Annotated in this window: 52 protein-coding genes; 29 read left to right on the top strand and 23 right to left on the bottom strand. The window is 35.8% G+C overall.

Features of this window, described 5'->3' with window-relative positions; all coding sequences use genetic code 11:
• Window positions 1-3 precede the first annotated feature (3 nt).
• Window positions 4-609 (bottom strand): DUF2306 domain-containing protein, encoded by a 606-nt coding sequence (locus QWY78_RS12935; protein WP_435389073.1) that lies wholly within the window; start codon window positions 607-609, stop codon window positions 4-6.
• Window positions 610-858: 249 nt separating this feature from the next.
• Window positions 859-1,362: an FKBP-type peptidyl-prolyl cis-trans isomerase gene (locus QWY78_RS12930; RefSeq protein ID WP_290220486.1), complete on the bottom strand. Its 504-nt coding sequence runs from the start codon at window positions 1,360-1,362 to the stop codon at window positions 859-861.
• Window positions 1,363-1,671: 309 nt separating this feature from the next.
• Between QWY78_RS12930 and QWY78_RS12925 the strand changes: the two genes are divergently transcribed.
• The 4 genes from QWY78_RS12925 (at window position 1,672) to QWY78_RS12910 (ending at window position 6,234) form a co-directional block, all read left to right on the top strand.
• The gene (locus tag QWY78_RS12925) at window positions 1,672-2,544 is read left to right on the top strand and encodes a hypothetical protein (RefSeq protein ID WP_290220484.1); all 873 of its coding nucleotides are present in this window, start codon (window positions 1,672-1,674) and stop codon (window positions 2,542-2,544) included.
• 525 nt (window positions 2,545-3,069) lie between these two features.
• Window positions 3,070-3,750 carry a TonB-dependent receptor plug domain-containing protein gene (locus tag QWY78_RS12920; RefSeq protein WP_290220482.1) on the top strand — a complete coding sequence of 227 codons (681 nt, stop codon included), beginning with the start codon at window positions 3,070-3,072 and terminating at the stop codon, window positions 3,748-3,750.
• Window positions 3,751-3,915: 165 nt separating this feature from the next.
• Complete coding sequence (locus QWY78_RS12915; RefSeq protein WP_290220479.1) at window positions 3,916-5,364, top strand: TonB-dependent receptor domain-containing protein; 1,449 nt, start codon at window positions 3,916-3,918, stop codon at window positions 5,362-5,364.
• Window positions 5,365-5,751: 387 nt separating this feature from the next.
• Window positions 5,752-6,234, top strand: a complete 483-nt coding sequence (locus tag QWY78_RS12910) for a hypothetical protein (RefSeq protein ID WP_290220476.1) — start codon at window positions 5,752-5,754, stop codon at window positions 6,232-6,234.
• Between the two features lie 424 nt (window positions 6,235-6,658).
• On the opposite strand, the gene QWY78_RS12905 is transcribed toward QWY78_RS12910, so the two are convergent.
• The 10 genes from QWY78_RS12905 to QWY78_RS12860 form a co-directional block, all read right to left on the bottom strand.
• Window positions 6,659-8,437, bottom strand: coding sequence for an acyl-CoA dehydrogenase FadE (locus tag QWY78_RS12905; protein ID WP_290220474.1), 1,779 nt, complete (start codon window positions 8,435-8,437; stop codon window positions 6,659-6,661).
• Window positions 8,438-8,602: 165 nt separating this feature from the next.
• The gene (locus tag QWY78_RS12900; protein ID WP_290220472.1) at window positions 8,603-8,959 is read right to left on the bottom strand and encodes a four helix bundle protein; all 357 of its coding nucleotides are present in this window, start codon (window positions 8,957-8,959) and stop codon (window positions 8,603-8,605) included.
• Between the two features lie 34 nt (window positions 8,960-8,993).
• The gene (locus QWY78_RS12895; RefSeq protein WP_290220470.1) at window positions 8,994-10,172 is read right to left on the bottom strand and encodes a thiolase family protein; all 1,179 of its coding nucleotides are present in this window, start codon (window positions 10,170-10,172) and stop codon (window positions 8,994-8,996) included.
• Between the two features lie 46 nt (window positions 10,173-10,218).
• Window positions 10,219-10,578, bottom strand: coding sequence for a four helix bundle protein (locus QWY78_RS12890; protein WP_290220468.1), 360 nt, complete (start codon window positions 10,576-10,578; stop codon window positions 10,219-10,221).
• Window positions 10,579-10,639: 61 nt separating this feature from the next.
• The gene (locus QWY78_RS12885; RefSeq protein WP_290220465.1) at window positions 10,640-13,033 is read right to left on the bottom strand and encodes a 3-hydroxyacyl-CoA dehydrogenase/enoyl-CoA hydratase family protein; all 2,394 of its coding nucleotides are present in this window, start codon (window positions 13,031-13,033) and stop codon (window positions 10,640-10,642) included.
• Window positions 13,034-13,038: 5 nt separating this feature from the next.
• A complete protein-coding gene (locus QWY78_RS12880) occupies window positions 13,039-13,491 on the bottom strand; it encodes a MarR family winged helix-turn-helix transcriptional regulator (protein ID WP_290220463.1) in 453 nt (150 codons plus the stop codon).
• A 166-nt stretch (window positions 13,492-13,657) separates the two neighbouring features.
• On the bottom strand, window positions 13,658-14,581 hold the full coding sequence (locus tag QWY78_RS12875) for an ABC transporter ATP-binding protein (protein WP_290220461.1): 924 nt from the start codon (window positions 14,579-14,581) through the stop codon (window positions 13,658-13,660).
• A 98-nt stretch (window positions 14,582-14,679) separates the two neighbouring features.
• The gene (locus QWY78_RS12870) at window positions 14,680-14,883 is read right to left on the bottom strand and encodes a GxxExxY protein (RefSeq protein WP_290220459.1); all 204 of its coding nucleotides are present in this window, start codon (window positions 14,881-14,883) and stop codon (window positions 14,680-14,682) included.
• 232 nt (window positions 14,884-15,115) lie between these two features.
• Complete coding sequence (locus QWY78_RS12865; RefSeq protein ID WP_290220457.1) at window positions 15,116-16,087, bottom strand: iron chelate uptake ABC transporter family permease subunit; 972 nt, start codon at window positions 16,085-16,087, stop codon at window positions 15,116-15,118.
• A 72-nt stretch (window positions 16,088-16,159) separates the two neighbouring features.
• Complete coding sequence (locus QWY78_RS12860; protein ID WP_290220455.1) at window positions 16,160-16,732, bottom strand: TlpA disulfide reductase family protein; 573 nt, start codon at window positions 16,730-16,732, stop codon at window positions 16,160-16,162.
• Window positions 16,733-16,765: 33 nt separating this feature from the next.
• On the opposite strand from QWY78_RS12860, the gene QWY78_RS12855 reads away from it, so the two are divergent.
• The 18 genes from QWY78_RS12855 to QWY78_RS12770 all read left to right on the top strand — a co-directional run bounded on the left by QWY78_RS12855 (window position 16,766) and on the right by QWY78_RS12770 (window position 34,709).
• Window positions 16,766-17,890 (top strand): flavin reductase family protein, encoded by a 1,125-nt coding sequence (locus QWY78_RS12855; protein ID WP_290220453.1) that lies wholly within the window; start codon window positions 16,766-16,768, stop codon window positions 17,888-17,890.
• 67 nt (window positions 17,891-17,957) lie between these two features.
• On the top strand, window positions 17,958-18,515 hold the full coding sequence (locus QWY78_RS12850) for a SanA/YdcF family protein (RefSeq protein ID WP_290220550.1): 558 nt from the start codon (window positions 17,958-17,960) through the stop codon (window positions 18,513-18,515).
• Between the two features lie 59 nt (window positions 18,516-18,574).
• A complete protein-coding gene (udk, locus tag QWY78_RS12845; protein WP_353960535.1) occupies window positions 18,575-19,210 on the top strand; it encodes a uridine kinase in 636 nt (211 codons plus the stop codon).
• A 1-nt stretch (window position 19,211) separates the two neighbouring features.
• Entirely contained in the window at window positions 19,212-19,559 is a 348-nt protein-coding gene (locus QWY78_RS12840) for an FtsB family cell division protein (protein ID WP_290220449.1), read from the top strand.
• A gap of 44 nt (window positions 19,560-19,603) precedes the next feature.
• Window positions 19,604-20,770 carry a methylmalonyl-CoA mutase family protein gene (locus QWY78_RS12835; protein ID WP_290220448.1) on the top strand — a complete coding sequence of 389 codons (1,167 nt, stop codon included), beginning with the start codon at window positions 19,604-19,606 and terminating at the stop codon, window positions 20,768-20,770.
• 109 nt (window positions 20,771-20,879) lie between these two features.
• Window positions 20,880-22,028, top strand: coding sequence for a class I SAM-dependent methyltransferase (locus QWY78_RS12830; RefSeq protein WP_290220446.1), 1,149 nt, complete (start codon window positions 20,880-20,882; stop codon window positions 22,026-22,028).
• 90 nt (window positions 22,029-22,118) lie between these two features.
• Window positions 22,119-22,415, top strand: coding sequence for a hypothetical protein (locus QWY78_RS12825; RefSeq protein ID WP_290220444.1), 297 nt, complete (start codon window positions 22,119-22,121; stop codon window positions 22,413-22,415).
• A gap of 97 nt (window positions 22,416-22,512) precedes the next feature.
• Window positions 22,513-23,892, top strand: coding sequence for a dipeptidase (locus tag QWY78_RS12820; protein ID WP_290220442.1), 1,380 nt, complete (start codon window positions 22,513-22,515; stop codon window positions 23,890-23,892).
• A 154-nt stretch (window positions 23,893-24,046) separates the two neighbouring features.
• Window positions 24,047-24,751, top strand: coding sequence for an SDR family oxidoreductase (locus QWY78_RS12815; RefSeq protein ID WP_290220441.1), 705 nt, complete (start codon window positions 24,047-24,049; stop codon window positions 24,749-24,751).
• Window positions 24,752-24,845: 94 nt separating this feature from the next.
• Entirely contained in the window at window positions 24,846-25,592 is a 747-nt protein-coding gene (locus QWY78_RS12810) for an electron transfer flavoprotein subunit beta/FixA family protein (RefSeq protein ID WP_290220439.1), read from the top strand.
• Between the two features lie 49 nt (window positions 25,593-25,641).
• Window positions 25,642-26,595 carry an electron transfer flavoprotein subunit alpha/FixB family protein gene (locus QWY78_RS12805; protein ID WP_290220437.1) on the top strand — a complete coding sequence of 318 codons (954 nt, stop codon included), beginning with the start codon at window positions 25,642-25,644 and terminating at the stop codon, window positions 26,593-26,595.
• A gap of 140 nt (window positions 26,596-26,735) precedes the next feature.
• The gene (locus QWY78_RS12800; RefSeq protein ID WP_290220435.1) at window positions 26,736-27,332 is read left to right on the top strand and encodes a bifunctional nuclease family protein; all 597 of its coding nucleotides are present in this window, start codon (window positions 26,736-26,738) and stop codon (window positions 27,330-27,332) included.
• Window positions 27,333-27,349: 17 nt separating this feature from the next.
• Window positions 27,350-28,609: a nucleoside permease gene (locus tag QWY78_RS12795; protein ID WP_290220433.1), complete on the top strand. Its 1,260-nt coding sequence runs from the start codon at window positions 27,350-27,352 to the stop codon at window positions 28,607-28,609.
• Between the two features lie 84 nt (window positions 28,610-28,693).
• Window positions 28,694-29,872, top strand: coding sequence for an acetyl-CoA C-acyltransferase (locus tag QWY78_RS12790; RefSeq protein WP_290220432.1), 1,179 nt, complete (start codon window positions 28,694-28,696; stop codon window positions 29,870-29,872).
• A 102-nt stretch (window positions 29,873-29,974) separates the two neighbouring features.
• Complete coding sequence (locus QWY78_RS12785) at window positions 29,975-31,462, top strand: MFS transporter (RefSeq protein ID WP_290220431.1); 1,488 nt, start codon at window positions 29,975-29,977, stop codon at window positions 31,460-31,462.
• Between the two features lie 107 nt (window positions 31,463-31,569).
• Entirely contained in the window at window positions 31,570-32,496 is a 927-nt protein-coding gene (locus QWY78_RS12780; RefSeq protein ID WP_290220429.1) for a mevalonate kinase family protein, read from the top strand.
• Window positions 32,497-32,566: 70 nt separating this feature from the next.
• Window positions 32,567-33,463, top strand: coding sequence for a UbiA family prenyltransferase (locus QWY78_RS12775; protein WP_290220548.1), 897 nt, complete (start codon window positions 32,567-32,569; stop codon window positions 33,461-33,463).
• 154 nt (window positions 33,464-33,617) lie between these two features.
• Complete coding sequence (locus QWY78_RS12770) at window positions 33,618-34,709, top strand: pseudouridine synthase (protein ID WP_290220427.1); 1,092 nt, start codon at window positions 33,618-33,620, stop codon at window positions 34,707-34,709.
• A 90-nt stretch (window positions 34,710-34,799) separates the two neighbouring features.
• On the opposite strand, the gene QWY78_RS12765 is transcribed toward QWY78_RS12770, so the two are convergent.
• The 3 genes from QWY78_RS12765 to QWY78_RS12755 form a co-directional block, all read right to left on the bottom strand.
• Window positions 34,800-37,001, bottom strand: coding sequence for a TonB-dependent receptor (locus tag QWY78_RS12765; protein WP_290220426.1), 2,202 nt, complete (start codon window positions 36,999-37,001; stop codon window positions 34,800-34,802).
• Window positions 37,002-37,071: 70 nt separating this feature from the next.
• Window positions 37,072-39,891: a T9SS type A sorting domain-containing protein gene (locus QWY78_RS12760; RefSeq protein ID WP_290220424.1), complete on the bottom strand. Its 2,820-nt coding sequence runs from the start codon at window positions 39,889-39,891 to the stop codon at window positions 37,072-37,074.
• Window positions 39,892-40,002: 111 nt separating this feature from the next.
• Entirely contained in the window at window positions 40,003-40,446 is a 444-nt protein-coding gene (locus QWY78_RS12755; protein WP_290220421.1) for a hypothetical protein, read from the bottom strand.
• 163 nt (window positions 40,447-40,609) lie between these two features.
• Between QWY78_RS12755 and QWY78_RS12750 the strand changes: the two genes are divergently transcribed.
• Together QWY78_RS12750 and QWY78_RS12745 are read left to right on the top strand one after the other, a co-directional pair.
• The gene (locus QWY78_RS12750) at window positions 40,610-41,095 is read left to right on the top strand and encodes an RNA polymerase sigma factor (protein WP_290220419.1); all 486 of its coding nucleotides are present in this window, start codon (window positions 40,610-40,612) and stop codon (window positions 41,093-41,095) included.
• Window positions 41,096-41,105: 10 nt separating this feature from the next.
• Entirely contained in the window at window positions 41,106-41,699 is a 594-nt protein-coding gene (locus tag QWY78_RS12745; RefSeq protein ID WP_290220417.1) for a hypothetical protein, read from the top strand.
• Window positions 41,700-41,782: 83 nt separating this feature from the next.
• Here the strand turns inward: QWY78_RS12745 and QWY78_RS12740 are convergent, their stop codons facing one another.
• Together QWY78_RS12740 and QWY78_RS12735 are read right to left on the bottom strand one after the other, a co-directional pair.
• Window positions 41,783-42,400, bottom strand: a complete 618-nt coding sequence (locus QWY78_RS12740) for a hypothetical protein (RefSeq protein WP_290220414.1) — start codon at window positions 42,398-42,400, stop codon at window positions 41,783-41,785.
• A gap of 135 nt (window positions 42,401-42,535) precedes the next feature.
• The gene (locus QWY78_RS12735; RefSeq protein ID WP_290220412.1) at window positions 42,536-44,755 is read right to left on the bottom strand and encodes an NADP-dependent isocitrate dehydrogenase; all 2,220 of its coding nucleotides are present in this window, start codon (window positions 44,753-44,755) and stop codon (window positions 42,536-42,538) included.
• 503 nt (window positions 44,756-45,258) lie between these two features.
• Here QWY78_RS12735 and QWY78_RS12730 point away from each other — a divergent pair.
• The gene (locus QWY78_RS12730; RefSeq protein WP_290220411.1) at window positions 45,259-45,969 is read left to right on the top strand and encodes a peroxiredoxin; all 711 of its coding nucleotides are present in this window, start codon (window positions 45,259-45,261) and stop codon (window positions 45,967-45,969) included.
• 63 nt (window positions 45,970-46,032) lie between these two features.
• Here QWY78_RS12730 and dnaJ read toward each other — a convergent pair whose 3' ends face one another.
• From dnaJ to proS, 4 genes are all read right to left on the bottom strand, one after another.
• Window positions 46,033-47,145: a molecular chaperone DnaJ gene (gene dnaJ, locus QWY78_RS12725; protein WP_290220409.1), complete on the bottom strand. Its 1,113-nt coding sequence runs from the start codon at window positions 47,143-47,145 to the stop codon at window positions 46,033-46,035.
• A gap of 175 nt (window positions 47,146-47,320) precedes the next feature.
• Window positions 47,321-47,860, bottom strand: coding sequence for a nucleotide exchange factor GrpE (locus tag QWY78_RS12720; RefSeq protein ID WP_290220407.1), 540 nt, complete (start codon window positions 47,858-47,860; stop codon window positions 47,321-47,323).
• A gap of 214 nt (window positions 47,861-48,074) precedes the next feature.
• Window positions 48,075-49,361, bottom strand: a complete 1,287-nt coding sequence (locus tag QWY78_RS12715) for an OmpA family protein (protein WP_290220406.1) — start codon at window positions 49,359-49,361, stop codon at window positions 48,075-48,077.
• Between the two features lie 118 nt (window positions 49,362-49,479).
• Window positions 49,480-50,955: a proline--tRNA ligase gene (gene proS, locus QWY78_RS12710; protein ID WP_290220404.1), complete on the bottom strand. Its 1,476-nt coding sequence runs from the start codon at window positions 50,953-50,955 to the stop codon at window positions 49,480-49,482.
• A 146-nt stretch (window positions 50,956-51,101) separates the two neighbouring features.
• Here proS and QWY78_RS12705 point away from each other — a divergent pair, with 146 nt between their 5' ends.
• Together QWY78_RS12705 and QWY78_RS12700 are read left to right on the top strand one after the other, a co-directional pair.
• On the top strand, window positions 51,102-52,091 hold the full coding sequence (locus QWY78_RS12705; protein ID WP_290220402.1) for a prolyl-tRNA synthetase: 990 nt from the start codon (window positions 51,102-51,104) through the stop codon (window positions 52,089-52,091).
• A gap of 24 nt (window positions 52,092-52,115) precedes the next feature.
• Window positions 52,116-53,516 (top strand): OmpP1/FadL family transporter, encoded by a 1,401-nt coding sequence (locus tag QWY78_RS12700; protein WP_290220400.1) that lies wholly within the window; start codon window positions 52,116-52,118, stop codon window positions 53,514-53,516.
• A 71-nt stretch (window positions 53,517-53,587) separates the two neighbouring features.
• On the opposite strand, the gene QWY78_RS12695 is transcribed toward QWY78_RS12700, so the two are convergent.
• Both QWY78_RS12695 and QWY78_RS12690 read right to left on the bottom strand, forming a co-directional pair.
• Complete coding sequence (locus QWY78_RS12695; RefSeq protein WP_290220398.1) at window positions 53,588-54,280, bottom strand: ZIP family metal transporter; 693 nt, start codon at window positions 54,278-54,280, stop codon at window positions 53,588-53,590.
• A gap of 13 nt (window positions 54,281-54,293) precedes the next feature.
• Entirely contained in the window at window positions 54,294-55,040 is a 747-nt protein-coding gene (locus QWY78_RS12690; protein WP_290220396.1) for a class I SAM-dependent methyltransferase, read from the bottom strand.
• A gap of 168 nt (window positions 55,041-55,208) precedes the next feature.
• On the opposite strand from QWY78_RS12690, the gene QWY78_RS12685 reads away from it, so the two are divergent.
• Complete coding sequence (locus QWY78_RS12685; RefSeq protein WP_290220394.1) at window positions 55,209-56,390, top strand: THUMP domain-containing class I SAM-dependent RNA methyltransferase; 1,182 nt, start codon at window positions 55,209-55,211, stop codon at window positions 56,388-56,390.
• A 104-nt stretch (window positions 56,391-56,494) separates the two neighbouring features.
• The gene (locus tag QWY78_RS12680; protein WP_290220391.1) at window positions 56,495-57,496 is read left to right on the top strand and encodes a glycosyltransferase family 2 protein; all 1,002 of its coding nucleotides are present in this window, start codon (window positions 56,495-56,497) and stop codon (window positions 57,494-57,496) included.
• Window positions 57,497-57,671: the final 175 nt, after the last annotated feature.

Here is a 57,671-nt window from a genome sequence, read left to right as displayed (position 1 = left end):
ATTTCAAATCAGTTTTTTTCTTATTAAAAATTCTATCAAAAGAATATTGGGAATCCAGCCCAACCACGCGATGATTTGGTAAACATCCATCGGATTTGGGTGGAATAAATATACAATAAAAACCTTCCACATTCTCAATGTGATCGCCGATAATGTAAGCGCAAAACTTCGCCACATCCATTTTTTGTGTTCTTTAAATTTTTTACTTCTCGCCAGTTGAAACGCTTTGAAGGTAGAAAACCACCATAAACTTCCCAGAATTACGAAAGATAATTTAGCAAAGAAATTTCCATTGGCAAAAATCCCCATGTAAATTCCAGAAGGAGCAGCAAGAATTAAAATTAGAAAAATATAGATTTTCCCTGCGCTTTTGTGGAAATCTTTAATTCCAAAATTTTTCCTTAAAATCGCTAAAAATCCCGCCATTAAAACAAAAATACTGGTGTAAACATGAGCATAGAAAAACCACAAATATTCTGGTCTTCCTTGCACTTCGGTTTGTTTTATCATCAAAAAACTGGCTTCTTTATCAAATGGAATATATTCTAAAGTAATTCTCAACATCAACCAAAAAAAATAGCCAAATCCTATGATTAAAAGGATTTTCAAGGGGTTTAGTTTGTGTTTTTTTAAGGAGATGATTTTGGAAAATTTATAATTGTAGTGGTAAAAATAGGTTTAATTTTTAGCATTTTAATGCTTGATAATAGAGCGGTTGAAACTCGAACGGATTAAATAAGAAAAAACTTTTTTTCTAAAAAACTACCCCGTCAAAATTTCTTTGAAATTTCGCCACCCTCTTGTTATTTGATAGCGAGAGGGAATATTTACGAAAATTATGGAAAATCATATACCTTACTATCTGCTATAAAGCATATCAGAATAATCAAAAGTCGCTTCTTTTTTATGAATTTCCATCAATTCTACTTCATAGATAATATTGGTATTTGGTGGTAATCTTCTTCCTAAACCACCTTCCTCCCCAAATGCTAAATCTGGAATAATAGTTAATCGGTATTTGCTCCCGATTCCCATTAATAATAGACCTTGACTTAAACCAGAAATAACTTCTTTCACTTTAGAAGTTACGGGTTTTCCTCTTTTATACGTGTCGTTTAGAATGGTTCCATTGGGCAAACTTGTGATGATATGATAAACTACTTCATCATGAATAGTTGGCTTCTGGGAATTTCCTGATTTCAGAACTTCATAAATTAATCCAGATTTAGTTGTGATTTTTCCTGTAGTTTTTTCTGGTTCAGAACTTCTTGTGTCGGTTATTTTTTGTGGAATGGCACTTTGCGCATAACTTATGGTAGAAAATCCTAAAATCATGCAGAACATCAATGGTAATTTTTTCATGGCAATTTGGTTTTGTGATTATTGGTAGAACTAAATTACATAAAATCTAATATTCTTTTCTTTTTTTTGGAAAGGTTTTTTGTGGTTTCAAGAACACTGATTTTTCTTTGTAAAACAGGTACTTTTTAATTTTTAAATCGGTTGGTTGGTTCAAAATTTCATCAATTTAAACGAAATTTTATGGTATATTTGATTTTAAATTCCACTAAATTTTGATTTAATTATAGAATTAATCTACTTTTGCTATTGATTGTATAATTTGATTCAAACCATTTTAACTTTGATTTCCCACCCAAAAAACAATTGAATATGAGAAATATTATCATCCTATTTTTTGCAATTTTATTTTGTTTGAGCAGTCCAAATTTAAGTGCTCAAAAATTAACAGAAAAAGAAACCATAGAAAAAATTTCTAAAAACAAATGGTTTTTGAGACGGTATGAATCTAAAACTCAATTTTATACCGTTCCGAAAGAATACCAAGGGACTTATATGGCTTTTTCACCCAACGGAAAAGTTTATTATTATAAAAAAGGGGATAATGAAGCAACCAAACCAAGGTACGATTACAAAATTTATGATGGCAAAATAGCGATCACGTCTCATGAAGGCACAAAGGAAGTTTTTGATTTTGAACTAAAAGATTACATTGGTTACAAAATTTATTTTGGAGTCAGAAGTGGTGATTATGCCGGAATAAAATATGTTTGGGAACAAGCCGAAGAAAACAAACAAATACCAGAAAGTGCTGCGAAAACTTCAACAAATACAACTTCCACCGATGTTAGCGAGTATCACTACGAAAATGTAGATGAATTGGCAGCCGCACTAAACAAAGGGATAAGATCTGCGAAAATCAATTTTCTAGATCCAAGATATTCTTTTAATATTACAGGAAGTACCAGTTTTACTTATTCTTCGATTGAATTTTTCACCAAAAATAATGAACTGTATATCAGAATGAATTTTCCTCAAAATGGAACTTGCGATTATGGATTGAAAGAGATAAAAGCCATTCTTACAAAACAATTTGGATATAGTAGAACTACTTATTATATCGCCTTTAAATATCAATATTCTTGCAATTCTAATAATTACGAAACTATTTATGCAAATTTTTATTGTAAAAGCCACGATCATTATGAAGCCATGATGGCAACTGCAAAACGGCTGATAAAATAGATTTTTTATTTTGTCAAAGTTTTTTGAAGGGTTATGGTACTTAGACAAAGTTTATTTTTTTAGATTTGTTTTAATTAATGGTCATGGATTGCAAATCCGCAACATCGAAGTCGGGAAACTTCGTGCAGCGGAGATTCAAAGTTTAAGATTTAAAATTCAATTTTCAATAATCCGTAGGAATCTTATCGGTGTAGAAATAAATTTGTATTTGTTTGTAAGTGTTCCGTAGGAACGCTATTTTTTTTGGATTGATATTAATGATTTTTTCAATTTGACAAAGTTTTAAGATTTGTGTGCGTTGAAGTCCGAACACTTCGCGCAGCGGGTTGAGTTCTAGTTTTTCATTTTTGAATTATTCAAATGATGAGCAACTAAATATTAATTTTTCAATATAAACCCTATCTTTAATCCATACTAATTTCAGCAGCATTAAAACCAGTAGTAATCATTCCAAATTGAGGAAGAAATTTGCTGGAATGTGATGCGGCTGCTGGAATAATCTAGAATATTGGGGTAAATTAACATATGGATTTTTTAAAACGGATTACTTGCGCTCTTTTTCTCCTCTACGGTTTACCAATCGTTGAAGCACAACAAAATCAATTTCAAATTGTTGATGCTTCCGATATTTACCATATTATTGAAGCGGAGATTTTTTTCAACAATACTTTATTAACAAAATCGAAAGACGGTTTATTTTTTATTAATGGCAACTATTTGCCGGGCCGATTTACACTTAAATCTTTGGGATACGCTGATCGATCTATAAATTTAGAATCAAAACCTGGAATTCAAGCAATTTATTTACAACGGAGAGCAATAGCCATTTCAGAGGTCATTTTGAGAAGTACTTTGGTTCCCCAAAATCTGCAAGAAATTCCGGCGGCCGTTAGTGTAATTGGTCAAAAGGAATTCGACCGTACCGATGGAGTAACTATTTTGGAAAGTCTAGGAACGGCTCCCGGTTTGTTTATCAATCAAGGGGCATTAAACACCAACAAAATTACCATCAGAGGAATTGGAGCGCGCTCTCAATACAGCACCAACCGAATCCAATCTTATTTCGACGAAATTCCACTCGCTACGGCAGAAGGAGAACTTACCCTGGATGATTTTGATCCTGAAAGTTTAGATCATATTGAAATTATAAAAGGACCAACTTCAAGTATTTTTGGAGCCGGTTTAGGAGGTTCAATTAATTTATAGGCGCAATCGAAAATATCGGATGGGAATAAAGTTAAGATCAGCGGTCAGGTAGGCAGTTTTAATACCCAAAAATACACGGCGGAAACTGCCTTATCACTGAAAAATGCCAGTCTTTTTGCCTCTTTCAGTAATTTGACAAGTGATGGCTTTAGAGAAAACGGAAAGTTGAGCAAACAGTCTGTAGTGATCAATGGAAATATTGCTGCTCACAAAAAATCGAATTTAACCTATCTCGCTAATTTCACCCGACTGAAAGCTTTTATTCCCAGTTCTATCAATTATAATGATTTCATCAACAGTCCCACCACTGCCGATCTCAGTTGGGCGCAATCAGAAGGCTATGAATCTTACGATAGAGGATTACTTGGTTTGTCTAACACCCATTTTCTGACAGAAAAGCTGCAAAATACAACCAGTACATTCATCAGTTTTAGAAATGGATATGAACCGAGACCTTTTGATATTTTGGAAGAGGATCGCATTTCTACTGGGGTGCGAACAAAGTTTAATTGGATTAGTAAAATATTGAACATTAAATCAGAGATCAGTTTTGGCGGGGAATTTTACACCGAATGGTTTCAAACTGGAAATTTTAAAAATCTGTATAAAAATTTCCCGGGGCAGGGTAGTGTCCAGGGCGACCGCATCAGTGAAAATAAGCAGGAAAGGACTTTTATCAACGGATTTGGACAAATTAATTTTGAAATTAATCCTAAATTTAAACTGCAAACGGGCTTTAATTTTAATACAACTTCCTACAATCTCACCGATCGTTTTAATTCGGGTATTTCTAATCAAAATGGAAATTACAGATTCGAGCCGATTTTTTCACCAAGATTGGGTGCAAGTTACGAGCTATCAAAAGGTAAAAATTTTTATGCATCCATAAGCAGAGGTTTTTCTATTCCAACCGTTGCCGAAACATTAACCCCGGAAAGAACCATTAACACAGATTTAAATCCCGAAACCGGTACGAACTATGAGATCGGTTTTAAGGCGAACTGGCTGAAAAATAAATTGTACACAGAAATTAATGGATATACTATTGAAATTGAAAATCTATTGGTCGCACAACGCGTTGCAGAAGACCAATATGTGGGCGTAAATGCGGGTAAAACAAGTCAAAAAGGAGTAGAATTTCTAGCCAATTACCGTTTTAATCTTTCAGAAAATATTAGTGTGAATCCTTTTTTTAATGGCTCTTTAAATCAATTTGAATTTCGGAATTTCATAAATAATAACGGTGATTTTTCAGGAAATAAACTTCCCGGCGTTCCAAATTACACCCTAAATTACGGACTTGATTTGAAAACAGGATTCGGCGTTCATCTTTATTTGAATGCCCGCAAGGTTGGTCTAATTTATTTAAATGATTCCAACAGTGGTCGCACGGATTCCTATCAGGTTGTGAACGTAAAGACCGCCTATAAATTGATTGTTTTCGGCGGTGCTGAAGCTCATATTTATTTTGGAATCAATAATATTTTTGATGAAAAATATGCCGCAAGTATTCTGACCAATGCGGTAGGATTTGGTGGCAAAGCGCCCCGTTATTATTATCCCGGAAATTTCCGAAATTATTATGGCGGTTTACACTTGCAGTATCAATTTTAAAGCGCAGGAATTTAAATATTCTTAGGCAATTAATTTTGGATAGTGGTGGTGAAGGATTGCGACAAATAGAACTGGCAGATCCACTAATTATAGATACTACGAAAACAAGTGAATTTCGGAAGTATAATAATTATGAGGAGTGAGATTGTGGTTGCTCAAAGTCGGAGACGTTGCGCAGGAGGCTAGCTTATTAATTTTGCCAAAGTGCTGTGGCTTGTTTGAGGCTCGAATTAATGATCAGATGCTACCAATCCGTATTGAAAGGAACGCATGGTTATAGCGAGGAGTTTCTTTTAAGACCGTCCCCTGAAAAATGGGTGTTTTCACGATTGTTTTATTTCGTTTTTGTTATTAATTTTATCGTAATAATTTTAAAACCAGAGTGCCATGCCTATTAACAACTTAAATAATTTTCACCTCACAGCGGCAAAAAAAAACGCCATCCAAACAGCAATAAGCAGTTTGGAAAATGAACTCAGTGATTTATCGGTCACGCTTACGCCGCAAGAGCGCCAATTGTATGGCAGTGTAAACGAACAGCACAAACTCTTTATCAATAAAGATTGGGACTACAGACATAATAGCCCAGAACTTTCGTCACCGGATGTGGATTGGGAAGAATTTGAGAAAGATAAGGACAGCCGCAGCTTTTATGAAGGCATCACCTACCGAATTGATGCAATTGCCTTGCTGTTGAAAAATACAAAAATCTTGCACGATTATGATAATTACCAAGCCGCACTAGATGATTACGCATATTGCAACTACAAAGCGGGGGCACACAAGCCTGGTTTTGAAACCAAACGAGACGAACTGAAACAATTCTTCTTGCCCCGTGCAAAGAAAAATAGACCAACAGAAAATGGATAGTGATTGTTTTTCCCAAACATCATTATTTTTAAGGGGGCCCCGCAATTTGCGGGGCATTTTTTATGCTAAAAAATTTAAAAAATTGGTCAAATCATGAGAAAACCACCTCTTGAAGCAGGTTATCGCCCTTTTTGAGGTGGGTGGGGTGCTTATACAAGGAGGCTAGGGTGCTTGGGTAAGGTGGTTTTTTCAAAAATGAAGGTGTAGGGGGTGCTTACCTAAGGTGGGTAGGGTGCTTGGGTAAGGTGGTCATCGCCGTTTGGGAGGTGGGTGGCGGGTGACCACACGGCAGTGGGTCGCAAAGTTTCCGACTTGCAGGCATGTATAAAAAAACGCCCCAATTTCTTGAGGCGTTCAATATTTAAAAGAGAAAGATTGCTTCGTTCCTCGCAATGACGAACTTAATGACTTCCTCGCAATGATTTTAGTACGCTCCTTTCTCCATAAAATGCGCCGCCACTTTTTCAGTCAGCGCCACTACATTTGGCATATTGGTGTATTTTGTAAATCTGCGTAAACCAGAAAGCATCATGCGTTGTTCGTCGCCTTCTGCAAAGGATACAATTCCTTCTTTTGCGGCTGTGGTAATTGCTTCCACGGCTTTGTAAAGGTTGAGTTGCGCCATTGCTGCTTCTACAGAATCTGCGGAGAAATGTTTTTCTGCACGTAAAATTGCAGATTCTGCCATGTAAATTTGGTTCAGAATTTCGGAAGCGTTCAAAAGGAGATGCTGCTGTTTTTCAATTTCCATCATGTATTTTTGAAGTGCGGCTCCTGCAACCATCAAGAATACTTTCTTCAAGTTATGAAGGAGGGCTTTTTCTTCAGACATATATTCTGAAAAATCTGGAACTTCAAAAGAAGGAATTCCCATCAGTTCTTTTCCGATTGCCATGGCTGGTTTCAACAAATCAAGTTCGCCTTTCATGGTTTTCTTGATCAACATTCCAACGGCTAAAAGTCGGTTGATTTCGTTGGTTCCTTCGTAGATTCTGCCAATTCTGGCGTCTCGCCACGCTGCTTCCATAGGTGCATCTTCAGAGAATCCCATTCCACCGTAGATTTGGATTCCTTCATCTGCAATATGCTGTGTAAGATCGGAAACGTAAACCTTTAATATAGAACATTCTACTGCATATTCTTCCAGTGCTTTCAATTCTGCTTGTTCGTGCGTAGAACCTGCTGCAACCAATTCATTTACTTTATCTTCTACATTTTTTGCAGCACGGTAAGACCCTGATTCTGACACGAAAATTCCAGTTGTCATTTCTGCAATTTTCTTACGAATTGCGCCAAAAGTAGAAATAGAAACGCCAAATTGTTTTCTTTCGTTCGCATAGTTGATGGCAAGCGAAGTAATTCTTCTTTGTCCATCAATGTTTGCAGCGGCTAATTTAATACGACCAGCATTCAAAGCGTTCAAAGCGATTTTGAAACCGTTGTTTCTTTCGCCCAACAAATTTTCAACGGGAATCTTCATATCATTAAAGAAAACCTGACGGGTAGAAGAGGAGCGAATTCCCAATTTGTGTTCTTCTTCACCCATCGTCATGCTTGCCGGATCTTCCAGTTCAGAGCGGTTGATCACGAAACCGGTGATGTTTTTATCGTCTTCAATTCTTGCAAAAAGCGTGAAAGTGTCTGCAAAACCTGCATTAGAAATCCACATTTTCTGTCCGTTGATGATGTAATATTTACCATCTTCAGAAAGTACTGCTCTGGTTTTTCCGGAGTTCGCATCGGAACCTGCATCAGGCTCTGTCAAACAGTAGGCTCCGAATTTTTCACCGGTCGCTAAGGCAGGCAGGTATTTTTGTTTGAGTTCTTCACTTCCGTATAATAAAATTGGAAGCGTACCAATTCCGGTATGTGCGCCGTATGCAGTCGCCAGGGAACCATTTCCACCGGAAACGATATCACAGGCCAACATGGTGCTTACGAAGCCCATTCCAAGTCCGCCGTAGGCTTCTGGAACTGCGATTCCCAAAATTCCCATTTCGCCCAATTGACGCATGGTAGCTTCGGTTAAGGCATAATCTTTACTTTCGTAACGCTCACGCTTTGGAATCACTTCTCTTTCCATAAAATCATGGATGGATTCACGGAGCATTTTTTGCTCTTCGGTCAGTTCTTCAAGACTGAAAATTTCTGCTGCAGGAATATCTTTGATGATGAATTCGCCGCCTTTTAGTGTATTGGTCATTATTTTAAATTTTAGATTATAGATTATAGATTTTAAATTAGATTCGCGTTTGTAAATTTTTGATGTTGTTATAAATTAATTTTTTATAGCTCTTTATTTCTAAATTGGTTGACATCTAAAGTTTACAATTTAAAATCTAAAATTATTGTGCTTTAAGATTCGCTGTTATAAATTTTCAGATGATGTCTTGATGATTTTAGTTAAGATATTAATGATGCTTTCAATCTCCTTTAAATAAGATTCTATGTCAATTTGGACCAAATTTGAAGAGCTGAAAAGCCTCAACCAATATTTTGTTTCTCTAGCTTCTTTATTAGCAATAGAAAGCTTTGAAATAAAATCTCTTTTAGACTGAGCTGCAATTGCTTCTTCTACATTGGCTCCAATTGAAGTTCCACTTCGAAGAATTTGTTTAGATAAAATATATTCATTCTGAGATTTGCATTCCATGTAAAATTTAATAATACTCAATGCAAAATCAAATGTTTTAATCTGAATTAAATTGTCTTCTTTGTAACTCATATCATCTAAAATTTATAATTTAAAATCTAAAATTTTAGAGTAGTTCAAATATACTAGCCGCTCCTTGTCCCGTTCCTACGCACATTGTTACCATTCCGTATTTGTTGCCGCGTTTTCGCATTTCGTCCAGGAGTTGAACGGTTAATTTTGTGCCGGTACAACCCAGTGGATGTCCGAGCGCAATCGCGCCACCGTTGACGTTTAAAATATCTGGATTTAGATGTAATTCTTTTTTCAAAGCCACAGATTGGGAAGCGAATGCTTCATTCAATTCGATGAGTTCTATGTCTTCTAATTTCATTCCGGCTTGCTTCAATGCTTTTGGAACTGCGTAGAGTGGACCCATTCCCATAATTCTCGGTTCTACACCTGCAGCAGCATAAGCAACCAATCTTGCTTCTGGTTCCAATCCTAATTCTTTCACCATTTCTTCGCTCATTACGATTACGAAAGCAGCGCCATCACTCATCTGGGAGGAATTTCCTGCAGTTACAGATCCGCCATTTGCAAAGACTGGACGTAATTTTGCTAATGCTTCAATGGAAGTTCCTGCTCTTGGACCTTCATCCACAGAAAAATCGTATTTCTTGGTTTGCATTTTTTGGTTTTCGTCCAAATAATTGTACTCTACAGGAATTGGAACAATTTGATTTTTAAAAGTTCCAGATTCGTTCGCTTTCAATGCTTTGTGATGTGATTCAAAAGCGAATTGATCTTGCTCTTCGCGAGAAATCTTAAACTGATTGGCTACTTCTTCTGCAGTATAACCCATTCCCCAATAGTAGTCGGGATTGGATTTCGCCATATCGCTTTCTGGAACTGGTTTGTAACCTCCCATAGGAATGTAGGACATGGATTCTGTTCCTCCTGCGATAATGCAGTCTGCCATTCCTGTTTGAATTTTTGCTGATGCAATTGCGATCGCTTCAGATCCAGATGCGCAATATCTGTTCACCGTAACTCCAGGAACTTGGTCGGTGTTTAATCCCATCAAAGAAATTAAACGTGCCACATTTAAGCCTTGTTCTGCTTCTGGCATTGCGTTTCCAACGATTAAATCATCGATTCTGTTTTTGTCCAATTGTGGAACGGTTTCCATTAATTTTTCAATTACGGTTGCTGCCATGACGTCAGGACGAGTAAATCGAAGTGAACCTTTTGGTGCTTTACCAACGGCGGTTCTGAACCCTTTTATTATATATGCTTGTTTCATAATAGATTATAGATTTTTAGACATGAGATTTGAGACTCTTGTCCTGTTAATTATTTTTCTTTACATTTTCTTTAAAAATGTAAATCATTTTTTGAATTTCATCCAATTTATTTAAGATTGGTTCATTTGCTTCTTTGGAAATAAATTTCAATCTTTCCGAGATAATCAATTGAGTTTGCAGTTCGTATGAGGAACCAAAAGCGATATTAAGAAATTGATTAAACTGTGGATTGGTATCTCTTCTTGCTCCTTCTGCAATATTTGAAGGTATCGAAACTGCCGATCTCTTTATCTGTGAAGACAAACCATATCTTTCATCATTTGGCATCTTTGCTAATGCTTCGTAAACGTCAACACATAAATCTATAGAATCGTTCCAGATTTTTAACTTTTTAATATTATGCATAATTGTTGATTTTAATAATGTGATTTTTTGTCTCTTAGTCTAATATCTCTTCGTCTCAAGTCTAATTACGAAGTGGTTTTCCTTTCGTCAACATGTGTTGAATACGCTCCAAAGTTTTTCGCTCACCGCACAATTGCAAGAAAGTTTCTCTTTCCAGATTCAATAAATATTGTTCTGTAACAACGGTTGGTTCGGATAAATTTCCACCTACCAAAACGTTTGCGAGTTTGTCTGCGATTAATTTATCATGTTCAGAAATGTATTTTCCGGTGAGCATTTGATCGGTTCCAACCAAGAACATTCCGAGTGCGTCTCTTCCCAAAACTTTTACTTCTTGTTCGATAGGTTGTGTGTAACCGTGTTCTGCTAAACTTAAAGCCAACATTTTTGCAGTTTTGATCTGGCGGTTTTTATTCACTACCACGATGTCTTTATGCTCTTCCAAAATTCCCATATCGTACGCTTCATACGCAGAAGTGGCAACTTTTCCCATGGCGATGTTCATAAACATATCTCGCAATCGGTTATTTTTTACGTCATCTTTGTGGAATTCACGAGAAACTCTCAACGCCATTTCTTTGGTTCCACCACCTCCAGGAATTACACCAACACCAGTTTCTACCAATCCAATATAGGTTTCTGCGGCTGCAACAACTCGATCTGCATGCATCGTCATTTCGCAACCACCACCTAAAGTCATTCCGTGTGGAGCGACAATTACTGGGATTGAAGAATAACGAACCCGCATCATTGATTTTTGGAAATAGGCAATTGCCATATTCAAATCGTCCCAATCTTGGTCGATCGCCATCATTAGGATCATGGCTAAATTTGCTCCAACAGAGAAATTCGCACCTTGATTTCCGATCACCAAACCGTCGTAATCTTTTTCGGCCAAGTCGATGGCTCTATTCAGACCATCTAAAACTTCGCCACCCAAAGAATTCATTTTGGAACGGATTTCAAAATTGATAATTCCACCTCCCAAATCCTGAATTGCAGAACCGGAATTGCTCCAAAGTGTTTTGTTTTTTCTAATATTATCAAGAATGATAAATGCTTCCTGACCTGGAATATTGTTGTAGTTTCCAGAATTTTTATCGAAATAAATGCTTTGACCTTCCTCGTTTACTTTATAAAAAGATTCTACATTTTTCACCCAATCCGAAACTTCGTAACCGGATTCTTTTGCCAAGTCAATTCCTTTTTGAACACCAACGGCATCCCAAATTTCGAAAGGTCCATTTTCCCAACCGAAACCTGCTCTCATCGCATCATCGATTTTGTAAACTTCATCAGAAATTTCTGGAACTTTATGCGAAACATAAGCGAATAATGCACCGAGAGATTTTCTATATAGTTCTCCGGCTTTATCTTTTCCACCAACCAAAACCTTGAAACGGTCAATCGGTTTATCGATATTTTTTGTTAATGCTAGAGTAGGGAATTCTGTTTTACCTTGAAGTTCATACTCCAAAGTATCCAAATTCAAACCTTGAATTTCAGATTTTCCTTCTGCGTTTTTAATTTTTTTGTAGAAACCTTGTTCAGTTTTGGAACCCAACCATTTGTTGTCCACCATTTTCTGAACGTAATCTGGCAATTTGAAAACATCATTGAAATCATTGGCTTCCATTTTACTGTTTCTTACGCCATCCGCAACCATTACCAAAGTATCTAAACCAACAACATCTGCAGTTCTAAAAGTTGCAGATTTCGGACGACCGATCACTGGACCGGTTAACTTATCAATATCAGAAACATTTAATCCTAAACTTTTCACTTCATGAAGCAAGTTCATCATGGAGAATACCCCAATTCTGTTGGCGATAAATGCTGGAGTATCTTTTGCTAAAACCGTAGTTTTTCCCAAAAATTTCGCTCCATAATCCATATAAAATTGAATAATTTCTGGATCAGTTTCTGGCGTAGGAATCACCTCTAAAAGCGGTAAATATCTTACCGGATTAAAGAAATGCGTTCCTGCAAAATATTTTTTGAAATCATCGCTTCTTCCTTCAATTAAAAAGTGAATAGGAATTCCAGAAGTATTGGATGAAACTAAAGTTCCTGGTTTTCTGTGCTGTTCGATCTTTTCATAAACAGATTTTTTAATGTCGAGTCTTTCAACGACAACCTCAATGATCCAATCTGTTTTTTTGATTTTCTCTAAATCATCATCAAAGTTTCCAACGGTAATTCTATCTGCAAATTTCGGGGTGTATAAAAGTGCTGGACTTGCTTTTTTCAGTTTTGCAAAATTCTCTGTTGCAATTCTGTTCCTTACGATTTTGTCTTCTTTGGACAACCCTTTTTTCTGTTCCGCTTCAGTCAATTCAAAAGGAACGATATCCAGCAAAAGCACTTCTACACCAATATTGGCAAAATGTGCTGCGATACCGGAACCCATAATTCCTGAACCGAGAACCGTAACGTGTTTAATTCTTCGTTTCATATTTTTTATTTTTTATTATTTAATTCGTTGGCGATTTTCAAAATGTCTGTCATAACTTCTTTGAAAACCTCCATTTTTTCTGCAGGTATTTTTTCTATGACTTTTTTATTGAAGTTAACTACTACTTCTTTTGACAGATTTCTGGAATTAATCCCTTTTTCTGTAAGTTTAATAATCACCTCTCGTTTGTCGCTGGTGGTTTTTTCTTTATAGATATAGCCATTGTCTTCCAAGAGTTTAATGATTCTTGTTAAAGAAGTTGGCTCAATTGCCATTTTAGGCCCTAGGTTTGTACTTCTGGTGCCTTCTTTAGGGTCTATTTTCAAGAGGGTCAACGCTTGAACAGCAGTGGCATCATGATCTTGTGCTAATTCTGAATACATTTTTGAAACTGCAAGCCAGGTAGATTTCAAGATGAGATCTACATTCTCTACTTTTTCGTGGTGTGATTTGTTCATATCAAGCATTTAAGGTGGTTCTGTCAAATATAAATAATATTATGCATGCATAGTATATTTATTTTGTTAAATTTTTGTTAATACTTGAATTTCAGCGCTTTAAAAGATATGAAAAGCATAATACTATGCATGCATAGGACTTTGTAAATGCCTATAAAATAAGGTTTTAATGAAGGTTTTGCAGATATAGTGCAATTTTGGTAAAAGAATCACATTTTTGTTGAATATCTCTTGTGGAAATCACCCAAATTGCATCTTTAAACTCAAATTTGTATGAAGAGAGATCTTTTTGGAAGTTTTTTTGAAGAAAAGAGTAGAGCATTTCTTTATGTAATTCAGGCGCGACGATTTGAGGTGCGATAAATGCCGCATCAAAATCAAACAACCTTGGATTAAGCAATTCATCATGTTTTAGCAATATCTCTTCCGTAATTCCCGCTTCGAGGATTTCATTGTTGATCAGCCAAATTTTATCGGCAAACTCTTTTGCTAGCCGCCAGTCATGTGATGAAAATAGCACCAATTTATCGTGGGTTTTTGCTAAACTGCGCAAGAGTTTCAGAATGATAATTTTGTTTTCTTCATCCAGATGGGTGGTCGGTTCATCTAGAATAATCATTGGCGAATTTTGCGCTAAGGCTCGACCAATGAACGCTTTTTGCAGATTTCCGTCCGATAATTGGTGCAACTGAAAATCCCTGTATTTCGATAGGTTCAGACTTTCAATAATTTCTTCAACTTCTTTTTGATCGGCATCATTCAGTTCAAAATAGTAAGGATAATGAATGTATTTGCCGAAGGAGATTAGATCCCGCACCGTATAATTTGAAGGAATTTTAGATTTTGAAAAAACCACCGCTACTCGTTGTGCCAACTCTTTTGGTGAAAAGTTCGCCGTCGTTTTACCATTCAACAAAATTTCACCTTGCAATAATTTAACCTGATGAAGAATGCTCTTGAGTAACGTGGTTTTTCCCACTCCATTATTTCCGATTAAAAGGCAGATCTCGCCTAGTGCCAGACCAGTATTAACTTCTTTAATTAAAGGAGTTTGATAACCAATTGTTGTATTTTTTAATTCTAAAAACATTCTAATTTCGTTAAATGCAACGACACAAAAAATTAAATGTACTCCTTTTTAAGGCACAAGGTACGCCGCCCGCGAATGGATAGTCTATAAAAATTATTTTATAAAACATTTACAATTCTGGTTACGCCACTTTTAAAATTGTCATTTTGAAAATTAATTAGCAGTCCCAATTTACAAGTAGTCATTTTTAAGTAGGTTAATAATTGGTCTTGATGGTATGGATTAATGAAATCTACCGCTTTAATTTCAAGTATCAGTTTGTTTTCTACAGTGATATTCAATTTATAAACATAATCAATCACTAATTCTTCGTACTTTATTGGGAGTGATTTTTGTTTTTTAATAGCGGGTCCAATTTTTTATGGATTTTTAATCCTGCTTCAAAAACGATTTTCGATCATTCATTTTCATTCATATGACGTTGTATTATTTTTATAAATTTTTAAAATTCAATGTATTGAATTCCTTGCGGCTTATAATCTCACAGAAAAAATAAACTTTGCGCCTTCGCGATTTACTATTCGCACAAATTTATCATTTGTTTTTTGATAACATCATCGTCAAAATCACAGGAATTCCAAATAAGGAGGTAATCACATTTAAAGGAAACTGTGTCGATTCAGATAGGATCGAGAAAAATTCCATGATTAAAATCCCTAGCAGCATATTCAAAATCCATTGTTGCCATAATTTTGCTGGATTAAAGAGCATTCTGCAAAAATGGGGAACTACGATTCCGATGAATAAAATGGGACCTAAAAAAGCAGTTACAGAAGCAGATAGCAGTGAAGAAGCGATAATGATAAAAAACTTTAGCTGCTTTAAATTGACTCCTAAACTTTGAGCATAAGCGGTTCCTAAAGAATTTCCAATTAAAGGTTTGATGGTTTTAAAACTCAGTAGTAAACCAATCAATACAAATCCACTTAAGACCATAACTTGATTGGTGGAAACCTGACTATTCGCTCCGAAACTCCACAGAATATAATTTTTTAAACTTTGATTTTCTGCATAGAATTGCAAGATCGAAACCACCGCGCCAGCTAACGCTGAAATCAAAAATCCGAAAATAATTAGAAATGATTTATCTTGAAAACGACCTGAAAAAGCCAATAAAATAAACATTAAACCTAAGCTTCCGGCAATTGCAGAAAAGCTTAAAAAACTGTTTTGTAAAAATTCAGGAAGGATTACATCTTTGGAAAAAAAAATATAAAAAGCAACACTTAAACTTGCCACTGATGTAATTCCCAAAACCGATGGCCCAGCCAAAGGATTTTGAAAATATTCCTGCAATAAAAATCCTGAGGTCGGAATGGAAATTCCTGCCAACATCATTACCAAAACTCGATTAATTCTGAGTTGTGCAATTTGAGAATGGCCGGAATTGGAGGAGAAGAAATCTGAAAAACTTAAATTCATAAAACCGATATTCAAATTCACGGCAATCGAAATCAGTATTCCGATGACGATAAATATTACGGTGATTTTAAAGCTTTTCGACATTATGGCAATAGAAAAAAGTCACAAAAGTCATGCTTTTTTGGAGCAATTCCCTTCGTGACTTTCTTAAAGATTTTATTTAAAAGAATTGATCTTATCTATTAAGGCTTGCTCACTCATCATGCCCACCGTTTCATCGGTTTTATCGCCTTTTCTCATAATGGTGAAAGGAATTGAACCGCCATCCCATTGCTTGAAATTTGCTGGGAAAAATGTTGAAGTTAGTAGAGATCCATCTAATAAAACTACGTTTTCAGAGAGTCCTTGTTCTTCTGAAAAAGTTTTCACTTTGGTGTCCCAATCGTCTTTATTATCTAAACTGATAAAGGTAAATTTCACAGGTTGCGATTTTAATTCTGCCATTTGTTGCTTGAAATGAGGGATTTCTTTAATACAAGGTGGACACCAAGTTGCAAAGAAATTGGTCACATACAGGGTGTCATTTTCTTTTTTAGCTAGAAATTTCGTCATTTCATCTGGACTCATTTCTATTTTTTTAAAGGGAACAACAGCTGCTGCAGGGGTTTCTGCCTCTTCAGTAGCAACTACTTCAGTACTTAGTTCATCAGTGGATTCGGCTTTACTTGCTTCTTTATTACAGGCCGAAAGTGCAGTCAGTAACACTACACCAAAAATCATTTTTTTCATTTTATTTTTATTATTTTTGAATTCTTAATTACTATGGAAAATCTTTTACCTAAAGCCAGACAAATAGAATTTCACCCGCTAAAATTAGCGAAAAAGCAAGAACTGACCAAAAGTACTTACGCACTCGAATTCGAAATCCCGAAAAAACTTGCAATCCAATATCAATTTGAAGCTGGCCAATACGTTACTTTACAATTACAAATCGAAAATCGCATTGTTGAAAAAGACTTTTCAATGACCTCGGCACCTCACGAAAAAACCATTGCTTTAGGCATCAAAATTAATAATCAAGAGAGTTTCGCGCACAAGCTCTTTGGCGAGATTAAAGTTGGTGATGAAATTCAGGTTTCTGAACCCAGAGGACGATTTACCTTGATTTCTAAGCCACATGAATTTCGAACAATTGTTGGGTTTGCGGGTGGAATTGGCATCACTCCGGTTTTAAGTCATTTTAAAAATATTTTATACACCGAACCTAGAACCAGACTTTTTCTTTTTTACGGAATTAAAAATAAGAAACATATCGCCTTTAAAAAAGAACTTGATGAATTGGTTAAAAAACATGCTGAACGATTAGAAATTCATTACTTTTATTCCCAGGAAAAAATAGGCAATGGCTTATTTGAAGGGAGGTTAAACGAAAAAAAGGTGGCCTTAATCATCAATCAATTATTGTTGTTGGATGATACTGATGAAGAAAGCACCATCTGGGATGCCGTAGATGAAGTGTTGATTTGTGGCAAAGGAGAGATGATAAAATCAATTGCGAATGCTTGTTATAAGCACGGAATTCCCAAGAAAAATATTCATTTTGAGTTATTTGAGGAATTTAATGAAGATATTTATCCCATTGAAAAAGAATTTCCACTCATTGAAAATATTTCGGTTGATTTTAAACTTTTTGATAAGTCCTATTCCACAACGTTGGAAAACAACAAAATGCGTTTGCTCCAACAATTATTAATACAAAAATTCCCTGTACCTTACTCTTGTAAATCTGGGATTTGCGGTAGTTGCGAATGTGTTTTGGAGGAAGGCGACGTTGAATTGTTAGAAAACGAATATTTAACAGAGACAGAAGAAGCATCCGGAAAAATACTCGCCTGCATGTCGGTCGTTCTTACTAAAAATATTAAAGTTAATTTTGATTTAATATAACGTTTTGAAAAAAATATTAGATCTTTTAAAATCATTTTTTAATCTCATCGAAATTGGGATTCTACTTATGATTTTGGCTAATATTTGGGTTTTTGCGGTGACAAATGGAAAAACCTACACCAAGATTTCTAAAATTCCACCCCGAGAAACTGCACTGGTTTTGGGCACTTCTCCGAAAATGAAATCAGGCGCATCAAATCCGTATTTCACTGCCAGAATGGATGCCGCGGCACTCCTTTATCATCATGGAAAAATTAAAAAAATTATAGTAAGTGGCGAAAAAAGCAAAGGTTATGACGAACCCGCAGCCATGAAAAATTATCTTATCTATCAGGAAGGCGTACCGGAAAATATCATCATTGAAGATCCGAAAGGATATAAAACACAGGCCAGCATTAAAAACTGTCTTGATGTCTATCATCAAAAAGACGTGATCATTGTATCCCAAGGTTTTCATAATTTGCGAGCACTGTTCTACGCCAGAAATAGTGGGATGAATGCACTGGGCTTTGATGCACAGGATGTTCTATCCAATAATAGTTATTACAGAAACCAGTCGAGGGAGTTTTTAGCCAGGGTGGTGGCGGTGGTTTATTATATTTTAAATATCGAGCGAAAAGCTTAATTACATCGTTCGAAGAATTTCAGTACAGTTTTATTCTGAAATTTAGGACAAAATCTTATATTTGTAAAAACAAAACTATGCTCGTAATCGGAATTGCAGGAGGTACCGGATCAGGAAAAACAACTGTAGTCAATAAAATTCTTCAGCAACTCAATACAGAAGGGGTCAACGTTCTTTCACAAGATAATTACTACCATGATAATCCGAATCTCACGTTACAGGAAAGAGAAGTTCTGAATTATGACCATCCCAAATCCATCGATTTTGAGCTGTTGATTAAACACGTAAAAGCTTTGAAAAATGGTGAGACCATTGAGCAACCCTTGTATTCTTTTGTGACGCATTCCAGAACGGGCGATCATGTTTCGGTGGAACCTAGAAATGTTTTGATTGTAGAAGGAATTTTAGTTTTGACCAATAAAGAACTTTTAAAAGAATATGATTTAAAAGTATTTGTACATGCCGATTCAGACGAAAGGTTGATCAGAAGAATCCGTCGTGATACCCAAGAGCGGGGTCGTGATTTACAAGAAGTTCTGCATCGTTATCAAACCACCTTGAAGCCGATGCACCAGGAGTTTATCGAACCCTCAAAAAATGAAGCAGATTTAATTGTACCGAATATGAAACAAAATACCGTAGCTATTGATTTTCTTTCGACCGTTATTAATAATACGCTGAAAAAACCACAGTAAAATGGAAGACCTCATTAAAGAAATTAAACCGAAATCTACGAAGTATAAATTTTTACAAAAATATTTTGTGAATAAATATTTCGTAACCATTTTTCTTTTTTTGGTATGGATGGTTTTCTTTGACAGTACCTCTTTCCTCGTTATTAATGAATTAAATGGTGAAGTCAATAAATATGAAAATCAACTCGCCTATTATCAAACCGAATACGAGAAAAATGATCAGTTCTACAAGAAATTAATGAATAATAAAGACGAAAAAGAAAAATTTGCTCGTGAAAATTACTTCATGAAAAAACCGAATGAGGAGATTTTTATTTTGGTGGTTGATAGCGCTAAAGCAGTGAAGTAATATTTTTTTCAGTTAAAAGCCATCAATTGGCGATAATATCAATTATGTTTAAAAAAAAATCACTTCAAGATTGGGAAGCTGCGGTTCAGAAACAAATGAAAACAGAAAATATCTATGAGATTTTATCTAAAGAAAATTTGGAAGGAATTGTAGTGAAACCTTATTACGATTCTGTTTTCAAACCGTTGAGCAATCTTCCTAAGGTAGAGGAATCTACGCATCTTGTTGCTCTTTATCATGAAAGTGCAGAAGAAAATGTCTTTGTATTTCTATTGAATAATAATGTGGAAGATTTGCAGGAGAAAGTACTTTTTGTTAACGATAAGGATTTAGCCGAACATATTTCGATCGATGAAAATAATCGATATTTTTCTTTAATTGATATTTTTACTGAAGATAAAACTGGTGAACTCAATCAACAGTTAGCAAAAGAATTATTAGCTAAAAACTTTGAAAGAAATCTTTGCGTTGATATTTCTTTGCATCAAAATTCCGGAGCGAACATCGTTCAGCAATTAGCAATTGCTCTGGCAAAAACAAAAGAACTGACCGAGGTATTTGGAGCCGAAATTTTAAATAAGATTGTTTTTAAGATTGCTGTTGGCGGAAATTATTTCTTTGAAATTGCGAAAATTCGAGCCTTAAAATTGATCCTTAACCAATTTTCAAAAGAATTTAATTTAGACGAAGTTCCCTATATTTTTGCGGAAACCACTTTACGAAATAAATCAAAAAATGATGCTGAAAATAATTTAATTCGGTCAACTTTAGAAATTTCTGCCGCCATGATTGGTGGAGCAGATGCCGTTTTTAGCAATGATTATAAAATAGAAAATTCTAATTCCGTATCCGAAGAAATTTCCTTTAAACAGCAAATCGTTTTAGCGTACGAAAGTATCATTAATGTTTTTGATGATGCGGGAAATGGCTCGTATTATGTGGAAGATCTTACGCAACAATTCGCTGTTAAATCCTGGAAATTATTTGTAGAGATGGAAGAAGGCGGTGGCTATGTTGAACTTTTGAAATCTGGTTGGATTCAACAAAAAATTTACGACCAAGCCATCAAAGAACAAAATTGGGTCGAAGAAGTAAAAATAAAAATCATCGGCGTGAATCTCTATCCGAAATTAGAGAAAACTAAGTCTACCGAAGATCTGTATTCCTCAAACGAAATTAAAGCAGTTCGGTTGGCTGAAATGTTTGAATAGTTTTTTGCCACGAATGCACGAATTTTGCTTTTTTCTTCTTTAATGAAAAAGTATTTAAATCTCTTCAAAAAAACTTTTGTGACTTTTGTGGTTTTAAAAAAAAAATACAGTGAAAAATATCCTTAATAAAAAAGTTCAACAATACATCAATGCAAATCTAACAACGGATTTGCATTCTTTGTTGTTGAAAAAATCTCCTTTCTTAGACGTGTCGATGCAGGAAATTGTGCAGCAAATTAAAGGCAAGAATGTTGCCCAAAAAAAGTTTCCTTTTCTGTTGAAAGACGACATTGTTTTTCCTCCTCATCTGAATCTAGAACAGGCTTCATCGCAAGCAACAGCAGAATTTAAAGCTCAAAGTTTAATGGGAAAAAAAATTATCGATTTAACCTGTGGTTTTGGAATTGATGCCTATTTTTTAAGTCAGAATTTCACCGAAGTTACTTTGGTAGAACAGAATGCAGACTTATTAAAAACCGTAGAACATAACTGGAATATTTTAAATAAAGAAGCGAAATTCATTAATGAAAATTTAGAGAATTTTTTAGAAAAGAATAAAGAAAAGTTTGATTTAATATATCTAGATCCAGCACGACGAGATGAAAATAAAAACAAAAAATTTCTGCTGGAAGATTTATCACCAAACTTGTTAGAAATACAAGATCATTTGCGAAATATTTCTGATCACATTATTATTAAACTTTCCCCATTAATCGATATTTCTTATTTGATTTCAGTGGTAAAGAATTGTGTGCAAATTCAAATTATTGCGGTAAGAAATGAAGTGAAGGAATTGTTGGTTAGCATTAATTCCGAAACAGAAAAAGGCCAAACTTCAATTAGTTGCATCAATCTGGAAAGTAATGAAACGATTTTTTCTTTTAATTATTTAGAAGAAAAAGCTGTTGTTTCAGAGTATTCAGAACCGCTACAATATTTGTATATTCCGAATAATGCAGTTTTAAAATCGGGTGGTTTTCATTCGATTTCTAAACAATTTAATCTGAAGAAATTACATCCAAATTCGCATTTTTATACCTCAGATAAGCTTGTCGAAAGATTTCCGGGAAGAGTTTTAAACATAGAAAACATCGAATCTAAGCAAATTAAGAAAGGAGAAAAGTATAATGTCATTTCAAAAAACTACCCTTTAACACCCGATGAGATTAAAAAAAAATATAAAATTTCCGATGGTGGAAAAGCGTATTTAATTTTTACCCAAACACAAAAAAATAAAATTATTTTAAGAAGTGTTTAGATTTTAACGAAAGTCTTGTGGAAAGTATTATTATTTCTTACTTTTGGAGCATAAAAAAAAATAAAGATTCTTAATCATCATAAAGTAGATATGAAAAAAATTATTTTAGCAGTAGCAATCGCAGGTTTGGCAATCAGTTGTCAGAAAATTCAGGCAGGTTCAAACAAGGGAGTTTTGAAAATGGAGCCTGGTGTAGAACACTATACCGATGATGTAATGAGCGATGAAGCAACCGCTGCATTTCAGGCTGCTGAGGCAAAAAAAGCCTCCGAAATGATGTCAACTGACAGTGCGAATAGCAGTAATCAACCAGCGACCGCAGTACAAAAAGACAGTACCCAAGAAGTGAAAGCTCCAGCAGCTGCACCTACTACCGAAACGAAATAGAACTATTTTAGTTATTATCATCTAAATGTCTTGCTTTGGCGAGACATTTTTTTTATTTTTACCAAGTTCGATATTTAATAATTTCAATTAAAATAAAATGAAAGAAACCTTAAATTACATTCAAGAAAACAAACAGCGTTATGTTGATGAACTTTTTGAATTGTTAAAAATTGCTTCGATCAGTGCAGATCCTGCCTATAAAGATGAAGTTTTAAAATGTGCTGATGAAGTGGCAAAATTTCTTAGGGACGCCGGCGCTGATGATGTTGAAGTTTGCGAAACCAAAGGATACCCAATTGTTTTTGGTCAAAAATTTTTAGATAAAAGTTTACCAACTGTTTTGGTCTATGGTCATTACGATGTACAACCGCCAGATCCATTAGAATTATGGACAAAACCACCTTTCGAACCGTATATTGAGAAAACTGAAATTCACCCCGAAGGTGCAATTTTCGCCCGTGGTTCTGCTGATGATAAGGGCCAGTTTTTCATGCACATCAAAGCTTTTGAAGCGATGATGAAAACCAATACTTTGCCTTGTAACGTTAAGTTTATTTTTGAAGGCGAAGAAGAAGTTGGGTCAAAAAGTTTGGAAGCTTTCGTAAATGAAAACAAAGAAAAATTATCTTGTGATGTTATTTTAATATCAGATACTCATATTTATTCGAACGAACAACCAACGGTAACAACCGGATTAAGAGGTTTGAGTTACGTAGAAGTCGAAGTAGAAGGACCAAACCGTGATTTACATTCTGGCTTGTATGGCGGTGCAGTTCCAAATCCTATTCATGTACTTTCTAGAATGATCGCCAATTTAATTGATGAAAATGGACATATTACCATCGATGGTTTTTACGATAATGTAGAAACGGTTTCTGATGCTGAAAGAGCCGATATGAATAAATTGAAAGACGACCTGGAACATTTTAAAAAATCAATCGGTTTGAATGGAGTAGAAGGGGAAAAAGGGTATACCACTTTAGAAAGAACCTCTATTCGTCCGACTTTAGATTGCAACGGAATTTGGGGCGGTTATATTGGTGAAGGTGCGAAAACCGTAATTCCGTCCAAAGCATTTGCGAAGATCTCGATGCGTTTAGTTCCTTATCAAACCCCAAATGAAATTACAGAAAAGTTCACCAAATATTTTGAAAAAATTGCTCCTGCAAATGTGAAGGTAAAAGTAAATCCACATCACGGTGGGATGCCTTATGTTTTGCCAAGCGATACCAAAGAATTCCGAGCTGCGAAAACTGCCATGGAAACTGCTTTTGGCAAAGAAGTGCTTCCGTACAGAAGTGGAGGGAGTATTCCGATTACCGCCATGTTTGAAGAAGTTTTGAAGGCAAAATCAGTATTGATGGGATTTGGTTTAGATTCAGATGCAATTCACTCACCGAATGAACATTACGGCTTGTTTAATTTTTATAAAGGAATTGAAAGTATTCCGTTGTTTTTCGAAAATTATACCAAATAATTATCAAAGCACCTTTTTAAAGGTGCTTTTTTATCGCTCTTAAATTATTATTTTTAGGTTGATTGATTTTTAAAATCGAGCTCTTGTCTTTTTTAAATCAAAGAAATTATCCCAAGTCACAGACTTTTTTTAACTTTAAAGCAAATAATTAATAATGAAAAATAAAGTTGCTTATATAACTGGCGGAACCAAAGGTATTGGTTTGGGAATCGCAGAAGTACTCCATAAACATGGGATTACCGTTGCCATTTCTGGGCGAGATCAAAACGATGCGGTGCAAGTTGCAAAGCAATTGTCAACCCAGGAAACCCCTGTTTTCGGTATTGGTTCCGATGTTAAAAATTTTGAAGATGAGAAAAATGCAATCGCTAAAATCATCAAAAAATTCGGAAAAATTGATTACGTAATTGCCAATGCGGGTCTAGGCGTTTTCAAACCAGTGGATGAACTGGCAATTGAAGAATGGTCCTCGATGATCGATACCAATCTTACCGGAATTTTCCATACGCTGAAAGCCTCTGTGGAAGAATTAAAAAAATCAGAAGGTTACTTCATCACGATTTCGAGCTTGGCTGGAACTAATTTTTTTGAAAATGGTTCGGGTTACAACGCTTCAAAATTCGGAGCTGTTGGTTTCACACAAGCCGCCATGTTGGATTTAAGAAAGTATAATATTAAAGTTTCTACCATCATGCCGGGCTCGGTTTCTACGTATTTTAATGGTAATCTGCCCTCTGAAAAAGATGCCTGGAAAATACAACCGGAAGATATCGGTCAGTTGATCGTTGATATTTTTAACATGAATCCTCGCACTTTACCAAGTAAAATAGAGATTAGACCTTTAAAACCAAAGGGTTAAATTATGTATTAAATATAAAATTTTTAATAATACTATGCATGCATAGTAAATAATTATTTATCTTAGCAAAAATTAAAACAATAAATATTAGCACATGAAAATATTAGTTTGTATCAGTAGTGTACCAGATACTACCTCCAAAATTAATTTTACGGCAGACAAATCTGCGTTTGATAAAAATGGAATTCAGTGGGTAATCAACCCTTTAGACGAATTTGGATTAACCAAAGCAATTAAATTACAGGAATCTGCCGGCGCAACGGTAACAGTAATTAATGTTGGTGATGCTTCCACAGAACCTGTTATTAGAAAATCATTGGCGATTGGTGCTAACGATGCGATTAGAATTAATGTTGAACCAAAAGACAGCTTTTCCGTAGCTAAAGAAATTGCAAACATCGCGCAAAGTGGTGGTTATGATTTAATTCTTTGCGGTAAAGAATCCATTGATTATAATGGTGGAGCGGTACCAGGAATGGTTGCCCAGTTGTTAAATCAACCTTTTGTTAATGCGTGTGTTGGCTTAGAAGTCAACGGTGCCGAAGCAACTGCTGTGCGCGAAATCGAAGGTGGTAAAGAAACCATTTCGGTAAAACTTCCAGCAGTTATTGCAGGTCAGAAAGGAATGGTGGATGAGAAGGATTTAATCATCCCGAATATGCGTGGTATTATGTCTGCCAGAACAAAACCTTTGACCGTTAATGAGCCAATTAATAACGAAGTAAAAGTAGATGCAGTATCTTTTGATGCTGTACCGGCTAGAGCGGCAGTGAAAATGGTGGCTCCAGACAATCTTGATGAATTGGTAAGATTACTTCACGAAGAAGCGAAAGTAATTTAAGTTGCAATCTGATTTATAATTCATAATTTAAAATTTAAAATTAATTAAAATGGCAATATTCGTATATGCAGAAAATATAAACGGAATCTATAAAAAAGCAGCATTTGAGGCAGTTTCTTATGCCAAATCAATCGCTGATAAAAATGGCGATACCGTGACCGCTATATCCGTTAATCCGACAGATTCTTCAGATTTATTGTATAAATATGGTGCAAACCAAGTCCTTAATATTAAAGATGAAGGACTGAAAAATTTTAGTGCAAAAGCTTACGCACAGGCAGTGAACGAAGTGTCTAATGGCACTGGCGGTGTTATCATATTCCCTCATACCACAGATGCTTCTTCAATCGCACCTATGTTGGCGATTATGAAAGGTTTTTCCTTAATTACCAACGCAATTGAAACTCCAGAAAGCATCTCTCCTTTTCAAGTGAAAAGAAGAGCGTTCTCTGGTAAAGGAATGATGCACGCAAAAGCTGAAGCCGCAGGAGTAATTGTAACCGTTTCTCAAAACGCTTTTGGTGTTAAAGAAAATGCAGTGGCCGGTGCAGAAGAAGTGAAAAACCTATCAGTAGCAAACGAAGATACCAAAGTAATTTCTCACGAGCAAAGCTCTGGCAAACTTGATTTGAAAGAAGCTGAAATCGTAGTTTCCGCTGGTCGTGGAATGAAAGGTCCGGAAAATTGGGGAATGATCGAAGATTTAGCAAACCTTTTGGGCGCGGCAACAGCTTGTTCAAAACCTGTTTCTGATATTGGCTGGAGGCCTCACTCTGAACATGTTGGTCAAACCGGGAAAGCAATTTCGCCCAACTTATATATTGCCGTAGGTATTTCTGGCGCGATTCAGCATTTGGCCGGAGTGAATTCTTCTAAAACAATTGTGGTAATCAATAGCGATCCAGAAGCTCCTTTCTTCAAATCTGCAGATTATGGAGTGGTTGGTGATGCTTTTCAAATTATTCCAGAATTAACTCAGAAAATAAAAGCCTTAAAAGGATAAAATCTTTTTTTGAATCTAAACGCAAAGTCCGGAATTTATTTCGGACTTTTTTTGTAAATTTCTCATGATTTTTGTTTCATTTTATTACAAAAAAGATGGTACAAAAGCCGTAATGAGAAAATTTCATTTATATTTGTCATATGGATTATAAAAAATTAACCATTCGCGGAATTTCCTATAGCCAAACACAATCTGGTGCTTATGCACTGCTGTTGGAACATGAAGAAACCAATATCAAACTGCCAGTCGTCATCGGTAATTTCGAAGCGCAATCGATTTCTTTGGGTTTAGAGAAAGATATTCATCCACCGCGCCCACTTACCCATGATTTATTTTCAAAATTCGTCGTAGCTACGCATTTTGAAATTACATCGGTCATTATTTATCAAATTATTGATGGCGTATTTTTCTCCAATATTAACTTCAAAAACAAAACGACCGACGAAGAACTAATTCTGGATGCCCGAACTTCAGATGCTGTTGCCATGGCCGTTCGTTTTGATGCACCCATTTATACCACGCAACAGGTTTTAAATGAGGCCGGAATCTTATTAGAGCTCGATGTTCCCTCAAAAGACGCAGAAACCCAGGAAGATCTTATCGCTGAAGGAAATTTATCAAGTCTTACCAATGAAGATTTATCCAAACTATTGGAAGATGCGGTGAAAGATGAAGATTTCGATGCTGCCTTAGAAATACAGGAAGAAATTAAACGCAGAAAAAAGAAAATCGACTAAAATTTTAATAAAGAATTATGAATTTAAAATTACGACTTACCATACTGTCATTCCTTCAATTTTTTGTTTGGGGAGCTTGGTTAATTACCATTGGAGTTTACTGGTTCGGCACCAAACATTGGAGTGGTGAAGAATTCGGAAAAGTATTCGCAACGCTAGGAATCGCTTCCATCATCATGCCTGCCCTTACTGGTATTATCGCTGACCGATGGATGAATGCAGAAAAACTTTTTGGTATTTTGCATATACTCTATGGAATTACTTTATTCTTTTTGCCTTCAATTTCTACCCCGCAAAATTTCTTTTGGATCATGCTCATCGCAATGATGTTCTATATGCCAACAATTTCTTTATCAAACTCCATTGCGTATTATATTCTGAAAAATAATAATTACGATGTTGTTAAAGTCTTCCCGCCGATTAGGGTCTGGGGAACAATAGGATTTATTGCGGCCATGTGGATTACCAATCTTACGGGGAATAAAGATTCTGGAAATCAGTTTTATATCGCGGCTACTTTCGCAATAATTCTCGGAGTTTATGCCTTTACATTGCCGAAATGTCCGCCACAAAATCTCATTTCCGAAAATGCGACGTGGTCAGAAAAATTAGGATTTAATGCTTTTTCACTATTCAAAGATTATAAAATGGCATTGTTCTTTTTGTTCTCTATGTTTCTAGGAGCTGCTTTACAACTAACAAATATGTATGGTGATACTTTCCTTTCAGACTTCGGTAAAATCCCCGAATATGCAGATAGTTTCGTGGTGAAAAGGTCGACTTTAATTATGTCGATCTCCCAAATTTCAGAAACGTTGTTTATTTTGGCCATTCCTTTCTTTCTAAAGAAATACGGAATTAAAAACGTGATGCTGCTCTCGATGTTTGCTTGGGTCTTGCGTTTTGCATTTTTCGCTTACGGCGGTCCGCAAGGTGCTGGATTAGGGTTAATTATTCTTTCATGTGTAGTTTATGGGATGGCTTTTGACTTCTTTAACATTTCAGGATCATTATTTGTTGAAACGACAACCGATTATAAAATTCGGTCTTCTGCCCAAGGGTTATTTATGATGATGACCAATGGGGTAGGTGCAATTATTGGTAGTTTAGCGAGTGGTTGGATGATTCAAAAATATTTTACGCTTGAAAATGGTGATAAAATGTGGCATGAAATATGGCTGAGTTTTGCAGCTTATGCGCTGATTATTACGATATTATTTGCATTTATGTTTAAGCACAAACACGATCCAGAAGTAGTCGCCGATTTAACACATTAATTTTATTCATAGCAAAACGCACTTTTATAAAGTGTGTTTTTTTTTGTAATTTGGCCTACTTAAAATAAATATAAATTCTACATAATGAAAGAAGTATTCATCGTATCAGCAGTAAGAACTCCCATGGGAAGTTTTTTAGGAAGTTTAGCTGCAGTTCCAGCCACAAAATTAGGTTCAACTGCAATAAAAGGTGCATTAGACAAAATAAATTTGGATCCAAAACACGTTCAGGAAGTGTATATGGGAAATGTGTTGCAAGCAGGCGAGGGACAAGCTCCCGCACGTCAGGCAGCCATAGGCGCGGGTTTATCAAATGAAACCACCGCCACCACTATTAATAAAGTGTGTGCCTCCGGGATGAAAGCAGTAATGATGGCAGCGCAATCAATCAAAGCAGGGGATCAGGACGTGATTGTGGCTGGTGGAATGGAGAATATGTCTTCAGTTCCACATTATTTTAACGCCAGAAACGCAACCAAATTAGGCGACGTAAAAATGCAGGACGGAATGGTGCTCGATGGTTTAACCGATGTTTACGGAAAAGTTCACATGGGCGTTTGTGCAGAAAAATGTGCCGCTGAATATGGTTTGACCAGAGAAGATCAGGATAATTTTGCCATTGAATCTTACAAGCGTTCGGCAAAAGCCTGGAGCGAAGGTAAATTCAAAGAGGAAGTTGTTTCCGTTGAAATTCCACAAAGAAAGGGAGATCCGATTATTTTTTCAGAAGATGAAGAATACAAAGCAGTAAACTTCGACAGAATCGGAACATTGGCAACCGTTTTCCAGAAAGAAAATGGAACGGTGACTGCCGCGAATGCTTCAACTTTAAACGATGGAGCTTCTGCTTTGGTGTTGATATCGAAAGAAAAAATGGAGGCTTTAGGGTTGAAACCTTTAGCAAAAATCGTTGCTTATGCCGATGCAGCTCATGAGCCAGAATGGTTTACAACAGCACCTTCCAAAGCATTACCAATCGCTTTGAAGAAAGCCAATTTAGAAATTTCAGACATTGATTTTTTTGAATTTAATGAAGCCTTTTCTGTGGTAGGTTTGGCAAATAATAAAATTTTAGGATTGGATAGTTCCAAAGTAAATGTGAATGGTGGTGCGGTTTCTTTAGGACACCCACTTGGTAGTTCGGGCTCTAGAATTATCGTTTCTTTAATTAATATCTTAAAGCAAAACAACGGTAAATATGGTGCAGCAGCCATTTGCAACGGTGGCGGTGGTGCTTCGGCAATTATTATCGAAAATCTATAAAATATTTAAAAGCCTTTAAATCAATCCATTAAGAATAACTACTGATTTTTTCATTAGATTCTTAATGGTTTTGTTATTTTTGTTCCATTAATTACTTAGAATATGTCGGAAAACGAATCTCTATCTACTCCAAATATCAAGAATAATCCAAAGATTATGAAAGCCTGGGCTTTGTATGATTGGGCGAATTCCGTTTATTCCCTCGTCATCACATCGACCATTTTTCCGATCTATTATTCGATTCTTACCACGGCGTCAGAAAAAACCGAATTTGTAAAAGAAACCGGCCAGTACATCAAGGTGCCAGTTCGGCATATGATTACAGTCTTTGGTAAAGAATATCAACCCGATGCAATCTATGGATATTCACTCACGATTTCATTTTTAATCGTGGTTTTAATCTCCCCGTTTTTATCTTCATTAGCCGATACCATTGGAAATAAGAAATCGTTTTTGCAATTCTTCTGTTACTTAGGAGCGACCTCTTGTATGGGTTTGGCAATGTTTACCGGCATGCAGAACGTATTTTTAGGTTTGCTATTCAGTATAACAGCGAGTGTAGGATTCTGGGGAAGTTTGGTTTTTTATAATTCATTCTTACCAGATATTGCAACGCCCGATAAACAAGATGCGCTCTCTGCAAAAGGTTATGTTTATGGTTATTTGGGCTCTGTTGTTTTGGTGATTATCTGCTTGGTTTTAATTCAGGTTTTTGCGAAAGATGCTGAGCAGGCAAAAATGTATACCCGAATTTCCTTCTTGCTTACTGGGGCTTGGTGGTTTGGCTTTGCGCAGTATACGTTCAAGCATTTACCGCAGTTTGGAAATATTAAAGAATCTTTACCAAAGGATTTGGTACTGTTGAATTATAAAAATATTTTCAAGAAACATGAGGAGCAGGGCGGTGTTTGGGAAGTGTTGAAAGACAATGTGCATTTTTATATCGATATTGCAAAACAAAGTTTCCGCGAATTATTTAAAGTAGGTAAAGTCTTATTTAAAGACCGTAATTTAAAATTCTTTTTATCGAGTTTTTTCTTTTACAGTGTGGGAATGCAAACGATTTTCTTAATGGCAACGCTTTTTGGTAAAAGCGAAATCAATCTGGAACAGGATAAACTGATCATGACCCTACTTTTGATTCAAATCGAAGCCATCATCGGGGCGGTTCTTTTCTCCAGATTATCACGGAAAATAGGGAATAAAAATGTGATTTCCATTGCCATTATTTTGTGGATTGTCGCCTGTTTATCGGCCTATTTTCTCAATAAAGAAAACCCGAATGTAGAATATCAATTCTATGTAATTGCAGGAATCATCGGCTTGGTTATGGGTGGTTTACAGGCAATGTCCCGTTCTACTTATTCCAAATTATTGCCAGAAAACAGCATGGATAATACCACGTTTTTTAGTTTTTACGATGTGTTGGAAAAAATAGCGATCATCATCGGAACCTTCATTTTTGCCACCATGATAGAGAAGTATCACAATATGAGATATTCCGCGTTATCAATGTCGGCGTTTTTCTTTGTAGGCTTGGTTTTGATTCGTTTCTTAAAATTGAAAGTATATAAAAGTAAAGATGCTTAAGTAATCATGGCTAACTTGCTTTTTGGCGTAGAAATTGTTAAGTTATCAATGATTTTTAATTAAAAAGTGTTAAATTTGCAATTGAAAATCAATGGTTTAAATTATAAATGACAAATCCACTATTTTACGCAAAAATCCTATTGTTCGGCGAATACGGTATTATCGAAGATTCGCAAGGACTTACTTTGCCTTATAGTTTTTACAAAGGAACCTTGAAATTCTCAGCTTTAGAAAGTGATTTTGAAAAAGAATCGAATAATTCTCTGTTGAAATATTCCGACTATTTAAAAAATTTACAACTTCCTGAAAGTTTCCGACTCAATATTTCTAAGTTTAAAAAAGACATTAAAAAAGGTTTATTCTTCGACTCTAATATTCCGCAAGGATATGGTGTTGGTAGTTCTGGAGCTTTGGTAGCGGCTATTTTTGAAAAATATTCCTTAAATAGTTATGAGCCAGAACAAGTCTCAAAAGATGAACTTATGAATCTTCGCACAATTTTCGGGCAAATGGAAAGTTATTTTCATGGAAAAAGTTCCGGCATTGATCCACTGATCTGTTATATGAATCTTCCCATCCTCATCGAAAGCAAAGAAAGTGTGGACAAAGTTTCAATTCCAGCCAGCCACGAAGGTAAAGGCGCAATTTTCTTGATCGATTCTGGGATGACTGGAGAAACCGGACCGATGGTTCAGATCTTTTTTGAAAAAATGAAAACAGAAGGATTCCGTAAGACGATGAAAGAAGAATTTATTCGTTATAACAACGCTTGTATCGATGCTTTTTTGAAAAAAGAAATGACTCCTTTATTTAGAAATCTAAAAAGTCTATCGGTCTGGGCGTACGAACATTTCAAACCCATGATTCCTGAAAGTATTTACAAGGTTTGGAAAAAAGGTTTAGATACCAATGCTTATTACCTAAAACTCTGCGGAAGCGGAGGCGGTGGTTATATCCTTGGATTTACCAAAGATTATTCGAAAGCAGAAAAAATGCTTGAAGGCTTCCATAAAGAAGTTATTTATAGGTTCTAAGTCGTTTTTTAAAGTCTGAAACCACCCATCGAAATTTATTTTAATTCAGCAGTTTGTGACTTTACGCTCTATGAAAAATCCTTTGTTTTATCGGTTTTCACAGTTTATTGCCTTCTTAATGGGCGCTCGGGTATTCGTTACATTATTACTTACTTTTGCTTTATACGTTTCTACTTTTTTTCTTTTTAATCAAGAAGAAAGTTTAAGAAATTTTGTTTTCGATTTTAAAGTTCACGGGATTATTTTTTGTTCTATTTTAAGTATTCTGGCTGGTGGAATCATCAATCAGTTTTATGATCGCGAAAAAGATCAGCTCACCAAACCGTTTCGTACACGAGTTCAGAATTTCCTTAAACAAAAGTATTTTCTATACGCTTATATTTTTTTGAACGTGTTCTCTCTTGGTATAGCGGGGTTGATATCGATGCGGGTGTTCTTTTTCTTTTTGGCCTATCAATTTTTAATGTGGTTTTACAGTCATAAATTAAGTAAATTATTGATAATTAATAATTTAACTTTTGTTAGTTTATCACTTTATCCCTTTTTTGGAATGTTGTTTTACTATAAAACATTCTCTCTTCAGATTTTTTTAATGTCTTTTTTTATTTTCTTAATGCTTTTGATTATTGACGTAATCAAAGATACCTTAACGAAAAATGCAGACAAGGTTTTTGGATACGATACCATTCCAAATTATTTTAGTTCAACAGCTTCCCGCACGGTAATTGTGATTTTATTAATCCTGGCACAGATCTCTTCTGGTTTAATTATTTTGAAAATGGGTCTCACAAGTATTATGAGTTATTATTTTGCCGCAAGTATTTTTATTCAAATTATATCGGTGTTTTTAGTACTCAATAAAACCAAATATTCTAAGTTTGCCAATTTGAATATGCTTAGAATCTGGATTTTTATCGGCATCATTTCGATGTTGGCAAATGGTATTCAACAGCATTATTATTTCTAGCAAATAGATTTTTATGTAAATCGCCACAAAGCAGATATTCAAATTTCGAATATTAATTTTTGTTAAGATTGACCATTTTATCACTCATCTTAAGGCAAAGCCACATTTAAACAAATAAAAAATAGCTTATCTTTGCAGATAAATTTTTCAGAACATGAGCAGAGACAGTAATGGTAACAAGAAGCCACGCATAAGCAAAATTTCTAATTCAGGAAGTTCCCCAAAGCCACGGGCAACGAAATCTGCTCGTCCACGTGATGAAAAATCAGAGGAAAAAAAGGCAGCAAAAGAACCGAAAGCTCCAAGAGAACCGAGACTAATGTCTCAGGCAGAAGCCAAATCTTACGAGAAAACTTTCGACAAACCAGCTTCCCGGAAAATGGGAAAAAGAATTGGTAAATCTTTTGATAAAAGCCCAACCAAATCGGGGGTGAAAAAACCCTACAAAAAACCTTTTGTACCGGTTGATGAAGCTGCAAAAACCCGATCTTTTGTACAAAAAAGAAGGTTTGATAAGCTCGCCAAAGAAACACCAAAAGAATCAATCCGTTTGAATAAATACATCGCGAACTCCGGAATTTGTTCGCGTAGAGAAGCTGATGAATTAATTACCCAAGGCTTGGTAGAAGTAAACGGGAAACCTGTTACAGAAATGGGTTACCAAGTTCAGAAAACCGATCGAGTGGTTTTCGATGGACAAGGAATTACGCCAGAGAAACCCGTATACGTCTTGCTGAATAAACCCAAAGGATATATTTCTACTACGAAAGATGACAAAGCCAGAAAAACAGTTTTGGATCTTGTCGCAAATGCCTCACCATACCGATTATTTCCAGTTGGAAGATTAGACCGCTCAACTACAGGCGTAATTCTCTTGACCAATGATGGGCACATGACGAAAAAACTAACGCACCCATCTTTTACTATGAAAAAAATCTATCATGTAACATTAGATCGCAAATTAGACCGAGCCGATTTAAACATGATCCAAGAGGGGATTCGCTTGGAAGAAGGGATTGCTGAAGTCGACAGTATTTCTTATATCGAAGGAAAACCAAAAAATGAAATCGGAATTGAACTCAGTATTGGTTGGAATAGGGTAGTGCGCCGTATTTTCCAAAAATTAGGATATGAGGTAGAGTTACTTGATCGGGTCTTGTTCGCAGGTTTAACCAAGAAAAATATCAAACGTGGACACTGGAGAATCCTTACCGATTTGGAAGTGAATACCTTGAAAATGATTTAATTTCCCCTTAAGCGTACCTTAAAGAAATTTACAAATAAAAAACCCTTTTTGCTTTGATGCAGAAAGGGTTTTTAGGTAGGTTAAAATTGTTTAAAAATTATATTTTACATTAAAGCCGGTGAAAAAATAGGCTTTATTTGGGCCAGGATTTACATCGGTGAAAACAGTGGGATCTAAATATTGATTGTCCTTGTCGCTATCATTAATACTGTTGCCGTAAAATAGGAAAGTATAATTTATTTGATTGGTTAGATTATTTCCAGCCAGGAAAACATCAACATCTACTTTATTAAAACGCTGTTTATAGCCAAGTTTTGAGTTCAATAAACCAAAACTTTTTACCTCATTTTTATTGGCAAAATCGGTATACACACTTCCCATATAATTATAAGTATTTTGCCAGTAGATACCGGTTTTCGTGTCGAAATCTACGCCTATGGATAATTTGTTTTTCGGAACACCCACCACATTTTTATCATCATAATTCATGATGGCTGCCGGTTGACCAGCTTCCTGTAAATAGGTACTGAATTTTGAATATTTAAAATTATTATGGGTATAGCTTACAAAAGGCTGAATCTTGGATAGAAAAGAATCCTTCAGTCGGTAAACATAACCAACGCTCATTTCTAAACCTTTGTTTTCCTGATTTCCGGTATTTGCCCAATAGGAGTACGGTGTTTTTTCTGGATTATTAAGGGTGCCTCGCAATTGACTTAATTTATCTTTGATGCAAATGCTGAAAACCGAAAATTGGTAATCAATCGAAGTGTCTGCAAGCAAGCCCTGAATACTGAGATCCCACATTTTCGCTTTCTCGGCAATCAAATTGTTATTGGTTTGATTTAAACCTGATATAAAAGAAGTTGCAGATGTTGGCGCATTATATCCTTCGCTATAACTAAGGTTGAAAATTTGATCTTCCCATGTTTTTTGGAGTGCAAAATGAGGAGTTGCGACCAAATTGAATTTCTTTTCAAAGGAAAGATTTTTATTATAAAGGTCTTTTCCATTGACAACAAATAAACCTGGAAGCGCAAACAAATCATCTCTTGTATAGCTGATCTGATTTAAACTAATGCCGGCTAAAAACAGTAGATCCCAAGGTTTATAGGTTACTTTTTCGACCACAAAATAATTTGATTGGTTATTGAGATATTTAAAATAAGAACCTTCATAGATTGGTCTTAACACGGGAGCTTCCGTAATTGCAACATTTTTAAAACGGTAGTTAGAGATTAAAGAACGGGATTGTTGGATTTCTAATCCAAATTCTGTTTGACTTTTAAAACTAGCCCAATCTTTCGTAAAATTAAATACCGATCTAAATCCATAGTTAGGTGCTGAATAGGTTTCAGAGGCACCTGCTGCAATTCTATCGCTGGCAGTTCCGCTGTAAAATACGGTTGTACTGTTCTTAAAATTATTGTTAATGTCCCAGATATGGCCAACCCCAACCCGAGAAGTCACAAATTTTGTTTTTGCTCCTCTTCTAATGTAGGAAAAGTTTCCATTATCAATTCCGTTATAATAATCATCATAAGAAATCTGACCGGAAACCTGCTCAAGGGAATTTCCGTGTGAAGCCAAGATCGTAATTTTCTGATTTTTATTGACTTTAAATTCTCCATTAAGGGTATAAAAATTCTTAATGCTTTTTCCATGTGGTCGGTAACCATCACTACCAATATGGCTATAATCTGCGGTGATTGAATGATTCTCACCCGTATTTGTTAGTGAAGTTGAAGATTGAAACAATCCAAAAGATCCCGTTACAAATTGTTCATTCACCGAAGTTCCTTTTTTGGTTTCCGGTCTGATATACAAGCGAACCGCACCGCCCGAACCACCGCCATATAAAGTCGCGGCAGGACCTTTGATTACTTCGATATGATTGATGAGACCAAAATTAAGATCATCTAAAACAGTGACCCCATCAGCGCCCGTGAGCGGAATGTTATTGAGATACATTTTGATGCCCCAATTGTTGAATTTTTGATCGTTCCCATAACCGCGCAGAATAATTCTTTGGCCACCGAGTTGCGTTCTTTTTTCAACCTGTACTCCTGCCATCGTGTTGAGACTTTGCTCAATAAATGCGGGATTATTTCTGTTGATTTCATAGGCAGAAATAATTTCAGTGGACTGGGCATGTCTTTTAAATTCTTCCCGCTCTTTGGAGACTTTTACACGGGCATGAATTGCTACTTCTTCTATATTTTTTTCCTTCTCTTGCGCGCGAACTAAACTGATGGTTAGGAGTGAAATCGCAAGTATATAACGTTTTTTCATTAAAATTTTTAATTTTTAAACAGAAAAAGGTAAGGATTACCCTTACCTTTATTAGTAATTTAAAAGTGACTTATTTTCTGGAAACTACAGATGAATAAACCATTTTTCCATTTTGCATTGCTTTCAAGACATACATCCCTTTTGGCAAACTTTCAATATTAAATTCTTCGTCAGATTTTACATTTTTCTTGGCAAGTACCAATTTTCCCGAGGCATCAAATAATTCGATGTTCACTGTAGACCCGTTTTTAGAATTAAATTTAATATTTAATGGTCCTCTAGTAGGATTAGGGTAAACTTGGGTACTCAATAAATTATGTTGCGTATTTTGCGTTGATAAGCCACCAGAAACAATATTTGTAGTGAAAGCTCCTCTTCCGTAAGTTACCGCTAAAATGGTTTTATCTGATGGTCTGTAGTCAAAATGGTTAACTTTAAACTTACCTAAACCGTTTGAATATAACGCCCAAGTTGGATTGGTTGCCTGGAAATCTGCTGTTCCCCAAACCCCATAATAGGTTCCTAAAATAACTTCATTGTTATCTTCTGGATTCATGAAGATTGCTTTAACAGGAATATCTGGCAGGTTTCCTTCCTTTGAATTCCAAGTAAGTCCAGCATCTGTTGAATAAAAGACGCTTGTTTTGTTGAAATTTGAAACGGTAACCATCATTTCACTTTCAGAGGCTCCTAATTTAATATCAGAAATATTACCACCGAAATTATAGCTTAAAAGCGAAGGAACAGGCACGGTGTCTGTATTAGTTACTTTATACAATTTCCCAGATGTAAGTCCGATATATAAGGTCGTACTTGTTGTAGTATACGGTGAAACAAATAATCTTGAAATATTTTCACCGGCAGTAACGGTTGCAATGGTAAGTTGTGTTCTTACTGGTGCAAAAGGTAATTTTGCTAAACCATCAACTCGATTTAATTTAACGGTAGTGGTGTTATTTGCGTTTGCATTCGTGTAGGCAATATCCAAGTTTCTATCAACAACAAGAGGATTAATGAATTGTCCGGTGTTTTGTTGCGTCGAGTTACTTATTAGTGCGTAACGCCCTTGATCATTAAAGAGGTAATGGAAGTTATAAACGTAAGATGCAATTAAATATTTATCTTGATCATCGTAGGCGGTATAGGCTCCATCTCCACCATAAACTTCGCCACCATTATAAAATCCACTGGCTAAGGCTGCACCTGATAGTTGCTGGGTACCATTATCTTGGGCACCAAGAATCATTTCTTCATTTGCAAAAGTAGCGGTAGGATTAAGCGTACCGTGATAAAATTGGGTAATATTTAATTTTTTATTGCGAATACCAACGGCTGTAGAACTGGCAAGATTATTTTTGTCGGCTGCAAAAAACATTCCGCCATCATTAGCCATTATAAACTGATTAGGATTTTTAGGATTGAAGGCTAGCGCATGCTGATCGGCATGTACGCGTGAAATATTTGTGGATCCCATCACATTATTATTTGACCACTTTGTGTATTGAGTCCAGTTTGCACCACCATCGGTACTTTTATAAGAGTCAACACCACCCACATAAACATGCTCATCGTTGGTGGGATCTACTTCGATTACTAAATCATAAAAAGCTTGTCCTCTTGTAAAATCATTATCAGGTTGGCCGGTATCGATTGGGTTTGGCAAGGTAATTCCTGAAGCTGCCACATTGGTAGAAATCCACGTTGCACCACCATCAATTGTTTTTGCGATACGAACAGGTTCTGTACTGCTACTTACTCCTTGCATTAATGCATATGCTTTCAATGGATTGGTTTCAGAAACCTCCACCATTACTCTGGCGGCGGTATTTCCTACATCATAAACATTGGTAAAGTTTGCTCCGAAATCTGTTGATTTAAATATTTTCCCACCGGAGGTTGATCCGCCAAAACGACTTCCTCTGGTTGCTACCCAAATCGAATTATCTGCACCTACTTCAATATCTTGTATGTCATAGCCTCGGGTTGTAGTAGCCATTAAACTTGGGAGTAGGGTAAAGTTGACGCCATCGGTCGATTTATAAAGTCCTGCTTCATAGAGTCCTGCAAAGGTAGCAGCATCACCAAAGTATGATCCTGCAACACCAGCGTAAACTTCAGAAACTCCGTTGTTGTTTACAACTTTTATACTTGGAATATTGTGCATTCCTCTCTTCACATTTCCAGAATATCCACTTTCTATTGCGAAGATTTGCTGCCAAGTACTTCCGCCATCAAGGGTTTTCCAGATTCCAAGACCACTAAAGTCACCAGTTTCTACTTCACCTGTTCCTACATAGAAAATCTGCGAATTGTTAGGATCCACCGCGATGCAAGCAATGGTGGTGTTCGACCAAAATCCATCAACAAGAGTCCATTCCTGATTAGCATTGGTAATATCATTATTATACCACAATCCACCTGAAACTCCACCTGCCCAAACTTTCTTACCAGTTGGATCATTAGGATCAAACATAATGGCGCGTACCCGCCCACCAATTTCGTATGGACCGCGTTCTTTCCATTGGTTGGTAATTGCTTTTGCTTCACCACTTGTTTCTGAACCACTGAATATTTTTAAAGGTTTGGTCGGATTATATTTCCCAGCCTGAACTTCACTTTCAAGGTGTACATAATTTTGATTGTTCACGGTACCCGTTTCTGGATCCATGGTGGCAATGTAATCATGTAAATAATACTCATCTGGCGGTTTTTGATTATGCGCTTTGGCATACTCAATATTCTTTTGATAAGCTCCAATAATTTCTGTAATGTTCTTTAGATACTTTTTGTTAATTGTGGTATCCTCTTTCGTACTGCTTTCGCTTACTTGTGCATTCAGATAACCTGCTGCTACCGTAAGACCAAGTCCAAAGATAAATTTGAGATTCATAATTAGGTTTATTTAATTTGTTAACAAATATAAAATTATATTATTAAAAAAATAAAAATATTTAAAAATACTGGGAACTATTTACGATTATTTTACAGTTTGGATTCCGAATTATTGTGGGACATCCTCTGTGGGCGATAGAGGCGTGTTTTTTGACTTTTCCGAAAAATTAATTTTCTGCAAAATTTCTTTTTTACTTTGTATATCCTCGGAAACTAAATAAATTTTATTAAAATCAAGGTTGTTTTTAATTGCTGGAATAACCATTTGCCCCGCTTCACTAACCATTTCGTGTTGTTCGGGAAAATAAAGGCCTGATAACGTAATCAATCCAGAGGTTCGCTTTTGGATCAATGCTACTTTTACGTTACCGATCAACAAATGTTTTATTAGTAATTTAGGATTTTCTTTTACGGTAATTTCAAACTTTTCTGACCGAGCGCCTTTTACGCCGCCAAGGTTTGTGCTATGCGTGGCCTCAATGAGTTGATAATTTTGTGCAGCAGAACAACTGCCTAAAAAGAATAACATCAGAATATAATTAAAGGTTTTCATTTTTAAAATTTTATTAAGTCAGAAATATACAAAAAATGCTCCGATTCTTTTACACTGATCAATTTTTGGCAGATGCATGATAAAAAAGATTGATTTTGGTTAAAATTGAAATTTTTTGTAACATCTTTTTCAAATAGCTACTAACTATTTAGATTATCGGAATATGTCTTCATTAGAACAAGAATTTTTAGAAAAAATAGAAAAACACAAAGGCGTGATTTTCAAAATTTCTAAAATGTATATGGATAACTTCGACGACCAAAAAGATTTATTCCAAGAAATTACTTTTCAGGTTTGGAAAGCCTATTCAAGTTTTGAGGGAAACAGCGCGTTTTCTACTTGGCTTTATCGCGTGGCACTGAACACGGCAATCGTATTCTTAAAGTCTGAAAAGAGACGAAGTTTCATTAAAAATGATGAAGTTGAAAATTTTGAACTTGTTGCTGATGATTATGATGATGATCAGGAAAAAAAACTGGCAAAAATGTATAAGGCGATTCAACAATTAAATGAAATTGATAAAGCGCTTATTTTTTATTATTTACAAGACTACTCGGGAAGGGAAATCGCAGAAAATATGGGAATTACAGAAGTCAATGCCCGAGTGAAACTTAATCGTGCTAAGGAAAAGCTAAAACAACTTATTTAAATTCAAAACTATGGAACTGGATCAATTAAAAAATATTTGGACTCAAGAAGATGTATCTGAAACGCCGGAGATTTCTTTGGAGAAACAAAAGGAAATTCATCAACCTCTGGAAAAAATACGAAAAAATATGAGGATGGAGTTTTGGTCGACCGCAGTATTCTTTTTATTTATTATTTTATTTTTTATACTCAAAGACATGCACTTTTTTAAGTTTAAAGTATATATAATAACTTTGGTTTCTGCACAAATGCTCATTACGAGCTTCTATTTTTTCAAGTTTTTTAATTTGTATAAAAACTTAACAACTGTAGATTTAAATACCAAAGATAATTTGAAAGATTTGGGTTTTCAATTCAAATTGAATGAACAGTATTACCTGTCCTTTTATATTTCTTTTGTCCCATTTGTAGTTTGTGAAATGTTATTAATATTTGAATTTATGCCAAATCTGAAAAATATTGGTGGTGCCGAATTTATCTTTACATTTTTAGGAGTCTGTGTGTTTACTTTATTAAGTCTATATTTACTGGGAAATTGGTGGTTTAAAAGGTTTTATGGGAAATATATTTCGCAAATTTCTCAGCTATTGAAAGCGTTGAAATAAAGCTAAAAATCAGCAAAATCTTTTTAATATAATAGCTTCCAGACAATCTCTGGAAGCTATTATATTAAAATAAATACAATCAATTATTTTAAAGCAGAATTATTAAGTTCTCCTAAAGTGTTTTTCAATTCTTCATATGTAAACCCTTCTCCTTCTAAGGTTACTAAATATCTGTTTTTAACAACTGTTTGAATTTTAGATTTGATGTTGTCCCCATATTTGTTTTCTGAAACAATAGATTTCACGCCATTAATTTCAGTGCTTTTTTCAAAACCGGATTCGGTGGTTTTTTCTTTGTTGACGTTCAGCCCCATCACCATAATCGAAACCATGGCACTACCAGTTTCACCCGCACCATCAACAATTTCCACTTTAATGCGTTTATTGTCCTCATCTGCATACTTGGCCTCAGCGGTTGATAGATTCATCATTGCATTGTCGCCAACTGAAAGTTCCTTTCTTTTTAACCCCAAGAGTTGTTCAGGTAAAACCGCTTTTAATTCTTCATTGGTGAGCGGTATTAGATTTTTTAAGTTTTCAATGTTTTTGTTCACATCCTGAAGGGAATTGTTAATCGTACTGTAATTTTTTGCAGTAGAAATTAGATCAGAAAGCCCACCTGTTTTTTCTTCTTTAACTTTTTCTTCTTTGGAACACGCGACAAGCATTAGAACTGCAGTCGCAAGCATTAATTTTTTCATGATATAAGTTTTTAGTTTAAACAAAAGTAATCAAATTAATTGTATTGTAAAATGTTGATATTAAATAGGAAAACACTCCCCAAATTGAGGAGAGTTTTATGGATCAAATAAAAAGACTTGGTGATAAACCTCTTCTTAAATTGCTTCAATAATAGAATTCAAGGTAGTAGAAGGCCGCATTGCAGCATCGGTTTTACTATAATTTGGCTGATAATATCCGCCAATATCTTGTGGTTTTCCTTGTGCCCCAATTAACTCTTCATTAATTTTTGCTTCATTAGATTCCATTGCTTTAGCAACTGTAGAAAATAAAGTAGCCATCTCGGTATTTTTAGTTTGCACTGCTAAAGCCTGTGCCCAGTACATCGCCAAATAGTAATGCGAACCTCTATTATCAATAGACCCGATTTTTCTCGCTGGTGATTTATCATTCGCTAAAAAATTTTCGTTTGCAACATCCAAAGCATCGGCTAAAATTTGGGCTTTCTCATTATTTTGAGTCTGCGCTAAATGCTCCAAACTTGCTTGTAGCGCCATAAATTCTCCTAAAGAATCCCAACGCAAATATCCTTCAGAGATAAATTGTTCAATATGTTTAGGTGCAGAACCTCCAGCGCCAGTTTCGAATAATCCTCCACCATTCATCAACGGCACAATAGAAAGCATTTTTGCTGAAGTTCCTAATTCTAAGATAGGGAAGAGGTCAGTCAAATAATCTCTCAACACATTTCCAGAAACAGAAATCGTATCTAAACCTTTTCTAATTCTTTCTAAAGTGAAAGTCATCGCATCTTCGATATTCATAATGCGAATATCAAGACCAGTGGTGTCGTAATCTTTCAAGTATTTCTCTACTTTTTTGATCATTTCACGGTCGTGCGCTCTTTGGTTATCTAACCAGAAAACCGCGGGTGTATCAGACAATCTCGCTCTGTTTACCGCCAGTTTTACCCAATCTTGAATTGGTGCATCTTTCGCTTGGCACATTCTGAAAACGTCGCCAACTTGAACTGGCTGTTCCATAAATACATTTCCATCAGCATCAGAAACTTTTACAGTTCCGACTGCACTAAGCTGAAACGTTTTATCATGCGAGCCATATTCTTCCGCTTTCTGAGCCATTAAACCAACATTGGGAACAGAACCCATCGTTCTTGGATCAAGTGCGCCATTTTTCTTCATATCATCAATTGCTGCTTGGTAGAAACCTGCATAACATCTGTCTGGAATCATGGCCACCGTATCTTCTTCATTTCCGTCGGCATTCCACATTTTACCGCCGCCTCTAATTAAAGCCGCCATAGAAGCATCAACAATAACATCGGAAGATACATGGAAATTGGTAATTCCCTTATCTGAATTTACCATTGCGATTCTTGGTCCGTTTTCAATCGTTTTTGCAATATCAGCTTTAATATCAGCTTCTTTTGAATGGCCAGAAATTTTTTCGAAAAGCGTTGCCAATCCGAAGTTCGGATTAATATCTAATTCCTTAAAAGTGTCCTTGTATTTTGCGAAAACATCTTTGAAATAGGTTTCAACGATGGCGCCAAATATAATGGGATCAGAAATTTTCATCATCGTTGCTTTCAAATGGCCGGAAAGAAGAACATTTGCTACTTTAGCTTCTGCCATTGCATCGGCTACAAAACCTTTTAGAGCAGACAAATTCATTACTGAAGAGTCGATAATTTCGCCGGCTTTTAATGGTGAAAGTCCTTTCAATTCTTTTACAGAACCATCATTCCCAAAGAATTCTATTTTAAACTGCGCCGCATTTTCTACTGTAACCGATTTTTCAGTTCCATAAAAATCGCCACTTTTCATATGCGCTACCGCTGTTTTAGAGTCTGCAGACCAATCGCCCATTCTGTGAGGGTTTGCCTTAGCATAATTTTTAACTGCTTTAGGTGCTCTACGGTCTGAGTTTCCTTCCCTAAGTACTGGATTTACAGCACTGCCAAGAACTTTAGCATATTTATTTTTAATGTTTTCTTCCTCTGTGTTTTTCGGTTCAGAAGGGTAGTTCGGCAAGGCGAAACCATGTTTCTGTAATTCCGCAATCGCTTCATCTAATTGTGGAACAGACGCTGAGATATTGGGAAGTTTGATAATATTAGCATCTGGAGTTGTTGCCAACTGACCTAATTCTGACAAAGCATCTTCTACTTTTTGATCTTCTTTCAGATACTCTGGGAAATTAGCCAAAATTCTTCCCGCTAGTGAAATATCTTTAGGTACAATTTCGATATCTGCAATTTTGGTAAACGCTTGTACAACAGGTAAAAAAGAATGAGTAGCCAACATCGGCGCCTCATCGGTCAGAGTATAGACGATTTTAGATTTTTCTGCCATTATATTTGTTTTTTAATTTTAAAATTTAAGAAACACAAAAGTAGTGATTTTTAGGGAAATTTAGAATGCTTTCGGGCGTTTTGTTAATTTTCAGAAACAGAAAATACATTCGTAAAGTATAAAACTTCCTTTTTGTATACTATTCAAATATTCTGGGGGAAGTGGTTCTAAAATAGAAATTAAGTGATTTAAATTTATCTTGTTCACCTGAGAAAATATCCAGTTTGCTAGCTGGTTAAAGAAGGACGCAAATTGACGAATGATAAGAGCTTAAAATAGTAGGTCAGCGGCGAAAACCAAATAATTAGAATTTGGTGAGCGGAATATTTTCAGAGAATGGTTCATTTAAACATATTGGTTTAGAAATGACGAATTAGTTTTATGAAAAAATAATTTAGTCTATCTCGGCCATATCCTTTATCTATTGCCAATGTAACTTTGATTACTTTAGATGCGTACTCGTTCTCCTACTTTTGTTTTATTAATCATTAAAAAAAATAAAAATGAATCAAGATCAAGAGTTTTTTAGTATGCCGAGAATTGGTGATGCTGCTCCAGAATTTAAAGCGGTAACTACACAAGGAGATATTAATTTTCCTGCAGATTATAAAGGAGATTGGGTAATTCTTTTTAGTCACCCAGCAGACTTCACCCCAGTTTGTACCTCAGAATTTATGACTTTCGCGACGATGCAAGATCAGTTTGCCGAGGCCAATTGTAAATTGGTTGGTCTTTCTATTGATGGTTTGTACAGCCACATTGCTTGGTTGCGCTCTATCAAAGAAAAAATTGAGTATAAAGGCATGAAAGAGGTAGAGGTTACCTTTCCTCTTATCGAAGATATCTCTATGAATGTTGCCAAAAAATATGGCATGATTCAACCCAACGAAGATACAACCAAAGCAGTAAGAGCGGTTTTCTTTATTGATCCCAAAGGTATTATTAGAGCGATCATTTACTATCCACTAAGCTTAGGTCGCAATTTCGACGAGTTATATCGGGTAATAATCGCTTTACAAGCAGCGGATGAGTTTGGGATTGCTACACCTGCAGATTGGCAACCGGGCGACGATGTAATCATAGGACCAGCAGGTTCTTGTGGTACAGCAAAAGACCGAATGGAAGATCAGGAACTGGATTGTAAAGAATGGTATTTCTGTACGAAAAAACTAGATAAAGATCTGGTCTTAGATACAATCTTGAAAAAGAAATAAGCTCCTTAAAATCATAGTATAAAAAAAAGAGATTCCGAAAAGGAGTCTCTTTTTTTTAAAATTTTAATCGAATAAATCTCGTACTTTCTCGAAAAATGTTTTTTCCTTGCCAGATGGTTCCGCAACCATATCACCGTTGCTCATCTGTTTTTCAAAAAATTCTTTCTGCTCTTTGGATAAATTTTGTGGTGTCCATACATTGATGTGAACGAACATATCACCCGTTCCATAACTGTCGATGCTCGGTAAACCTTTCTTAGAAAGTCTTAATATTTTGCCAGATTGTGTTCCTGCATCTACTTTTATTTTAACTTTTCCACCTACGGTTGGTATTTCTTTGTGTGTTCCTAACGCCGCTTCTGCAAAAGAAACATACAATTCTTGATGAAGATTATCACCTTCTCTTTTGATATGGGCATCAACTTCTTCTTCAACAACGACTAACAAATCACCTGGCGTTCCACCGAATGGGGCATCGTTACCTTTTCCGCGTACATTCAACTGAATTCCTTCTCTTGCTCCGGCTGGAATATTGATGGTTACTTCTTCGTCTTCTTTTATTAAACCTTGTGAATTGGCGCCAGCTGGGATTTTATCAGCAACTTTACCAATTCCCTGGCAAGTTCCACAATGCGTTTGTGTTTGCATCTGGCCAAACATGGTGTTCATTACTTTTACCTGAACTCCAGATCCATTACAAGTTGAACATGTTTTAGAAGTAGCACCTTTTGCCAACTTCATCTTCTTTACTTTAATGGTTTTCTGGGTACCGCTAACCATTTCCTCCAAATTCAATTTGATTCTTACGCGTAAATTACTGCCGCGTAGCTGCTGTCTTTGCTGACCGCCTCCGCCGCCAAAATGTCCACCGAAAATATCGCCGAATTGCGAGAAAATATCGTCCATATTCATGCCACCACCGAAACCGCCGCCACCAAATCCGCCACCACCGTTCATTCCAGCGTGACCATATTGATCATAACGCGCTTTTTTGTTCCCGTCGCTCAATACTTCGTACGCTTCCGCGGCTTCTTTAAATTTTTCTTCTGCAGCTTTATCGCCGGGGTTTTTATCAGGGTGAAATTTAATCGCCATTTTTCGGTAGGCTTTTTTTATTTCCTCTGCTGTAGCGCTTTTAGATACTTCCAGAATTTCGTAGTAATCTCTTTTAGACATAATTTTTAGATGAGTTTATTCAGATCATTCACTGAAAATATTTTATAATTTATTTAATTTGGGCAGCTTAATCCGTCTTCCATTCCCGCTATTTTTTTTGCCAAAGCACTTTGCCAAAACCAAAAAAAAAATGAGCTCCATTCAAGCCGGGCTGCATCATTGCACCGCTTAAATTTTAGTTTCCGGTAACTACTTTTGTAAATCTGATCACTTTATCAGCCAATTGATAGCCTGTTTCAATAACATCTACAATTTTACCTTTTAAATCTTGAGAAGGTGCTGGGATTTGGGTAATCGCTTCATGAAAATCAACATTGAAATCATCGCCAGCATTTACTGCTATTGCTTTTAATCCTTTATCTGCCAATCTGTTTTTTAATTTTTGATAAATGAGTTCCACACCTTTTAAATCTGCTTCGTTTCCATTTTTTGCAATTTCTTTAAGGGCACGCTCGAAATCATCCAAAACATCCAACATCGCAATCATCATGTCTTGATTAGCATATTGAAAGAATTCCATTTTTTCTTTCGTCGTTCTTTTCTTGTAGTTTTCGAATTCTGCGAAAAGTCTGATATAACGGTCTTTCTCTTCTGCCAAAAGGTCTTCTGCAGTCGGCATTGCTGTCACGTTTTCAGTATTTTCTTCGGCAGTGTTTTGCGTGAAATCTTCTTGTGGATTTACGTTTTCGTCCAGAATATCTTTGTTGTCTGACATAATTTTAAATTTTATACCGAACCTTTCACAAAGATTTTGCCAAAAGGGACTTTAGGACATTTCGGCAGTATTTTGAAGAATAATTAGAGAAATGTCTTTGTAAACATCTAAAGTGATAAATCATTACAAAGTTATTTTTTAGTATTTATCAATTTATAGCAAAAAAGAATCCCGAAATATTTCGGGATTCTTGGTATATATATATTTTTTAAAATTATTTTGTGAATCGTACCGCCATTTTACGGTCTGCAGCTCTTTCTTCATTAGATGCTTCAGCAGGAACTTTTGCAAATTCACTTCCGTAGCCTTTTGCTTCTACAACTTGTGCAGCAACGCCTAATTTACCAAGTTCAGCTTTAATAAAATCTGCTCTTTTTTGAGACAATTCTTTATTTTTGTTAGCATCACCCGTGATATCAGTATAACCTCCAACTTTAATTTTTGCGTCTGGATAAGCTTTTAAAATTTCACCTAGATTTTGAATTTGTCCTTCTGAACCAGTCTCTAATTCTGTTGCAGAACCGATTTTAAAGTTTACATTATCAAAATTATACCAAGTATCTTTTAAAGTAGCATCGTCGGCAGCATTTTTATAGCCATCGGATTTCAAGAAATTAATCATTGAAGCTTCCATCCCGTTCGCGTACCCTTTAATCATCTTACCATTGAGGTCGATATCGGTTACTTGATTATTGGTCATCACTGCGGCGCTATCATTCACCATCATATCTGCAGAATCTACCACCATATCAGATGTTTCTGTGGTTACCACTTCTTGTTTGGAGTCTTTATTATAATTATTCCATAAGAACCAACCAGCCAAACCTAGTAATAAAATAGGGAGTAACCATTTCCAGATTGAGCCACCTTCATTATTGTTATTTTCATTAGGGTTCATATGCGTATTTCCGCCTCTGTTTACTTCAACTTTTTCAACTTTTGGCTCATCAAAAGAAGTAACTTTTATTTTTTCAGCTTCAGCGCCACCGAATAAGTTCCCAACTCCTAATGATGCTAAAGATAGACCAGCAGGGAGTAAAGTTGAAACTACATCTTTTTGGTCGGCCAATAAATTGGAGATTCCTGAGGCTCCTAAATTATTTTCTGCCGCATATTTTCCTACCGAGCCTACCGTTGCACCTGTCACCATATTCAATAATGAAGTAGAAGATGAGTTGCTTACGCCAGCATAGGTGGAGATTGCATTTACAATACCGCCGATTTTATCGCCAAAAACTGCGGTTAACATCGTGGTAATTAATGAATTATCAGAAGAGCCTCCTATTAAGTTTCCGAGCATGCCGCTTGGTGCTGCGCCAGTAATTGCATCCAAAACATTTGGATTGCTGGCATGATTAGCTAAGCCACCAACAACTGCTGGTAGTAATCCACTAATTGCTTTTGAAACTCCTGATTCGCTTTCACCTAATTGAGATGCAGCTTGAGAAATCAACGCTGGACCTAATTGTCCCTTAATAAGGTCAATGATGTTTAATGCCATAATAGTTTAATTATTTAGTTAATTATTCAAAAATAAGCAATAAATAGTTTAGTCCTTTGATTAAATGATAATTTTATAAAAACCTTAACATTTAAAAATATATAAAAATGGCGTCTTACTAATATGATTTTGCAAAGATTACTCTTTGCTTAGAGGGTTTTCCGGTAATTAAAGAAATTCCGTCTTCCAATTTGTTGTTCAAGGGAATGCAACGAATTGTTGCTTTTGTTTCGTTTTTAATTTGTTCTTCTTCTTCATCAGTTCCATCCCAATGGGCCGAAATAAATCCGCCTTTTTCGTCCAGAACTTGTTTGAATTCTTCGTAAGAATTTACAACAGTGATGTGCGAATCTCTATGCTGTTGTGCTTTTGCGAAAATATCTTTTTGGATGGTTTTAAGCAATTCTTCAACATACAGTGCGATATTTTCAAGCGGCTGTACTTCCTTTGTCAAATTATCTCTACGCGCGATCTCCACGGTTTTATTTTCAAGGTCTCTTGCGCCCATGGCAATTCTAATGGGAATACCTTTCAATTCATATTCTGCAAATTTCCAACCGGGTTTATTATCGGTTCGGTTGTCGTATTTTACAGAAATTCCTTTGGCTTTTAATTTTTCTTGAATATCAAAAGCCACTTCATTAATTTGATTCAGCTGTTCTTCTCCTTTAAAAATAGGAACAATCACTACTTGAATTGGCGCCAAACTCGGTGGTAGAACCAAGCCTAGATCATCAGAATGAGTCATAATTAAACCGCCAATTAATCGGGTAGAAGTTCCCCAAGAAGTTCCCCAAGCATGCTCGATTTTACCTTCTTTATTGGTGAATTTCACATCAAATGCTTTACCGAAGTTTTGTCCTAAAAAGTGCGATGTTCCCGCCTGAAGAGCTTTCCCATCTTGCATTAACGCTTCGATACAGTAGGTTTCATCTGCACCTGCAAATCGTTCTGAAGCTGTTTTAATCCCTTTAATCACCGGAATACCCATGAAGTTTTCCACGAAATCCGCATAGACGTGAATCATTTTTTCAGTTTCTTCGATGGCTTCTTCTTTTGTTGCATGTGCAGTGTGTCCTTCTTGCCATAGAAATTCTGCAGTTCTCAAAAAGAAACGGGTTCTCATTTCCCAACGAACCACATTGGCCCATTGGTTAATCAAAATTGGTAAATCACGATAAGACTGAATCCATTTTTTATAGGTATTCCAAATAATCGCTTCCGAAGTTGGCCTAACAATAAGTTCTTCTTCTAATTTTGCCTCGGGATCAACGATTAATTTCTTAGGATTATTCGGATCGGTTTTAAGACGATAATGGGTTACAACAGCGCATTCTTTTGCAAAACCTTCTGCGTTTTGTTCTTCGGCTTCAAAATAGCTTTTTGGAATGAAAAGGGGGAAGTACGCATTCTGATGACCAGTTTCTTTGAATTTTTTATCTAGTTCATCTCTCATTTTTTCCCAAATTGCATAACCGTAAGGTTTAATCACCATGCAACCACGAACTCCAGAGTTTTCTGCCAAATCTGCCTGTACAACTAATTCATTATACCATTTGCTATAATCCTCTGCCCTCGAAGTAATTTTTGCCATTTTATTTTATCTTTTAATTTAACTAATCATCGCTTTTAATATCTAATCTAAAAAGCCTATTTTTACTCAAAATATGTACGTTTTAATTGGTACAATTTTGGTATGATTTGCAAATATAAATCAAATTAAAACTTTTTCACCTTATCATGGAAAAAATTACTTATAAAAAAACAATGGGATTACTAAGATCAAAATTGGTCTTGACAGTTTTGGGAGGTTTTATTTTATCCTCCTGCGGAGCTACAATGGGTGGCTATACGGAGACCGATGGTGTTTATTATGACCCCAACAAGGATACCATTCCAGTTGGCGTTGTGATGAATAGCGGAAATCAGGTAGGTGATTATTATGATTACCAATACACTGAGGATCAAAATAAATACTTAAATTCTGACAATAGAAACCAAAATTGGCAAGATTCACAAAACTCTGATTGGGGTAATTTTACGGGAACAGAAACTTTTTACAATGATTCTTATGGCTATCCTTACGGGTTTTCTTCAGGATTTGGTTTTGGGATGAGTTTTGGTTTTGGTTCATCTTGGGGCTATGGTGGTTATTATAATCCTTGGCGATTTGGTTATAGTCCACTCTTAGGTTATTATAGTCCTTATTACAGTTATTACAATCCATATTATGGTTATTATAATCCTTACTACGGTTATAATCCTTATGGTTATTACAGTCCTTACGGATACGGTGGTTATAACAGTTACAATGCGCCTGGATTTAATTATAAAAGAAGTGGTTCTGACGGATCGGGATTCCGCAATAGTCCATCGGGCTTAAGGCCGACTACCAATCCAAATTCTGGTTTCAGAAATGATAACCCACGTTATAACACGCAGCAAAATACTAATCCGAGATATAATAACCAACAACAAAACAATAACCCACGTTATAATAATCAACAGCAAAACAACAATCAGCCGAGATACAGAACATCACCGCAGCCCAATAACACCCCGCGACCAAATGCTACTCCGAGACAAGAGACTCCCAGATATAACCAACCCACGAGAAGCAACTCTAATGATGCAGGGTTCAGGTCAGGAAGTTCAGGTGGGGGAGTAAACAGTGGTTCATCTAACTCGAGTTCGGGTTCTACCCGATCATCTGGTGGTTTTAGACGTTAATGTATAATCAAGAATAATTTAAAAATGATTAAAAAATCTTTTATAATTTTGAGTTTCACTGCGGCCTATTTTGCCAATGCTCAAGATATTTCTACCCTTAGAAATACGATCGATGTATATTCAAATTCAGCAACTACAGGTTCTGCAAAGTATAACGCTATGGCAGGATCTATGGGAGCTTTAGGTGGTGATTTTTCGGTAATTAATACCAATCCTGCTGGAATCGGAGTACCTATCACCAGTGAAATTTCTGGAACTTTAGCAATTCAAAATAGCAAAAATACAACTTCATTAGCAGGAACTGCTCTTGACTATAAGCTTAATAATACCGACTTGACCAATGTTGGAGGTGTAATGGCTTTTCGTTTGGATGATTCTACGCCATGGAAGTTTGTAAATATTGGTGTAAACTATTCAAACCAGTCTATTGAGGACTATTCTGAAACTCCGGGCAATGCGAATGTTAATTTTAATATTTATAATGCTGGAACCTTGATTGACAATGTAACCTATGCAGGGCATGCGTATAATCGCTACGGTGATGTTTCGAAAATGAGTATTGCAGCTGGAGGGAATTATGATAACAGAATTTATGTGGGAGCAGGTTTGAATTTTCATACCGCAAATATCGACCAGTATGATTCTGCTGCCTTTAATTCTAGTTTAAATAATAACACAAGTGTTTATGATAAACAATATACGCCCTTCTCTGAGTCATCAACAGGTTTCTCGGCATCTGTTGGGGTAATCGGTAAAATTAATCCGCAGTTTAGACTGGGAGCATCAGTAGAAACTCCTACGTGGTGGAGCATTGCACGAGTGTATAACGAATACGAAAATCCGACCGATGGAACCTACACAGAAGACCGAAAACTAGCTAGCCCAATGAAAGCAACTGTAAGTGCGGCCTTTGTTCCAAATAAAAACTTTGCAATCAACGTAGATTATTCTCTAGGTTTAACCAAGCCAAAATATAAAGTTTACGGAAATGCCGAAACCGAATTGAACAATTTCTTCAGCAATAATTCTAAAAGTTTATCTGAAATTAAGGTCGGTGCGGAATATAGAATTGATGCATTTCGCCTAAGAGGTGGTTATGGTTTTGCAAGCAGCCCTTTTGATTCCATGAGTATTTCTGCGTTTTCAGCTAATGGTAACGCCGCAAATACCACTTACGATGATTTGATTGTTGGCAAAAGAACTACAATAGGAGCAGGGATTGGCTATGATTTCAAATCCTTTTATATTGATGCAGCATATCAAAATTTAAGTTCAGAATATAAAAGTCCGTTCTTAAGAGGTTCTGCAGCAAATAACACCGGGTATTTCTCTGATACTTATATTGTCGACTCTAATGACGCAGTGGTGTCGAATGTGAAAAACACCAAAGATCACTTCTTTATTACCTTAGGTTGGAGATTCTAAGTGCGTAAAATTTAGAAAAAGTTAATCTAAGATTCCAATTTATTTTTGGAATCTTTTTTTTGGGTTAAAGTTTAGTGATTGTGAAAAAGGTGGCTGGTCATTGCCAACAAAACACCCAAAGCAACATATCCAATTTTCTTCCAGTCTACATTGTGATTTTTATTGCTTTCAAAAATAATGACAGAGGAAATATGAAGGAAAATTCCACCAACCAACGCCAGAAAGTACACTTCTAAATTAGGATTAAAATATTTGCCTAAAACCAACCCTAGCGGTGATGCCAAGGCGAAAATTGAAATAATCAGAAAAGCAGAGGGCGAAAACTTTTTATTCTTAACCAAAAATGCACCCAAAATAAAAGAAATCGGAATATTATGTACCAAAATTCCCGTGAGGTAAGGCGTTAAAATTTCTTCTTCATTTGCCAACGGAATCCCTTCTAAAAAAGCGTGAATAAAGAGTCCAATCATTAAAGCCAAAGGAAGAATGTTTTTCCCTTCGGTATGATGATGAAAATGGCCATGCTCGAAGCCTTTGGTTAGATTTTCTAATAACATTTGCAGCAAAACGCCACCAATAACCCAAAGACCAATGTTGTGATGTTCACCAGAATAAACCTCCGGAAAAACTTCATTTAAACAAATCGTAATTAAAAATCCAGCACTTACAATCAACAGATTTTTGGCGAATTTTTCTCGATCTCCGAAAAATTTCCCCATAAACACTCCAATTAATACACTTAGAATTAGCAGAATTATAATCATATCTCCCTCAATTTTATACTTGTTTTTTCTTTCTGAAAATGCTGATGCAACGTGGTGAACTTTCTAAATTAAAATCATTTAATACATAATCGCCGAAGATTTTAATCCGCTCAAAACCAAATTCTTCCGCGTAATGATTTATTTCATCTAAAGTGTGCAGCTTTACTTTTTCAAAAAAATGATAATTTTCTCCATCATCATCAAAACTAATGTCTTTAATAACGTGCTGATCTTCAATTTTCTTTTTAATGGTAAAATTTATTCCGCCTTTTGTAGTGTGATCCTCTTCAACTAGAGTATTTTCTACCCATTTTGCATTCAAAAAATCCAAAACAAAGTACCCGCCGTCTTTCAAAACATGAGTGATGGATTGAAAAACTTTCCGGTCATCTTTTTCATCTTCAAAATAACCGAAACTGGTAAAAAGATTCAAAACAGCATCTGCTTTCTGATCCGACACTTGCGCATAAATTTCATCGCGCATATCATGAACCTTAAATTTTAAAGCTTCATTTTCAAATTTTTTGTTGTGATGAATACTTTGCTGCGATAAATCTAATCCTAAAACTCGAAAGCCCATTTTATTTAAAAAAACAGAATGTCGACCTTTACCACAAGCCAAATCGATTAATTTAGAATTCTCTGGAATATTTAAGTAGTTGATTAACAAAGTGATGAAGTTTTCTGCTTCTGCGAAATCTCTGTCGTTATAAAGAATATGATAATAAGGAGTATCAAACCAAGTTTTAAACCATGCCATTCTGCAAAAATAACTAAATTTGCAATTGTAAAACGACAAGTTGCTGAGGTTTTATCTTATTTAAAGTATTTTAGATTCTTTTAAGGCAGACCTGTTCGGTAACAAAAATCGTAAATACAAGATTATTTAATCTTTAATCAATCGCAACAAATTGTTGCTCAATAACATATGGAAATAGAAAATTTAAAAATACAGATTAAAACATTTTTCGGCCTCGAAGAAATTTTAGCAGAAGAAATCAGAAAACTTGGCGGAGCAAATGTCGAAGTAAAAAACCGCGCCGTGAATTGTGAGGGTGATTTAGGCTTTTTATATAAAATTAATTATTCTGCCAGAACGGCATTAAAGATTTTGGTTCCTGTTCTCACTTTCAAAGCCTGGGATGAAAACCGTTTCTATGACAAGCTCTTTGATTTTCCTTGGGATGAACACATGACAGTTGATCAAACTTTTGCCATCGACACTACTATTTATTCTGAGCGATTTTCCCATTCTCAATTCATGTCTTTAAAAATGAAAGATGCAATTGTAGATTTCTTTAAATTCAAATACAATAAAAGGCCGAGTGTTGATACGCAGCAACCTGATATTAAATTACACCTCCACATCGACCGGGAATTGGTAACAATTTCGTTGGATTCTTCTGGCGATGCCTTATTCAAAAGAGGATACAGAAAAGAACAAGGCGAAGCGCCTTTGAATGAAGTGCTCGCCTCCGGAATGTTACAACTGGCAGGTTGGGACGGAAAAGGAAATTTTCTGGATCCAATGTGCGGTTCAGGAACATTGCTAATTGAAGCTGCAATGATCGCCATGGATTTACCCGCACAAACTTTCCGTAAAAGATTCGGCTTCCAAAATTGGCTGAATTATGATGAAGAATTATTTCAAACCATTAAAGAAGTTCGCCTTAATCGCGTCAAAGAATTTACCGGAAAAATTGTCGGATATGATATCGATTCTGATATGCTTCACGCCGCACGCGTCAATATCGAAGCGGCCGAACTGGATGATGTTATCGAAGTGAAACACCAAGATTTCTTCGATTCTAAAAAAGAATTATTCCCACTAATGATGGTTTTCAATCCACCGTATGACGAACGAATTGTCATTAATGATGATGAGTTTTACGCTAAGATTGGGGATACCTTTAAGAAAAATTATCCCAATACTTTAGCATGGTTAATTTCTTCCGATTTAGATTCTTTGAAAAGGGTAGGTTTGCGACCTTCACGTAAAATCAAACTATTCAACGGGAAATTAGAATGTCGTTTTATGCAATATGAAATGTATGAAGGGACGAAGAAAATTCATAAATTAGAAGGGAGAGAAGGGGATAGCGAATCTTAAATTAAAATTATGCTTTGGGATTTTATAGATATTATTCTAAATTTCTTCAACCTTCTTCCTAATAAAAAGGACGATGACGCTACAAAACATTTCAAAAAATAACATTGAACACCATCTCCATCATCATCGCCATCTACAACCGAAAAGACGAACTTTTCGAGTTGCTCAATTCCTTGTCGTATCAAACCGATAGAGATTTTGAGGTGATTATTGTTGATGATGGTTCTTTACTAAATTTGCGTCCAACCGCAGAGTTATTCCAGGAAAAATTAACCATAGAATTTTTCCGGAAAGACAATTCCGGTCCAGGATTATCACGAAATTACGGAGCCAGAAGAGCCAAAAATGACTGGCTCATTTTCGTTGATTCGGATGTGATTGTGGAAACCGATTATATTCAAAATATAAAGAAAAATATTTCCGAGATTCCATGTGATGCTTTTGGCGGTGCAGACAAAGCCCACAAAGGCTTTAACCTGATGCAAAAAGCGATTTCCTATTCGATGACTTCCGTTTTTACCACGGGCGGAATCCGTGGGAATAAAAAAGCGGTGACCAAATTTCAGCCGCGCAGTTTCAACATGGGTGTTAGAAAATCGGCTTTCGAACAAGTAGGCGGTTTTTCAGAAATGCGTATTGGTGAAGATCCCGATCTTTCTATGCGGCTTTGGGAGCATGGCTATACGACCGCTTTTTTCGATGATATTGGCGTGTATCATAAACGCAGGGTAGACTTCGGTAAGTTTTCCAAACAAGTCTATCAATTCGGTTGTGCGCGACCCATTCTCAATCAGCGTCATCCCAAATATGTGAAAATTTCATTCGCTTTTCCCTCCCTATTTTTTATTGGGTATTTTCTTGGAATTATTGCCTATTTTGCCTTTCAACAAGGACTGATTTTAGGATTTTATGGCCTTTACACCTTCGTCGTTTTCTTCCACGCTTTGTACAAAACAAGAAATATAAGCATCGCAGCAATGGCGATTATATCAACCTATATTCAAATGTTTTCCTACGGTTATGGCTTCTTGAAATCCTGGATTCTGCTCAATGTATTCCGACAAAAACCCGAAGATGCCTTTCCATCGCATTTTCATAAACCATAATTAGGGCGCACATTTCCGCCCTCCACTCCCGCTTTTTCGCCTTCACTTCGTTGCGGCAAAAAGAGCTCCACTCCTTTAGCTTTACAATATGGATTTTATGCAAATAAAAAGGGGTGAATGGTGTTGTTGAGTAAGCGAAAATTCGGAAATAACTTTGGTGGGTTTGGCAGATGGC

Source organism: Kaistella yonginensis, from assembly GCF_030409525.1.
GTDB lineage: Bacteria > Bacteroidota > Bacteroidia > Flavobacteriales > Weeksellaceae > Kaistella > Kaistella yonginensis.
Note: the sequence above shows the minus strand (reverse complement) of the source record. Positions and strands in the feature narration are given on the sequence as shown.

What these genes read in the sequence shown, in the direction of transcription:
- QWY78_RS12930 (WP_290220486.1), bottom strand. Translation starts at nt 1,362, where the DNA reads ATGAAAAAATTACCATTGATGTTCTGCATGATTTTAGGATTTTCTACC.
- QWY78_RS12905 (WP_290220474.1), bottom strand. Translation starts at nt 8,437, where the DNA reads ATGACCAATACACTAAAAGGCGGCGAATTCATCATCAAAGATATTCCT.
- QWY78_RS12750 (WP_290220419.1), top strand. Translation starts at nt 40,610, where the DNA reads ATGTCTTCATTAGAACAAGAATTTTTAGAAAAAATAGAAAAACACAAA.
- QWY78_RS12745 (WP_290220417.1), top strand. Translation starts at nt 41,106, where the DNA reads ATGGAACTGGATCAATTAAAAAATATTTGGACTCAAGAAGATGTATCT.
- QWY78_RS12695 (WP_290220398.1), bottom strand. Translation starts at nt 54,280, where the DNA reads ATGATTATAATTCTGCTAATTCTAAGTGTATTAATTGGAGTGTTTATG.
- QWY78_RS12755 (WP_290220421.1), bottom strand. Translation starts at nt 40,446, where the DNA reads ATGAAAACCTTTAATTATATTCTGATGTTATTCTTTTTAGGCAGTTGT.
- QWY78_RS12700 (WP_290220400.1), top strand. Translation starts at nt 52,116, where the DNA reads ATGATTAAAAAATCTTTTATAATTTTGAGTTTCACTGCGGCCTATTTT.
- QWY78_RS12865 (WP_290220457.1), bottom strand. Translation starts at nt 16,087, where the DNA reads ATGTCGAAAAGCTTTAAAATCACCGTAATATTTATCGTCATCGGAATA.
- QWY78_RS12825 (WP_290220444.1), top strand. Translation starts at nt 22,119, where the DNA reads ATGAAAAAAATTATTTTAGCAGTAGCAATCGCAGGTTTGGCAATCAGT.
- QWY78_RS12895 (WP_290220470.1), bottom strand. Translation starts at nt 10,172, where the DNA reads ATGAAACAAGCATATATAATAAAAGGGTTCAGAACCGCCGTTGGTAAA.
- QWY78_RS12855 (WP_290220453.1), top strand. Translation starts at nt 16,766, where the DNA reads ATGGAAAATCTTTTACCTAAAGCCAGACAAATAGAATTTCACCCGCTA.
- QWY78_RS12800 (WP_290220435.1), top strand. Translation starts at nt 26,736, where the DNA reads ATGGATTATAAAAAATTAACCATTCGCGGAATTTCCTATAGCCAAACA.
- QWY78_RS12820 (WP_290220442.1), top strand. Translation starts at nt 22,513, where the DNA reads ATGAAAGAAACCTTAAATTACATTCAAGAAAACAAACAGCGTTATGTT.
- QWY78_RS12780 (WP_290220429.1), top strand. Translation starts at nt 31,570, where the DNA reads ATGACAAATCCACTATTTTACGCAAAAATCCTATTGTTCGGCGAATAC.
- QWY78_RS12765 (WP_290220426.1), bottom strand. Translation starts at nt 37,001, where the DNA reads ATGAAAAAACGTTATATACTTGCGATTTCACTCCTAACCATCAGTTTA.
- QWY78_RS12925 (WP_290220484.1), top strand. Translation starts at nt 1,672, where the DNA reads ATGAGAAATATTATCATCCTATTTTTTGCAATTTTATTTTGTTTGAGC.
- QWY78_RS12720 (WP_290220407.1), bottom strand. Translation starts at nt 47,860, where the DNA reads ATGTCAGACAACAAAGATATTCTGGACGAAAACGTAAATCCACAAGAA.
- QWY78_RS12790 (WP_290220432.1), top strand. Translation starts at nt 28,694, where the DNA reads ATGAAAGAAGTATTCATCGTATCAGCAGTAAGAACTCCCATGGGAAGT.
- QWY78_RS12685 (WP_290220394.1), top strand. Translation starts at nt 55,209, where the DNA reads ATGGAAATAGAAAATTTAAAAATACAGATTAAAACATTTTTCGGCCTC.
- QWY78_RS12735 (WP_290220412.1), bottom strand. Translation starts at nt 44,755, where the DNA reads ATGGCAGAAAAATCTAAAATCGTCTATACTCTGACCGATGAGGCGCCG.
- proS (WP_290220404.1), bottom strand. Translation starts at nt 50,955, where the DNA reads ATGGCAAAAATTACTTCGAGGGCAGAGGATTATAGCAAATGGTATAAT.
- QWY78_RS12860 (WP_290220455.1), bottom strand. Translation starts at nt 16,732, where the DNA reads ATGAAAAAAATGATTTTTGGTGTAGTGTTACTGACTGCACTTTCGGCC.
- QWY78_RS12920 (WP_290220482.1), top strand. Translation starts at nt 3,070, where the DNA reads ATGGATTTTTTAAAACGGATTACTTGCGCTCTTTTTCTCCTCTACGGT.
- QWY78_RS12875 (WP_290220461.1), bottom strand. Translation starts at nt 14,581, where the DNA reads ATGTTTTTAGAATTAAAAAATACAACAATTGGTTATCAAACTCCTTTA.
- QWY78_RS12840 (WP_290220449.1), top strand. Translation starts at nt 19,212, where the DNA reads ATGGAAGACCTCATTAAAGAAATTAAACCGAAATCTACGAAGTATAAA.
- QWY78_RS12815 (WP_290220441.1), top strand. Translation starts at nt 24,047, where the DNA reads ATGAAAAATAAAGTTGCTTATATAACTGGCGGAACCAAAGGTATTGGT.
- QWY78_RS12760 (WP_290220424.1), bottom strand. Translation starts at nt 39,891, where the DNA reads ATGAATCTCAAATTTATCTTTGGACTTGGTCTTACGGTAGCAGCAGGT.
- dnaJ (WP_290220409.1), bottom strand. Translation starts at nt 47,145, where the DNA reads ATGTCTAAAAGAGATTACTACGAAATTCTGGAAGTATCTAAAAGCGCT.
- QWY78_RS12705 (WP_290220402.1), top strand. Translation starts at nt 51,102, where the DNA reads ATGGAAAAAATTACTTATAAAAAAACAATGGGATTACTAAGATCAAAA.
- QWY78_RS12795 (WP_290220433.1), top strand. Translation starts at nt 27,350, where the DNA reads ATGAATTTAAAATTACGACTTACCATACTGTCATTCCTTCAATTTTTT.
- QWY78_RS12890 (WP_290220468.1), bottom strand. Translation starts at nt 10,578, where the DNA reads ATGCATAATATTAAAAAGTTAAAAATCTGGAACGATTCTATAGATTTA.
- QWY78_RS12805 (WP_290220437.1), top strand. Translation starts at nt 25,642, where the DNA reads ATGGCAATATTCGTATATGCAGAAAATATAAACGGAATCTATAAAAAA.
- QWY78_RS12775 (WP_290220548.1), top strand. Translation starts at nt 32,567, where the DNA reads ATGAAAAATCCTTTGTTTTATCGGTTTTCACAGTTTATTGCCTTCTTA.
- QWY78_RS12740 (WP_290220414.1), bottom strand. Translation starts at nt 42,400, where the DNA reads ATGAAAAAATTAATGCTTGCGACTGCAGTTCTAATGCTTGTCGCGTGT.
- QWY78_RS12885 (WP_290220465.1), bottom strand. Translation starts at nt 13,033, where the DNA reads ATGAAACGAAGAATTAAACACGTTACGGTTCTCGGTTCAGGAATTATG.
- QWY78_RS12690 (WP_290220396.1), bottom strand. Translation starts at nt 55,040, where the DNA reads ATGGCATGGTTTAAAACTTGGTTTGATACTCCTTATTATCATATTCTT.
- QWY78_RS12810 (WP_290220439.1), top strand. Translation starts at nt 24,846, where the DNA reads ATGAAAATATTAGTTTGTATCAGTAGTGTACCAGATACTACCTCCAAA.
- QWY78_RS12715 (WP_290220406.1), bottom strand. Translation starts at nt 49,361, where the DNA reads ATGGCATTAAACATCATTGACCTTATTAAGGGACAATTAGGTCCAGCG.
- QWY78_RS12835 (WP_290220448.1), top strand. Translation starts at nt 19,604, where the DNA reads ATGTTTAAAAAAAAATCACTTCAAGATTGGGAAGCTGCGGTTCAGAAA.
- QWY78_RS12785 (WP_290220431.1), top strand. Translation starts at nt 29,975, where the DNA reads ATGTCGGAAAACGAATCTCTATCTACTCCAAATATCAAGAATAATCCA.
- QWY78_RS12730 (WP_290220411.1), top strand. Translation starts at nt 45,259, where the DNA reads ATGAATCAAGATCAAGAGTTTTTTAGTATGCCGAGAATTGGTGATGCT.
- QWY78_RS12900 (WP_290220472.1), bottom strand. Translation starts at nt 8,959, where the DNA reads ATGAGTTACAAAGAAGACAATTTAATTCAGATTAAAACATTTGATTTT.
- QWY78_RS12850 (WP_290220550.1), top strand. Translation starts at nt 17,958, where the DNA reads ATGATTTTGGCTAATATTTGGGTTTTTGCGGTGACAAATGGAAAAACC.
- QWY78_RS12910 (WP_290220476.1), top strand. Translation starts at nt 5,752, where the DNA reads ATGCCTATTAACAACTTAAATAATTTTCACCTCACAGCGGCAAAAAAA.
- QWY78_RS12770 (WP_290220427.1), top strand. Translation starts at nt 33,618, where the DNA reads ATGAGCAGAGACAGTAATGGTAACAAGAAGCCACGCATAAGCAAAATT.
- QWY78_RS12880 (WP_290220463.1), bottom strand. Translation starts at nt 13,491, where the DNA reads ATGAACAAATCACACCACGAAAAAGTAGAGAATGTAGATCTCATCTTG.